At 66.8% G+C, this 54704-nt stretch carries 61 protein-coding genes, 2 tRNA genes and 1 pseudogene (2 of these 64 only partly in view); 38 read left to right on the top strand and 26 right to left on the bottom strand.

Features of this window, described 5'->3' with window-relative positions; all coding sequences use genetic code 11:
• The 6 genes from mltA to G566_RS0108220 form a co-directional block, all read left to right on the top strand.
• Positions 1 to 148, top strand: the end of a protein-coding gene (gene mltA / locus G566_RS0108195; protein WP_022680192.1) for a murein transglycosylase A. 1049 nt of this gene lie to the left of the window's left edge; 148 of the gene's 1197 nt are visible here — the last part of the coding sequence; its start codon lies beyond the left edge, outside the window; the stop codon is at positions 146 to 148.
• Positions 148 to 678, top strand: a complete 531-nt coding sequence (locus G566_RS0108200) for a Smr/MutS family protein (RefSeq protein ID WP_022680193.1) — start codon at positions 148 to 150, stop codon at positions 676 to 678. Before mltA ends, G566_RS0108200 begins: the two co-directional genes overlap by 1 nt.
• An 85-nt stretch (positions 679 to 763) precedes the next feature.
• The gene (locus tag G566_RS0108205; RefSeq protein WP_022680194.1) at positions 764 to 1540 is read left to right on the top strand and encodes an enoyl-CoA hydratase; all 777 of its coding nucleotides are present in this window, start codon (positions 764 to 766) and stop codon (positions 1538 to 1540) included.
• Positions 1537 to 2844, top strand: coding sequence for a cytochrome P450 (locus G566_RS0108210; RefSeq protein ID WP_022680195.1), 1308 nt, complete (start codon positions 1537 to 1539; stop codon positions 2842 to 2844). The genes G566_RS0108205 and G566_RS0108210 overlap by 4 nt, the downstream gene beginning before the upstream one ends.
• The gene (locus tag G566_RS0108215; RefSeq protein ID WP_022680196.1) at positions 2841 to 3278 is read left to right on the top strand and encodes an acyl-CoA thioesterase; all 438 of its coding nucleotides are present in this window, start codon (positions 2841 to 2843) and stop codon (positions 3276 to 3278) included. The genes G566_RS0108210 and G566_RS0108215 overlap by 4 nt, the downstream gene beginning before the upstream one ends.
• Before the next feature lie 32 nt (positions 3279 to 3310).
• Positions 3311 to 3769: a peptidylprolyl isomerase gene (locus G566_RS0108220; RefSeq protein WP_022680197.1), complete on the top strand. Its 459-nt coding sequence runs from the start codon at positions 3311 to 3313 to the stop codon at positions 3767 to 3769.
• A gap of 67 nt (positions 3770 to 3836) precedes the next feature.
• Here the strand turns inward: G566_RS0108220 and G566_RS0108225 are convergent, their stop codons facing one another.
• A complete protein-coding gene (locus tag G566_RS0108225; RefSeq protein ID WP_029131429.1) occupies positions 3837 to 5279 on the bottom strand; it encodes a DEAD/DEAH box helicase in 1443 nt (480 codons plus the stop codon).
• Between the two features lie 247 nt (positions 5280 to 5526).
• Here G566_RS0108225 and G566_RS0108230 point away from each other — a divergent pair, with 247 nt between their 5' ends.
• The 17 genes from G566_RS0108230 (at position 5527) to G566_RS0108310 (ending at position 22421) form a co-directional block, all read left to right on the top strand.
• A complete protein-coding gene (locus G566_RS0108230; RefSeq protein ID WP_022680198.1) occupies positions 5527 to 6762 on the top strand; it encodes a DmpA family aminopeptidase in 1236 nt (411 codons plus the stop codon).
• Between the two features lie 115 nt (positions 6763 to 6877).
• Positions 6878 to 7360, top strand: coding sequence for a type II secretion system protein N (locus G566_RS13935; protein ID WP_051135993.1), 483 nt, complete (start codon positions 6878 to 6880; stop codon positions 7358 to 7360).
• Positions 7357 to 9444, top strand: a complete 2088-nt coding sequence (gspD, locus tag G566_RS0108240) for a type II secretion system secretin GspD (RefSeq protein WP_022680199.1) — start codon at positions 7357 to 7359, stop codon at positions 9442 to 9444. The genes G566_RS13935 and gspD overlap by 4 nt, the downstream gene beginning before the upstream one ends.
• Positions 9441 to 10892, top strand: a complete 1452-nt coding sequence (locus tag G566_RS13940; RefSeq protein WP_022680200.1) for a GspE/PulE family protein — start codon at positions 9441 to 9443, stop codon at positions 10890 to 10892. Before gspD ends, G566_RS13940 begins: the two co-directional genes overlap by 4 nt.
• Positions 10885 to 12090: a type II secretion system F family protein gene (locus G566_RS0108250; protein WP_022680201.1), complete on the top strand. Its 1206-nt coding sequence runs from the start codon at positions 10885 to 10887 to the stop codon at positions 12088 to 12090. The genes G566_RS13940 and G566_RS0108250 overlap by 8 nt, the downstream gene beginning before the upstream one ends.
• Entirely contained in the window at positions 12087 to 12518 is a 432-nt protein-coding gene (gene gspG / locus G566_RS0108255; RefSeq protein ID WP_022680202.1) for a type II secretion system major pseudopilin GspG, read from the top strand. The genes G566_RS0108250 and gspG overlap by 4 nt, the downstream gene beginning before the upstream one ends.
• Positions 12493 to 12861 (top strand): prepilin-type N-terminal cleavage/methylation domain-containing protein, encoded by a 369-nt coding sequence (locus tag G566_RS14800; RefSeq protein WP_022680203.1) that lies wholly within the window; start codon positions 12493 to 12495, stop codon positions 12859 to 12861. The genes gspG and G566_RS14800 overlap by 26 nt, the downstream gene beginning before the upstream one ends.
• Complete coding sequence (gspI, locus tag G566_RS0108265) at positions 12851 to 13204, top strand: type II secretion system minor pseudopilin GspI (protein WP_022680204.1); 354 nt, start codon at positions 12851 to 12853, stop codon at positions 13202 to 13204. Before G566_RS14800 ends, gspI begins: the two co-directional genes overlap by 11 nt.
• Positions 13201 to 13779: a type II secretion system minor pseudopilin GspJ gene (gene gspJ / locus G566_RS0108270; protein ID WP_169522814.1), complete on the top strand. Its 579-nt coding sequence runs from the start codon at positions 13201 to 13203 to the stop codon at positions 13777 to 13779. Before gspI ends, gspJ begins: the two co-directional genes overlap by 4 nt.
• Positions 13776 to 14717 carry a type II secretion system minor pseudopilin GspK gene (gene gspK, locus G566_RS0108275; protein ID WP_022680206.1) on the top strand — a complete coding sequence of 314 codons (942 nt, stop codon included), beginning with the start codon at positions 13776 to 13778 and terminating at the stop codon, positions 14715 to 14717. The genes gspJ and gspK overlap by 4 nt, the downstream gene beginning before the upstream one ends.
• Entirely contained in the window at positions 14714 to 15727 is a 1014-nt protein-coding gene (gspL, locus tag G566_RS0108280; RefSeq protein ID WP_022680207.1) for a type II secretion system protein GspL, read from the top strand. The genes gspK and gspL overlap by 4 nt, the downstream gene beginning before the upstream one ends.
• The gene (gene gspM / locus G566_RS0108285) at positions 15724 to 16191 is read left to right on the top strand and encodes a type II secretion system protein GspM (RefSeq protein ID WP_029131432.1); all 468 of its coding nucleotides are present in this window, start codon (positions 15724 to 15726) and stop codon (positions 16189 to 16191) included. Before gspL ends, gspM begins: the two co-directional genes overlap by 4 nt.
• Complete coding sequence (gene gspN, locus G566_RS0108290) at positions 16191 to 16841, top strand: type II secretion system protein N (protein WP_022680209.1); 651 nt, start codon at positions 16191 to 16193, stop codon at positions 16839 to 16841. Before gspM ends, gspN begins: the two co-directional genes overlap by 1 nt.
• Complete coding sequence (locus G566_RS0108295; RefSeq protein WP_022680210.1) at positions 16838 to 17266, top strand: hypothetical protein; 429 nt, start codon at positions 16838 to 16840, stop codon at positions 17264 to 17266. Before gspN ends, G566_RS0108295 begins: the two co-directional genes overlap by 4 nt.
• A complete protein-coding gene (locus tag G566_RS0108300) occupies positions 17266 to 17952 on the top strand; it encodes a hypothetical protein (RefSeq protein WP_022680211.1) in 687 nt (228 codons plus the stop codon). Before G566_RS0108295 ends, G566_RS0108300 begins: the two co-directional genes overlap by 1 nt.
• Before the next feature lie 150 nt (positions 17953 to 18102).
• A complete protein-coding gene (locus G566_RS0108305) occupies positions 18103 to 19647 on the top strand; it encodes a hypothetical protein (RefSeq protein ID WP_040605518.1) in 1545 nt (514 codons plus the stop codon).
• An 80-nt stretch (positions 19648 to 19727) separates the two neighbouring features.
• The gene (locus G566_RS0108310) at positions 19728 to 22421 is read left to right on the top strand and encodes a TonB-dependent receptor domain-containing protein (protein ID WP_022680213.1); all 2694 of its coding nucleotides are present in this window, start codon (positions 19728 to 19730) and stop codon (positions 22419 to 22421) included.
• A gap of 81 nt (positions 22422 to 22502) precedes the next feature.
• Here G566_RS0108310 and G566_RS0108315 read toward each other — a convergent pair whose 3' ends face one another.
• From G566_RS0108315 to G566_RS0108360, 10 genes are all read right to left on the bottom strand, one after another.
• Positions 22503 to 23120 carry a prolyl hydroxylase family protein gene (locus G566_RS0108315; protein ID WP_022680214.1) on the bottom strand — a complete coding sequence of 206 codons (618 nt, stop codon included), beginning with the start codon at positions 23118 to 23120 and terminating at the stop codon, positions 22503 to 22505.
• Positions 23117 to 23866, bottom strand: coding sequence for a prepilin peptidase (locus tag G566_RS13950; RefSeq protein WP_022680215.1), 750 nt, complete (start codon positions 23864 to 23866; stop codon positions 23117 to 23119). The genes G566_RS0108315 and G566_RS13950 overlap by 4 nt, the downstream gene beginning before the upstream one ends.
• Positions 23866 to 24978, bottom strand: a complete 1113-nt coding sequence (locus G566_RS0108325; RefSeq protein WP_022680216.1) for a zinc-binding dehydrogenase — start codon at positions 24976 to 24978, stop codon at positions 23866 to 23868. Before G566_RS0108325 ends, G566_RS13950 begins: the two co-directional genes overlap by 1 nt.
• Before the next feature lie 2 nt (positions 24979 to 24980).
• A complete protein-coding gene (gene cuyB, locus G566_RS0108330) occupies positions 24981 to 25658 on the bottom strand; it encodes a cysteate racemase (RefSeq protein ID WP_022680217.1) in 678 nt (225 codons plus the stop codon).
• Positions 25655 to 26662, bottom strand: coding sequence for a D-cysteate sulfo-lyase (cuyA, locus tag G566_RS13955; protein WP_022680218.1), 1008 nt, complete (start codon positions 26660 to 26662; stop codon positions 25655 to 25657). Before cuyA ends, cuyB begins: the two co-directional genes overlap by 4 nt.
• Before the next feature lie 63 nt (positions 26663 to 26725).
• A tRNA-Phe gene (locus tag G566_RS0108340) sits at positions 26726 to 26800 on the bottom strand.
• 46 nt (positions 26801 to 26846) lie between these two features.
• The gene (locus G566_RS0108345; protein ID WP_022680219.1) at positions 26847 to 27056 is read right to left on the bottom strand and encodes a DNA gyrase inhibitor YacG; all 210 of its coding nucleotides are present in this window, start codon (positions 27054 to 27056) and stop codon (positions 26847 to 26849) included.
• Entirely contained in the window at positions 27040 to 27993 is a 954-nt protein-coding gene (locus G566_RS0108350; protein WP_022680220.1) for a ribonuclease E/G, read from the bottom strand. Before G566_RS0108350 ends, G566_RS0108345 begins: the two co-directional genes overlap by 17 nt.
• Positions 27990 to 28559, bottom strand: coding sequence for a Maf family protein (locus tag G566_RS0108355; RefSeq protein WP_022680221.1), 570 nt, complete (start codon positions 28557 to 28559; stop codon positions 27990 to 27992). Before G566_RS0108355 ends, G566_RS0108350 begins: the two co-directional genes overlap by 4 nt.
• Before the next feature lie 8 nt (positions 28560 to 28567).
• Positions 28568 to 28885 (bottom strand): 2Fe-2S iron-sulfur cluster-binding protein, encoded by a 318-nt coding sequence (locus tag G566_RS0108360; protein ID WP_022680222.1) that lies wholly within the window; start codon positions 28883 to 28885, stop codon positions 28568 to 28570.
• An 85-nt stretch (positions 28886 to 28970) separates the two neighbouring features.
• On the opposite strand from G566_RS0108360, the gene G566_RS0108365 reads away from it, so the two are divergent.
• The gene (locus G566_RS0108365) at positions 28971 to 29915 is read left to right on the top strand and encodes an NAD(P)-dependent oxidoreductase (RefSeq protein WP_040605543.1); all 945 of its coding nucleotides are present in this window, start codon (positions 28971 to 28973) and stop codon (positions 29913 to 29915) included.
• Between the two features lie 43 nt (positions 29916 to 29958).
• Positions 29959 to 30231 (top strand): hypothetical protein, encoded by a 273-nt coding sequence (locus G566_RS0108370; RefSeq protein WP_022680224.1) that lies wholly within the window; start codon positions 29959 to 29961, stop codon positions 30229 to 30231.
• Here G566_RS0108370 and G566_RS0108375 read toward each other — a convergent pair whose 3' ends face one another.
• Positions 30232 to 30876: a DUF1134 domain-containing protein gene (locus tag G566_RS0108375; protein ID WP_243442430.1), complete on the bottom strand. Its 645-nt coding sequence runs from the start codon at positions 30874 to 30876 to the stop codon at positions 30232 to 30234.
• A gap of 140 nt (positions 30877 to 31016) precedes the next feature.
• Here G566_RS0108375 and G566_RS0108380 point away from each other — a divergent pair.
• Positions 31017 to 31108 (top strand) — tRNA-Ser (locus G566_RS0108380).
• A gap of 21 nt (positions 31109 to 31129) precedes the next feature.
• Positions 31130 to 31561 carry a YqaA family protein gene (locus tag G566_RS0108385; RefSeq protein ID WP_022680226.1) on the top strand — a complete coding sequence of 144 codons (432 nt, stop codon included), beginning with the start codon at positions 31130 to 31132 and terminating at the stop codon, positions 31559 to 31561.
• Here the strand turns inward: G566_RS0108385 and G566_RS0108390 are convergent.
• The 3 genes from G566_RS0108390 to modA are packed head-to-tail and all read right to left on the bottom strand — an operon-like array spanning position 31558 to position 33630.
• Complete coding sequence (locus tag G566_RS0108390) at positions 31558 to 32250, bottom strand: ATP-binding cassette domain-containing protein (protein ID WP_022680227.1); 693 nt, start codon at positions 32248 to 32250, stop codon at positions 31558 to 31560. The genes G566_RS0108385 and G566_RS0108390 overlap by 4 nt on opposite strands.
• A complete protein-coding gene (gene modB, locus G566_RS0108395; protein ID WP_022680228.1) occupies positions 32243 to 32908 on the bottom strand; it encodes a molybdate ABC transporter permease subunit in 666 nt (221 codons plus the stop codon). Before modB ends, G566_RS0108390 begins: the two co-directional genes overlap by 8 nt.
• Positions 32905 to 33630 carry a molybdate ABC transporter substrate-binding protein gene (modA, locus tag G566_RS0108400; RefSeq protein WP_022680229.1) on the bottom strand — a complete coding sequence of 242 codons (726 nt, stop codon included), beginning with the start codon at positions 33628 to 33630 and terminating at the stop codon, positions 32905 to 32907. The genes modB and modA overlap by 4 nt, the downstream gene beginning before the upstream one ends.
• A gap of 66 nt (positions 33631 to 33696) precedes the next feature.
• On the opposite strand from modA, the gene G566_RS0108405 reads away from it, so the two are divergent.
• Complete coding sequence (locus G566_RS0108405; RefSeq protein ID WP_022680230.1) at positions 33697 to 34833, top strand: pyridoxal phosphate-dependent aminotransferase; 1137 nt, start codon at positions 33697 to 33699, stop codon at positions 34831 to 34833.
• Here the strand turns inward: G566_RS0108405 and G566_RS0108410 are convergent, their stop codons facing one another.
• The gene (locus tag G566_RS0108410) at positions 34834 to 36051 is read right to left on the bottom strand and encodes a TCR/Tet family MFS transporter (protein WP_022680231.1); all 1218 of its coding nucleotides are present in this window, start codon (positions 36049 to 36051) and stop codon (positions 34834 to 34836) included.
• Positions 36052 to 36150: 99 nt separating this feature from the next.
• Here G566_RS0108410 and G566_RS0108415 point away from each other — a divergent pair, with 99 nt between their 5' ends.
• The 3 genes and pseudogenes from G566_RS0108415 to G566_RS15810 form a co-directional block, all read left to right on the top strand.
• On the top strand, positions 36151 to 36540 hold the full coding sequence (locus G566_RS0108415; protein ID WP_022680232.1) for an NADH:ubiquinone oxidoreductase subunit NDUFA12: 390 nt from the start codon (positions 36151 to 36153) through the stop codon (positions 36538 to 36540).
• Positions 36540 to 37043 carry an outer membrane lipid asymmetry maintenance protein MlaD gene (gene mlaD, locus G566_RS0108420; RefSeq protein ID WP_022680233.1) on the top strand — a complete coding sequence of 168 codons (504 nt, stop codon included), beginning with the start codon at positions 36540 to 36542 and terminating at the stop codon, positions 37041 to 37043. Before G566_RS0108415 ends, mlaD begins: the two co-directional genes overlap by 1 nt.
• 40 nt (positions 37044 to 37083) lie before the next feature.
• Positions 37084 to 37404, top strand: a pseudogene (locus G566_RS15810) (DUF2155 domain-containing protein); the annotation flags it as partial.
• Positions 37405 to 37439: 35 nt separating this feature from the next.
• Here G566_RS15810 and aat read toward each other — a convergent pair.
• The 4 genes from aat to aroQ form a co-directional block, all read right to left on the bottom strand.
• Positions 37440 to 38093 carry a leucyl/phenylalanyl-tRNA--protein transferase gene (aat, locus tag G566_RS0108430; RefSeq protein ID WP_029131439.1) on the bottom strand — a complete coding sequence of 218 codons (654 nt, stop codon included), beginning with the start codon at positions 38091 to 38093 and terminating at the stop codon, positions 37440 to 37442.
• A 77-nt stretch (positions 38094 to 38170) separates the two neighbouring features.
• Positions 38171 to 39535 (bottom strand): acetyl-CoA carboxylase biotin carboxylase subunit, encoded by a 1365-nt coding sequence (accC, locus tag G566_RS0108435; protein WP_022680236.1) that lies wholly within the window; start codon positions 39533 to 39535, stop codon positions 38171 to 38173.
• 10 nt (positions 39536 to 39545) lie between these two features.
• Positions 39546 to 40058, bottom strand: coding sequence for an acetyl-CoA carboxylase biotin carboxyl carrier protein (gene accB / locus G566_RS0108440; RefSeq protein ID WP_022680237.1), 513 nt, complete (start codon positions 40056 to 40058; stop codon positions 39546 to 39548).
• A 35-nt stretch (positions 40059 to 40093) separates the two neighbouring features.
• Positions 40094 to 40540, bottom strand: a complete 447-nt coding sequence (aroQ, locus tag G566_RS0108445; protein WP_022680238.1) for a type II 3-dehydroquinate dehydratase — start codon at positions 40538 to 40540, stop codon at positions 40094 to 40096.
• A gap of 96 nt (positions 40541 to 40636) precedes the next feature.
• Between aroQ and G566_RS13960 the strand changes: the two genes are divergently transcribed.
• From G566_RS13960 to dapE, 3 genes are read left to right on the top strand one after another with little or no spacing between them, the layout of a single operon-like run.
• A complete protein-coding gene (locus tag G566_RS13960) occupies positions 40637 to 41326 on the top strand; it encodes a glutathione S-transferase (RefSeq protein ID WP_051136006.1) in 690 nt (229 codons plus the stop codon).
• A complete protein-coding gene (locus G566_RS0108455; RefSeq protein ID WP_022680240.1) occupies positions 41323 to 42033 on the top strand; it encodes a DUF1499 domain-containing protein in 711 nt (236 codons plus the stop codon). The genes G566_RS13960 and G566_RS0108455 overlap by 4 nt, the downstream gene beginning before the upstream one ends.
• Complete coding sequence (dapE, locus tag G566_RS0108460) at positions 42033 to 43178, top strand: succinyl-diaminopimelate desuccinylase (protein WP_022680241.1); 1146 nt, start codon at positions 42033 to 42035, stop codon at positions 43176 to 43178. The genes G566_RS0108455 and dapE overlap by 1 nt, the downstream gene beginning before the upstream one ends.
• Here the strand turns inward: dapE and G566_RS13965 are convergent.
• The 5 genes from G566_RS13965 to G566_RS0108485 all read right to left on the bottom strand — a co-directional run bounded on the left by G566_RS13965 (position 43175) and on the right by G566_RS0108485 (position 48421).
• The gene (locus G566_RS13965; protein WP_040605519.1) at positions 43175 to 44737 is read right to left on the bottom strand and encodes a peroxidase family protein; all 1563 of its coding nucleotides are present in this window, start codon (positions 44735 to 44737) and stop codon (positions 43175 to 43177) included. The genes dapE and G566_RS13965 overlap by 4 nt on opposite strands.
• Positions 44738 to 44805: 68 nt before the next feature.
• The gene (locus G566_RS14805; RefSeq protein ID WP_022680243.1) at positions 44806 to 45537 is read right to left on the bottom strand and encodes a hypothetical protein; all 732 of its coding nucleotides are present in this window, start codon (positions 45535 to 45537) and stop codon (positions 44806 to 44808) included.
• The gene (locus tag G566_RS0108475; protein WP_022680244.1) at positions 45538 to 46725 is read right to left on the bottom strand and encodes a toxic anion resistance protein; all 1188 of its coding nucleotides are present in this window, start codon (positions 46723 to 46725) and stop codon (positions 45538 to 45540) included.
• A gap of 108 nt (positions 46726 to 46833) precedes the next feature.
• A complete protein-coding gene (locus G566_RS0108480; RefSeq protein WP_022680245.1) occupies positions 46834 to 47991 on the bottom strand; it encodes an aromatic ring-hydroxylating oxygenase subunit alpha in 1158 nt (385 codons plus the stop codon).
• 37 nt (positions 47992 to 48028) lie between these two features.
• Complete coding sequence (locus G566_RS0108485; RefSeq protein ID WP_022680246.1) at positions 48029 to 48421, bottom strand: hypothetical protein; 393 nt, start codon at positions 48419 to 48421, stop codon at positions 48029 to 48031.
• Positions 48422 to 48580: 159 nt separating this feature from the next.
• On the opposite strand from G566_RS0108485, the gene G566_RS0108490 reads away from it, so the two are divergent.
• The 4 genes from G566_RS0108490 (at position 48581) to G566_RS0108505 (ending at position 52405) form a co-directional block, all read left to right on the top strand.
• The gene (locus G566_RS0108490; RefSeq protein WP_022680247.1) at positions 48581 to 49891 is read left to right on the top strand and encodes an AmpG family muropeptide MFS transporter; all 1311 of its coding nucleotides are present in this window, start codon (positions 48581 to 48583) and stop codon (positions 49889 to 49891) included.
• An 84-nt stretch (positions 49892 to 49975) separates the two neighbouring features.
• Positions 49976 to 50815: a GNAT family N-acetyltransferase gene (locus G566_RS0108495; RefSeq protein ID WP_207789918.1), complete on the top strand. Its 840-nt coding sequence runs from the start codon at positions 49976 to 49978 to the stop codon at positions 50813 to 50815.
• 38 nt (positions 50816 to 50853) lie between these two features.
• On the top strand, positions 50854 to 51741 hold the full coding sequence (locus tag G566_RS0108500; RefSeq protein WP_022680249.1) for a c-type cytochrome: 888 nt from the start codon (positions 50854 to 50856) through the stop codon (positions 51739 to 51741).
• Between the two features lie 10 nt (positions 51742 to 51751).
• Positions 51752 to 52405, top strand: coding sequence for a DsbA family oxidoreductase (locus G566_RS0108505; RefSeq protein WP_022680250.1), 654 nt, complete (start codon positions 51752 to 51754; stop codon positions 52403 to 52405).
• Positions 52406 to 52561: 156 nt separating this feature from the next.
• Here G566_RS0108505 and G566_RS0108510 read toward each other — a convergent pair whose 3' ends face one another.
• On the bottom strand, positions 52562 to 54704 hold the 3' portion of the coding sequence (locus tag G566_RS0108510; protein WP_022680251.1) for a M16 family metallopeptidase. The gene runs 665 nt beyond the window's last position; 2143 of the gene's 2808 nt are visible here — the last part of the coding sequence; its start codon lies beyond the right edge, outside the window; it ends in the stop codon at positions 52562 to 52564.

Below are 54704 nucleotides of genomic sequence, written 5' to 3' on the forward strand. Positions count from 1 at the left end.
TACGGGCGGGGCCATCAAGGGCGCCAACCGCATCGATCTATTCCTTGGCCCCGGCCCCGAAGCCGCCGCCATTGCCGGCGCGCAATCGTCGCCAGCCCGATTGATCCTGCTGATTCCCGCCACCGCCGCCGCGCGGCTTAAGCCCTGATGCGCCGCCTATCCGCCCATGAACGGGCCTTGTGGGCACGAGTGGCGGCCAGCGTGAAGCCCCTGCCCGGCAAGCGCGCGCCGGAAATACCGGCGGCTGTGGCGCCGGCAGCTCCCGCCCCCGCTCCGCCCAAGACCGCACCCAAGCCTAGCCCGCCACGGCCCGCCGCCAAGGCGCCGCCACCGGCCAAGCCCAAGCCCCACCCGCTCGGCGCGCCGCTGGATGGCACTTGGGACCGACAGATCAGCCGCGGCCGCCTCTCCCCTGACCGGGTGATCGATTTGCACGGCCACACCGTGGTTGATGCCCATGCCACGCTGTCATCCGCCATCCTCGCCAATGATGGCACCCGCGTCATCCTGGTCGTCACCGGCAAGGGCCGCCCGGACCGTCCGGCGCGCATCCGCGCCGAACTGATGCACTGGCTGGAACGGCCCGATCTGCGCGCACACGTTGCCAGTTTGCGCGCCGCCCACCCACGCCACGGCGGTGGCGGTGCGTTTTACGTCATTCTGCGGCGCGCGAAGTGATTCTGGCCAAGTAATCCCCCTATCGCCAATTGCAGGCGGCCCCGGCAGCACAATGGACTAATGTGCGCGGCAGGGAGGGCACTGCATGTCCGAAGATGTCGTTTTGGTCAGTCGTGATGGGCCGGTTGCCATCGTCACACTGAACCGGCCGCAGGCGATGAACGCGCTGAGCCAGGCGCTGCGCCGCGATCTGGCAAAGGTGTTCCGCGAACTTGAAGCAGACGACGATGTGCGCGCCATCTTGCTCACCGGCGCCGGCACCCGCGCCTTTACGGCCGGCCTCGATCTGAAGGAACTCGGCCAACAGGGTCTGGGCGCCGCCAACGCGGAAGGCCCTGACGACAATCCGGTGAAGGCCATCGAACAGACCGGCAAGCCCGTCATCGGTGCCATCAACGGCGTCGCCATTACCGGCGGTTTCGAAGTGGCGCTGGCCTGCGACGTGCTGATCGGCAGCGAAAATGCCCGCTTTGCCGATACCCATGCGCGGGTCGGCATCATGCCGGGCTGGGGGCTCAGCCAGAAACTTTCGCGCCTGATCGGGCCGTATCGCGCCCGCGAGCTGTCACTGTCCGGCAATTTCCTCGATGCCGCCACGGCGGAACGCTGGGGTCTGCTCAACCGCGTCGTATCGGCCGAGGACCTGGTCGCCGCCGCCACCCAGCTGGCGCACGACATGGCCACCATCGCGCCCGGTTTTGCGCGTGGGTACAAGAAGCTGATCAACGACGGCTATGAACTGCCGTTCGGGCAGGCGATGGCGCTGGAAGCGGAACGCTCCACCGCGGCCAATGCCCAAGTCTCCGCCGCCGAGGTCGAAGCCGCGCGCGGCGCCGTGCAAGCCAGAGGACGCAGCCAATGACCGCCATGCCCTTCCCCGGTTTCAACAGCGACACCATCGACCACATGCTGGTCAATCCGGCCGCCTTTGCCGATGAAAGCATCCATGATGCCTACATCACGCTGCGCCGGGATGATCCGGTGCACTGGACCCAGCCGAAGGGTTTCCGCCCGTTCTGGTCGATCACCCGCCATGCCGACATAGTCGCCATTTCCAAGGCCAATGATCGCTTCATCAACCGGGAACGCACCTATATCTCGCCGATCGAGGCCGAAGAGTGGGTGAAGAGCACCACGGGTGACACGCACCTGTTTCGCACGCTGGTCGATCTGGATGACCCGCTGCACATGAAACTGCGCCGCATCACCCACACATGGTTCATGCCGCAAAACCTGAAAAAGCTGGAACCGCGGATCGCCGCCATCGCCAAGGCGCATGTCGACCACATGGCCAGCCTTGGCGGCGCCTGCGACTTCGTCAATGAAGTCGCGCTCTGGTATCCGCTGCGTGTCATCATGATGATCCTGGGCCTGCCAGAGGCGGACGAAGGCCGCATGCTGCAGATGACGCAGGAGATTTTCGGCCCGCAGGATCCCGACGTGGTGGCGCGCAGCCGCATCCTGACGCAAGGCCTGGGTGGCCCGGAAGCCACCGGCAACCCGCAGGTGGATATCTTTGCGCTGGTGCAGCAGTTCTTCGCTTATTTCGGCGAGGTGATGCAGGATCGCCGTGCCAATCCGCGCGATGATCTGGCCACCGTGATCGCACAAGGCACGGTGGACGGCGAACCGATCGGCATGCTGGAAGCCATCAGCTATTACGCCATCACCGTTACCGCCGGGCATGACACCACCAGCAGCACGGCATCAGGCGGGCTGCTGGCGTTGGCGCAGAATCCGGAGCAATTGGCCAAGCTGAAAGCCGATCCATCGCTGATCCCGCAGGCGGTCGAGGAGATGTTGCGCTGGGCGACGCCGGTGAAGCATTTCATGCGCACCTGCACCGAAGATACGGTGGTGGGCGGCAAGACGATCAAGGCCGGCGACGGTGTGGCGCTGTTCTACTGGTCGGGCAACCGTGACGAGGCGGTGTTCGAGGACCCGTTCAGCTTCCGGGTGGACCGCGCCAACAATCCGCAGACCGCCTTTGGCAACGGCGTCCATCAGTGCCTGGGCCTGCACCTGGCGCGCATGGAAATCCGGGCCCTGTTCGCCGAACTGCTGCCGCGGCTGGACGAGATCGAACTGGCCGGCGAGCCGAAACTGTCGGTCGCCAACTTCGTTTCCGGCCTGAAGGCCATGCCGATCCGGTATCGCATGCGATGAAGGACGACGCCCGGCGGCGCGATCCCGCTGCCTATCCGGCCAGCCAGACGCTGGAAACGCGCTTTGGTGACATGGACGTGAACGGCCACCTCAACAACGTGGCCTTTGCCCGCCTGTTCGAAGAAACGCGCGTGCGCTTCAATCGCGCGGGGCCGGCGGCACCGGCCGTGGGCGAGCGCCGCTCCAGCTTTGTCGTGGCGCACGTGGCCATCGATTATCTGGCGGAAGGCAATTATCCGGCGCCGGTCACCGTTGGCTATGCGATTGCGCGGATCGGCAGCAGCAGCTTTACGGTCGCCATGGCGGCCTTTCAGGAAGGCCAGTGCATCGCGCTCTGCGACAGTGTGCTGGTGCACCGCGATCCCGAATCCGGCCCGGCACCGATTCCGCCGGCCTTGCGGGAACGACTTGAGGCGCTGCGGCTGAAGGGCTAGAGGCTGCGCTTTCCCACAACCGGAGATTCACAATGGCTGACGCGCCGACCACCCTTACCCTCACGCTCGACAGCGGCGGCGATGTCGTCATCAAGCTGCGGTCCGATGTGGCCCCCGACCATGTCGAGCGCATCACCACGCTGGCGCGCCAGGGCTTTTACGACGGCGTCAAGTTCCACCGCGTCATCCCCGGCTTCATGGCCCAGGGCGGCTGCCCCAAGGGCACCGGCACCGGCGGCAGCGATCTGCCCGATCTGAAGGCCGAATTCAACGACGTGCCGCACGTGCGCGGCGTCTGCTCGATGGCGCGCACCAGCGCGCCGAACAGCGCCAACAGCCAGTTCTTCATCTGCTTTGACGATGCCCGCTTCCTCGATCGCCAATACACGGTGTGGGGCGAAGTGACGTCGGGCATGGAATTCGTCGACGCGCTGCCCAAGGGCGAGCCGCCGCGCGCGCCGGGCAGCATCGTGAAGGCCACCGTCGCCTGATCCATCCTGCGTAAAGAAAAAGCCCCCGCCAGATTGCTCTGGCGGGGGCTTTTTTCATGTCCGTCGATCAGCGACCGGCAGGCGAACGGCGCTGGCCGCTGTTGCGCTGGCCACCAAAGCCGCCACCCGGGCGGCCCTGCGGACGGGCAGCATTGGCCGGACGGCCAGGGCCACCTTCACGGCGCGCGCCATCACGGGCGGCATCGCGGCCACCATCGCGGCCACCTTCACGACGCGGCCCACGGCCATCGGCATGCACCACGGCGCGCGGATCGCGGCCACGGCCACCCGGGCTGCGGTTGAAATCACGCTCATCGCGAGGCGGATCGGCGGCCGACGGGCTGGACTTGATCAGCTTGGCCGTCAGCCCCACCAGATCGCGGAAATTGGCCGGCAGCGCCTGCTGGTCGAGCTGCATGCGGATAGTGCGCTCGATATCCTTCAGGAACGCGCGTTCATCCGGCGCGCACAGGGCAATCGCCCGGCCTTCGCGGCCGGCACGCGCGGTGCGACCGATGCGGTGCACATATTGTTCCGGCACGTTGGGCAGTTCGTAGTTGAAGATATGGCTCACCGCTGGGATGTCGAGGCCGCGGGCCGCGATATCAGTCGCCACCAGCACCTTCACTTCGCCGGTGCGGAAGCCCGTGAGCGCGCGGGTGCGCTGGGCCTGGCTGCGGTTGCCGTGGATGGCTTCGGCCGCAATCTTGTGCGCCGAAAGCTGGCGCACAACGCGATCGGCGCCATGTTTGGTGCGGGTGAAAACGATGGCGCTGCCCACGTCGGGCTCGACCAGCAGATGCGCCAGCAGCGCCAGCTTTTCCGGCTGGGAAACATGGATCACCGTCTGCACCACGCGCTCGGCGGTGGTGGCGGCCGGCTTGACGGCAACCTTGATGGGGTTCTTCAGATAGCGCTGGGCCATGTCTTCGATGGTTGGCGGCAGCGTGGCGGAGAACAGCATCGACTGGCGCTGCTTCGGCAGCAGGCCGGTGATGCGCTTCAGATCATGGACGAAGCCCAGATCAAGCATCTGATCGCATTCATCGAGCACCAGCATTTCGACATGACCAAGGTCGCACGCGCCCTTCATCACCAGATCGAGCAGACGGCCCGGGGTGGCCACCAGCACATCAACACCCGGGAACAGCGCGCGTTCCTGGCGGCCGATCGGCACGCCGCCGAACACGCAGGCCACTGACAGCTTCAGATAGCGGCCATAGGCGGTGAAGCTGGCGGCAATCTGCGCGGCCAGTTCGCGCGTGGGCGCCAGCACCAGCACGCGGGTGGAGAGTTTCAGGCGATGCTTGGGATTGGCAGCCAGGCGGTTGAGGATCGGCAGCGCGAAGGCTGCTGTCTTGCCGGTGCCGGTCTGCGCGAGGCCCAGCACGTCGTTGCCAGCCAGCGCCGGCGGAATGGCCGCCTGCTGGATCGGGGTGGGGATATCATAGCCCTTTTCGGCAATGGCGCGCGACAAGGGTTCCGCAAGAGCGAGATCAGAGAAATTCATGAGGTTGTTGTTCCAACAATATCAGTCGCCCGGAGGCACCATGCCAACCGGGAGGGCCAAAAGGCCCGGGGTTGCCTGGCAACCCGCGTGATAAGGGAAGCAAGTTAGGGGGGTGGGGCCTTGGAGCCAGATGCTCCGATCACGCGCCCATCGAGTTGTGGCCGGGCTTTGAACGACCTCGGCCACAAAGTCAAATTTGCGCCGGCCCGGGCGGCAGGTTACCCTTGCTGGCAATGGGGGATTTGCCATGAAACATCTGATCCTGACGGCGTTATTTCTGGCCAGCAGTGCCACCGCGAGCCCACGCGCCCGCGATCTGGGCGTGCCCTTCGACGGCACACCGGGGCCGCTGAATGCCATCACCGATGTTGCCGGCGTCGAAGTCGGCTTCAAGACGCTGATATCGGGGGAAGGTGCGCGAGTACGGAGCAAAGGCCCGGTGCGCACCGGGGTGACGGCGATTTTTCCGCGCGGCAAGACGGATCAACGCGGCGTGTTTGCCGGTTTCTTTGCCGGCAACGGCAATGGCGACATGACCGGCACGCACTGGGTGGAAGAAGGCGGCGTGCTGGAAACACCGATACTGATCACCGGCACCGGCAGCGTGGGCGTAGTGCGCGATGCGGCCTTCAAATGGCTGGCCGATCACCGCAAGGGCGCCTTCTGGTATCCGCTGGTCGCTGAAACCGCCGATGCCACCCTGCACGACATGTCCGGCCAGCATGTGACCCAACAGGACACGCTGGATGCGTTGGACAGCGCCAAACCCGGCCCGGTGGCCGAAGGCAATGTGGGCGGTGGCACCGGCATGATGTGCAACGGCTTCAAGGGCGGCACCGGCACGGCATCGCGCAGGCTGACGGCTGTGGAAGGCGGCTATACCGTCGGCGTGCTGGTGCAATGCAATTATGGTTCAGCCAACGGCTTGCGCATCGCCGGCATAAACGTGGCGCGCGAGATGGATTTGCGCCCGCGCTGCGTGGCCAAAATCCTGTCTCCGCCGCAGCTATTCTTTGGCACAACACCAACGCTGTGCGATCCCAAGAAGCTGGCCATCGCCGATCCTGCGAGTGAGGAACATCGCGGCTCGATCATCATCGTCATCGCCACCGATGCCCCGCTCACCGCCGAGCAACTGAAGCGGCTGGCGCGGCGCGGCACTGCGGGCCTGGGTCGGCTGGGATCGATCCTGGCCGATGGTTCGGGCGATATCTTCATCGCCTTTTCCACCGCCAATGCCGGCGTTGACGATGGCAACTGGCACGAAGCCGTCGACAAGCCGGCCACCATCGCCCGCCTGCCCAACGCCGCCATCAACCCGCTGTTCACCGCCACCATCGAAGGGGTGGAAGAAGCCGTGATCAACGCCATGATCGCCGCGAAAACGATGACCGGTGCAGATTATTGGACGGTATCAGCGCTGCCGCACGACCAGTTGCAGGCTGTCCTGCGCCGCCACAACCTGCTGCTGCCGCCGAAATGAGCCCAGCGGCTGTCACGCAGTTGTAACCCAACCGTCACACGCAGCCGATAGGGGCTGGCACACAAGGCGAATCCGACTAGGCTGTGAGCGCCTGCGGAAAATCGCGTTTTGAGGGGTGCAGCCGCTGATCCGGACCGAGGACAAACCGCTGTGGCCGGCCCGCTTGCTGGGTATGGCCGAACTGGCTGGCTGGGTGCTGGCCGGCTTGGCAGCGGCGCGTCTGATCTGGTTGGCAATCACGCCGGCGGGGCCGCTGGGCACGCCGCACGTGGCGCTGCCGACGGGCCCGGTTGTGGTGGCGGTGGACCCGTTCTTCCCGGCCGGTCCGGCCGCGGCCGATACGGTCTCCAGCCTCGATCTGGTGTTGCTCGGCACCCGCGTTGATGCCGCATCGGGCCGGGGATCGGCGATCCTGGCCACGCCCGACGGCCAACAGAAGAGCGTGGGCGTGGGCGAAGAGATCATGCCCGGCGTGCGGCTGGCAGCGGTGGAATTTGAATCCGTGACGCTGGATCGCGGCGGCGCCCGCGAGCAACTCTATATCGATCAATCGGGCAGCGCCGCTGATGCAGCACCGCCCCGGCAGGACAAGAAATGACCCGCAAGCTCTCCCCTGCCATCCTGGCAATCCTACTGATCGCCGCCCCGGTGCTGGCGCAGCAGACGGTCAATCTGCGCGATGCCGATGTGCGCGCCTTCATCCAAGATGTGTCGCGCGCCACGGGGCGCACCTTCATCATCGATCCGCGCGTGCAGGGCAAAGTCTCGGTTGTCTCCGAACGGCCGCTCGATCAGGCCGGCTATTTCGAACTGTTCCTGTCCACGCTGCGCGCCAACGGTCTTGTCGTCACGCCGGCGGCCGGAGGTGCCTTCCGGGTCGCGCCGGCCGATGGCGCTGCCACCCAACCCTCGGCGGGCCAGGGGCGTGACCGGTTCGAGACCGCCGTGCTCAACCTGAATTTCATCGACGCCGCCTCCGCCATCGAGACGCTGCGCCCGCTGGTGTCCCGCGAAGGCCAAGTGACGGCCAATCGCGCCGGGAACGCTGTGATCGTTGCCGATTATGCCGACAATGTCGCCCGCGTGCGCCAGCTTGCGCGCCAGATCGATCAGGATCGGGCGGCAGTGCGCGTGGTCGCCCTGAAACACGCCGGCGCGCGCGAGATTGCCACCAGTCTCGCCCAGATTGCGCAAGGCAGCGCTGAAGGCCGCGGCTGGCAGGTGGCGCCAGTGGATGCCAGCAACAGTCTGGTGCTGCGCGGCGATCCCGCCACTTTGGCCAAGCTCGCCCGCACCGTCGCCGATCTCGATCAGGCGGCCGCCGCTGGTAGCGATGTGCGGGTGTTTTTCCTGAACCACGCCGATGCCGAAAAACTGGTGCCGGTGCTGCAGCAATTGGTCGGCCAGCCGGTCAGCCCCGCCAGCCAGTCCGCCCCGCAGGCGATGCCGACGCAAAGCGCCTTCGGCAACGCCAATGCCGCCGCGCAGGGCCAGCAGCCCGCCGCCTCTGCCCCATTGCCCGCGCAACCAACGGGCGGCAGCCTCGGCACCAGCGGCTTCGTGCCCGGCGCCAGCATTGGCCGCGGCCAGGCGGTGATCGCGCGGTATGAAGGCGCCAACGCCATCGTCATCGCTGCGCCCGCCGATGTGCAGCGCCGGCTGGGCGAGGTGATCCGCCAGCTGGATGTGCGCCGCGAACAGGTGCTGGTGGAAGCCATCATCGTGGAAATCAGCGATATCGCCGCCCAGCGGCTAGGGGTGCAGTTCCTGCTGTCCGGCACCGGCGGCAGCAACATCCCCTTTTCCGTCACCAACTATAGCAACGCCGCGCCCAACCTGCTGGCAGTGGCTGGCGCCATTGCGGCGGAAAAGCGCTATGGCCAAGACAATTCCACCACGGTTGCCCTGCGCAATGCCGCGGTGAACAGCCTGCTCAATGCCAATGGCGGCCAGTTTGGCTTTGGCGGCAATCTGGGCAGCAACGCGGTGTTCGGCTTCGTCGTCAATGCGGTGAAGGCCGATACCGCATCCAATGTGCTGTCAACGCCGTCGGTGATGACACTCGACAACGCCCAGGCCCGCATCCTTGTCGGCCAGAATGTGCCGCTCGCCACCGGCCAGGCGCTTTCGAACAATTTCGACAATGCGTTTCGCACCGTGCAGCGTCAGGATATCGGCATCGCCCTGGACGTGCGGCCGCAGATCAACGCCGGCGGCACCATCAAGCTGACCTTGCGGCAGGAGGTGAGCAGCATCGCCACCTCCATTGTGACCCAGAATATTCCGGACATCATCCTCAACAAGCGCGAGATCAACACCACGGTGACGGTGGACGATGGCCAGATCATCGCGCTGGGCGGCCTGATCGACGAGAATGAGCGCCGCGCCATCGAAAAGGTGCCGCTGCTGGGTGACATTCCCTTCCTCGGCAATCTGTTCCGATCGAAATCGCGCGACCGCACCAAGACCAATCTGATGGTGTTCATCCGCCCGACCATCATCCGCAATGCCGAAGACGCCGCCAAGCTGACCGGCGACCGTTACCAATATGTGCGAGCCGAACAGGCTCGCCGCGAGGCCACGGCTGATCCCAGCATCGATGCACTGGTGCGCGATTATCTGAAAGCGCCCATCCCGGGCGCCCCCACTGCTGCTGTTCCGCCTGCCCCGCCCAAACCATGAGCCAGCCCGCCCTCTCCTATGCCTTTGCCAAGGCGCAAGGGGTGATCGTCACCGCACTGGGTGACGTGGCGGAGGTGGCGCGTCGCAAGGGCAGCAATGTGGCCGCGCTGGCCGAAGTGCGCCGCATCGCCGGCCGGCCACTGGCGCTGCGCGAGGTGGACGATGCCGAATTCGACCGGCTGCTGCAGGATCATTATGCCCGCTCCTCCTATGCCGGAGAGGCCGATGAACTCGCCGGCTTCGGCGATGATCTGCCGTCCGCCGAGGATTTGCTGGCCAGCGACGACGAAGCCCCCGCCATCCGCCTGATCAACGGGCTGATTGCCGAGGCCGCCCGCCTGAAAGCGTCTGACATTCACATCGAGCCGTTCGAAAGCGCGCTGGTGGTGCGGATGCGCGCCGATGGCGAACTGAAGGAGATGCACCGCCTGCCGCCCGGTGTGGCGCCGGTGCTGGTCAGCCGCATCAAGGTGATGGCGCGGCTGGACATTGCCGAACGACGCTTGCCGCAGGATGGCCGCATGGACCTGGCGTTGGGCGGCAAGCGGCTCGATGTGCGCGTCTCCACCCTGCCGGCGCGCGGCGGTGAGCGCGTGGTGCTGCGCCTGCTCGACAAGGAAAATGCCGGCATCGATCTGGCCGCGCTCGGCATGCCCGAAGGCGCCGAACGATCTTTCCGCGCGGGACTCGCCGAAGCCAACGGCCTGGTGCTGGTGACAGGCCCCACGGGCAGCGGCAAGACGACGACGCTCTATGCCGGGCTGAAACTGCTCAACGATGGCAGCCGCAATATCCTGACAGTGGAAGACCCGGTGGAATATGCCGTGGATGGCCTCGGCCAGACTCAGGTGAACCCCAAGGTCGGCCTCAGCTTTGCCGCCGGGCTGCGCGCCATCTTGCGGCAAGACCCTGACGTGGTGATGGTCGGCGAAATCCGCGACGCCGAAACCGCCAGCATTGCCGTGCAGGCCGCGCTCACCGGCCACCTCGTGCTGTCGTCGCTGCACACCAATGATGCCGCCAGCGCCATCACACGCCTGCGCGATTTCGGCGTGGAACCGTTCCTGCTCGCCGCCACCCTGCGCGCCGTGGTGGCGCAGCGGCTGGTGCGCCGGCTGTGCCCCGCCTGCCGCACCGCGCACGCCAGTGATGCCGGCACGGCGGCGGCACTGGGCATCGCGGCGGGAACACCGGTGTGGGCCGCGCCGGGCTGCGATTCCTGCAACCACACCGGCTGGCAGGGCCGCGTTGGCCTGTATGACATCATCCGCATGACCGACGCCCTGGCCGCCCGCATCAACGAAGGCGCCACCGCCGCTGATCTCGCCGCCGCCGGCAGCCCCGGATTGCCGGCAATTGCCGCGCAAGCCGTGATCGATGGCCTCACCTCGCCGGCCGAAGCCTTACGGGTGATGGGCACCGCCGAGCCGGAGCCGGCCGATGGCTGACTTTCGCTACGAAGCGCTCGATATCGAAGGCAAACCGCGCGCCGGACGCATCAGCGCACCGAGCAGCGAGGCAGCGCGCGCCGATCTGCTCGACAAGCGGCTGTTTGCAACGAAGCTGGAAGCGGCCACCGCCAGCGAGCCCACATTGGCCACGGGCAGTGCGCGGCTGAAACCCAATGCGCTCGGCCTGTTCACCCGCCAGCTGGCAACGCTGGCCAGTGTGACGCCGCTGGAAGAAGCGCTGCGCACCATCGTCAGGCAGACGGAGGGCGACAAGCCCCGCGCCGTGCTGACCACTGTGCATGGCGCGGTGATCGAAGGCCGCCGGCTTTCGGATGCAATGGCCCTGGAAAGCGCCAGCTTTCCGCCGCTCTACCGCGCCATGGTGGCCGCCGGCGAAGGCGCCGGCACGCTGCCGCAGGTGCTGGAGCGCCTTGCGGCCCTGCTCGATCGCCAGGCCGAAATGAAGGGTCGCGTGCAGGCGGCGCTGGCCTATCCGGCGGCGCTCGCAGCCGTGGCCACGCTGGCGGTGGCGGCACTGATGATCTTCGTGGTGCCGCGGATCGCCGAACAGTTCGCCGATATCGGCCAGACATTGCCCCTGCTCACCCGCATCGTCATGGCGCTCTCCCACGCGCTCGCCGCCGGCTGGTGGGTGATCCTGTTGCTCGGTGCTGGCGGCGGTGTGCTGGCCGCCCGGGCGCTGAACGATGAGGCGCTGCGCCGCCGTTTCGATGCCTGGCTGCTCAGCCTGCCATTGCTCGGCCGCCTGCTGCGCGACTGGCAGGCGGCGCGGCTGGCGCGCACGCTGGCGATGATGGTGGCGAGCCGGCTGCCGCTGGTCGATGGCCTGAAACTCACCCTGCCCACCATCGGCAACCGCGAGATCCGCGCCCGCGTCGCGCAGATGGCCGATGATATCAGCGAAGGCGCAAGCCTCACCGCCGCCATGCGCCGCGCTGCCATCCTGCCGCCACTGCTGGTCGCCATGGCGGCGGGCGGCGAAAGTGCCGGGCGGTTGGATGTGATGCTGGAAAAGGGCGCCGAAGCGCTGGAACGCGAGTATGATGCGCTCACCCGCTCGGCGCTCGCCCTGCTGGAACCGGCGATCATCCTGTTCATGGGCGGCGCCGTGGGGGTGATCGTGCTCTCCATCCTGCTGCCCATATTGCAACTCGAAAGCCTGGCTACACCATGAAGCGCAATCGCAACGAAGAGGGCTTCACCCTAATCGAGATGATGGTGGTGATCGTCATCATCGGCATCCTCACCACGGTGGTGGTGCTGAACGTGCTGCCCGATGTGGACAAGGCCGCCATCACCCGCGCCCGCGCCGATATCGCCACGCTGGAAACTGCGCTGACCAGCTACAAGGCCGACACGATGGTGTTTCCGAATACGAGCCAAGGCCTTGCTGCGCTGAAGGCCGCGCCCACCGACATGGCCCAACCGGAACGCTATCGCCCCGGCGGCTATGTGCAGCGGCTGCCCAATGATCCCTGGGGCAAGCCTTACCAATATGCCAGTCCCGGCGCGCACGGCCCGTTCGACGTGTGGTCGATGGGCCCCGATGGCCTGACCGGGCCAGGAGGGGAGGCCGATGACATCGGCAACTGGAACCTCTGAAGCCGGCTTCACGCTGGTGGAACTGGTGGTGGTGATGGCCATCATCGGCATCACCAGCGCGGCGCTTGTCCTCACCCTGCCCGGCCCTGGCGACCGGGTGCGCGCTGCTGCCGTCAAACTGGCGGCGCACGCCGCCGCCACGCGCGACATTGCAATCCTGACCGGGCAGAGCACGGCGTTCGCACCGCCGGCACCGGACGGGCTGACCCTCACCACCGAGCCGGCCGGCCCGATCAGCTTCGACGCCACCGGCCTCGCCACGCCGGCGCGGATTGTCGTGAGCAGTGGCGATGCCAGTGCCAGCGTCTCCATCGATGCGGCGGGCAGCGTTCATGCGCGCTGAAGCCGGCTTCAGCCTGATCGAGGTGATGGTGGCACTCGCCATCTTCGGGCTCGCCGCTGTCGCGCTGATCCGTCTGCAGGGCGTCAGCCTCGCCAGCGCCGCCACTTTGTCAGACCGGCAATATGCCGCCATCGTCGCCCGCAATCAGGCACTGGAAGTGATACTGTCTGCCGCCCCGCCCAGCGCCGATCAGGGCCGCGAGCGCGCCGGCATCCGCGATTGGGCGTGGCGGCGACAGATCAGCCCCGGCCCCGATCCCGGCACCCAGTTGATCAGTGTCGAGGTGATCGGCGAGGGCGGTCAGGTGATTGCCGCTGACAAGTTGCTATGGAGCGGGCGGTGAGAGAGGCCGGCTTCACCCTCATCGAATTGCTCGTCGGCCTGTTCCTGTTCGGCCTGATGGCGGCGGCGGGGACGGCGCTGCTCGCCGGCAGCGTGCAGGCCAGCGGGCAGGCACAGGCGCTGGTCGGGGCCAGCGGCGATCTGGCCCGGCTGCGGGCGCTGCTCACCGCCGATGCCGGCCAGGCCGCGCCGCGCCCGTGGCGGGATCGTGAGGGTCGCCCGCACGCGGCCTTTGCCGTGAATGATGGCGCACTGTTCACGCTGGTACGGCGCGGCTGGGCCAATCCCAGCCAGGCTCCGCGCGCCTCGCTGCAGCGTGTGGAATGGGTGATCCAGGGCGACACGCTGGTGCGCCGCTCTGCAGCAATGGTTGATGGCCCGGCTGCCACCCAAGCCAGCGTGCTGGCCAAGGGCGTCACGGCGGCGCGGTTGCGGGTGCTGACGGCGCAAGGTTGGCAGGATGGCTGGAGCGGCGAGGCCGGCGCCCTGCCCCGCGCCATCGAACTCACCCTTGATGGCCCGCAGCTTGGCCATGTCCGCCAGATCGTGCCGCTGGCCCCCGGGGACGCAGCATGACCCGGCCCATCCCTCCCCATGAACAGGGCGCAGCACTGATCAACGTGCTGGTGCTGGTGGGCGTGATGGCGGCGCTGTCCACCAGTCTGTTCGATCGGCTGCGGCTGGCCCGCCATCTCGACACCACTCGTGCCGGGCTGGAAGTGGCGCGCGGCGCGGCGCTGGCCGGCGAGACGATGATCCTGGCGCGTTTGCCGCTGCCGCAATTGCCGGCGCGTCCGTTCGCGCTGCCCACGTCCGTCCCCACCACGGTGATGCTCAGCCCCGGCGGCAATTGCTTCAACCTCAACAGCGTCGCCATGGGGCCTGTGGGCCGCACCCTCACCCGTCCGCTCGGCGTCGAGCAACTGGCGCGGCTGCTAACCCTGCTTGATGTGCCGCAAGCGGAAAGCCTGCGCATCGCGGCGGCCACGGCCGACTGGGTGGATGTCGATCAGCAACCAGGTTCCGGCGGCGCCGAAGATCCGGCCTATGCCCGCGCCGCCACACCCTATCGCACCGCTGGCACCTTGCTCGCCGAAGCCAGCGAGTGGCGCGCCGTGGCCGGGGTAACGCCTGCCATCTTCGCCCGCGCCGCCCCGCATCTGTGTGCGCTGCCGGAAGCCGAACTGTCCCGCCCCAATATCAATAGCCTGGTGCCCGCCGGTGCGCCAGTGCTGGCCGCCATCACGGGCGTGCCGCTGGCCACCGCGCGCGACGCGATCGCGGCCCGCCCCTCCGGCGGCTGGCGCGACACGGCGAACTTCTGGGCGCAACCGCTGTTCGCCGGCCGCCAGTTGGCTGCCGATGCGCTGCGCCAGCCCGATACGCGCGATCGCTTCGTGGCCTACCGCATGACGACCAACATCAATGGCGTCACGCTGGCCCAAACCGGCTTGATCGATGCCGGCACCCGCCCGGCGAAACTGCTGCTGCGCCGCTGGGGAGACGAGGCATGATGCCAAAATCAGTGCTGGTCACACTCGTCCCCCGCGTGCGCTGGCAGCGCAGCGACGGCACGGGCGGCGCCGGCTGGCCGGCCCCCGATGGATCGCCGCTGGTGCTGGCTGTGCCCGGCGAAGCGGTCGCGCTGCACTGGCTCGATCTGCCGGATCTGGCGCCCGCCCAGGCCGCTGCGGCCGCGCGGATGGCGCTGGCTGATCGCCTGGCCGAGGCTGATCCCCATATCACCGTCGCACCGGGCAGCGGCCTGCGCCCCGTTGCCGTGGTTGCACGCGAACAAATGGCCGGCTGGCTGACCGAAGCCGCACGCGCTGGCTGGAAGCCCAGCGCGATCATTCCCGATCCGCTGTTGCTGCCGGCACAAGCCAGCGGCTGGGCGGTGGCGCAGGACGGACCGCGCGTGCTGGCCCGCAGCGCCAGCTCCGCCTTTGCCGCCGAGTCGGAACTGGCCGCCGCCATCATCGGCACCGATGCCACGACCCCGGCCCAGCCGGCCCTGCCCGATCCGCTGCCGCTTGATCTGCTGTCGGGCGAGTATGTGCAGGTGGCGCGCTGGCAGCCGGATCGCACGCAAGTAAAGCGCCTCGCCCTGCTGGCCGCCGCCGTCGCCGGGCTGTGGCTGGGTGGTGATATGGCCGCTCTGCTCCGCGCCAGCAGCGCCGCCAGCGCTGCCGATGCAGAACTGATGACGCTGGCACCGAGCACAACCGATGGACCCAGCGCGTTCGCGGCCCTTCAGGCGCAGGCGCAGCAACGCGGTGCGGCGGGCGGGCTGGCGGCGCTGGCCGGGCCAGTGGTGCAGGCGCTCAGCGCTCGGCCGGGCGCTGGGCTGGCCGGCCTCAGCTACACGCCCGCCGGCGGACTTGTTGCGGGCGTGGCCGGCGGCGCCGGTGAAGCCCAGGCGCTGGCCGATGCGTTGGGTATCGCCGGTCTTGCCGCTTCACCCGGCACCACCCGCGCCACCGCCGACGGCAGTATCAGCGAAGTGACGGTGCGCGCGAAATGATGGCGATGCTTTCTCCGTGGTGGGCGCAGCGCACGGGCCGCGAGCGTTGGCTGATCGGCGTGATGCTGGCGTTGCTGGCCACACTGCTGTTCTGGCTGGTGCTTGTGCGCCCGCTGGCCGCCGCGCGTGCGACGGCGCAGGCCGATGCCGGCGCGGCTGCCGCCCAGCTTGCACAGGGCCAGGCGCTGGCCGCGGCCATCAAGGCCCGTCCCGCCGCCAACCCGGCCGCCGTGATCGACGTGCTGAACCGCCGCCTGGCCGATGCCGGGCTGCAACCCGCCCGGCTGGAAGCGCAGGGGCCGGGCCAGGCGCTGCTGGAGATCACCGCCATCAACGGCCGCCTGCTGATCGGCTGGGCTACGGCGCTTGAGCAGAACGATGGCCTGGTGATCGAACAACTGGAAGCCACCCGCAACCCGGACCAATCGGTGCGGGCGCGACTGCTGGTACGGAGCGCACAGTGATGCGGATGCTGGCGCTGGGCCTTGGTGTGATCGTGGGGCTGGTGGCCCTTGCCCCGGCGCGGCTGCTGCTGCCAGCACCGCCGCTGGCCGCCACTTCGGTGACGGGCAGCCTGTGGCAAGCCCAACTGTCCGGCGCGGCGCTGGGTCGGATGCAGCTGGGGGACGTGGCGCTGGCCTTGCAGCCGGGGGCGCTGTTGAAGGGCCGGCTCAGCTGGCAGACTGCAGGCAGTCTGAACGGGCAGATCTGGCGCGGCTTCACGGCCGGCGGCGTGGTGGGCCTGAATGGCCGGTTGACCGGCAGTCCGCTGCCTGGCCTGCCGCTGGCCGGGATCAGCCTTGCCGATGTGATGGCGACGCTGGATGGGGCCGGGCGCTGCGAAGCGGCCGGCGGGCAGGTGACGGCCGATCTGGCACTGCCGCTGGCGGGCCAGCGCCAGCTCACCGGTGCACCGCGCTGCGACGGGGCGGCGCTGCTGCTGCCGCTGGCCAGCGGCGATGGCCGGGTGCGGCTGGACGTGACCATCGCGGCGGGCCGCTGGACAGCGCGGTTGGCGGTTTCGGGTGCCGGCGTGGGCGAAGCCGCAGCGCTGACTGCTGCCGGTTTCCGTGAGCAGGGCGGCGCCCTGGTGAAAGAGGACAGCGGCGCATGATCATCACGGCCTTTATCGCGCTGCAGCTGGCCACCACCCAGCCCCCACCCCCCTCAGCTTTGCCGCCGCCCTTCACCGAACTGCCGCAGCAGGTGCTGGAGCCTGGCCAATGTGCGCTGTTCCTGTGGGACCGGGCCAGCGGCAAGCGCATCGCCATGCTGGGCCGCACGCCGGCAAACTTGCGCGCAATCATCGATGGCCGCTCCACCGATCTGCCAGCGCAAGCGCTTGAGGGTGAAGAGGTAATGGGCTTTACGCCCATCAGCCGCTTCCGCTCTGCCAACCGCAGTTTCGAGGTGCGGCTGACCATATTGCCCGCCACGGCCGGCGGCGCCGTGGTGCGCGATGGCAGCCTGACCATCACCGAAGCCGATGGCAGCGCCCTTGTGCTACCGGTGGCTGGCCTCGCCGGTTGCCCGCAATAGTGGCGGCACGACGCACAAACACGCCGAAGGAATGGGCGCTGGCCATCGGGGGCGGGCTCGCCTTGTCGGCCGGGCTGGTGTGGGTGCTGCGCGGCGGCGGTGATGAGGCGCCGCCTGCATTGCTGCCGCCGCCTCCACCGCCAGTCATCGCTTCTCCGCCACCGCCTGTTGCTGCAGCCGTTTCGGCACCCTCCGATCTGGCACTCGCCGGCCTGCGGGCCGGGCCTGATGGCGGCATGGCCATCGTGGTGGCCGGCGGGAAGCAATATCTGCTGCGCCCCGGCCGTGTCCTGCCCGGCGGCATCAAGCTGCTGCGCGTGGAGCCGGGCCGCGCCATTCTGGCCGGACCGTCCGGCGAGATGGTGCTGGCCTTTGCCGATGCAGCGCCAGCGATGGCTGGGCCTGCCACGCCGCCCGGAGGCGATCCGACACCGTGGCAGCTGGCGCTCTCACCACTGCGGGAACAGGGCCGCCTGGTGGGGTGGCGAGTGGACAGCCTGGCAGGCCTGCCGGCGCTGGCCCGGGCTGGCCTGAAGCCCGGCGACGTGCTGCTGTCGGCCAATGGGGCTGAGCTGATCTCCGAAGAGAAAGTCATGGAGCTGCCGCAGGAACTGGCCGCCAATGGCCGCATGCAGATCGTCTATCGGCGCGGCAATACCCAGCGTGAAGCGGTGGTCACGCCCTGACCGGGGAAGCGCCTGCTGTCACGAAATTGCAACCGTGCAGTAACCAAGCTGCCACGAATCGCGCTTAAGGCCATTGCTATCGCGGGGGTGTGAACGGCCAAAAGGCGCACCCCAGTTTGTTCAAACCACACGGCCAACAGGGGTGACCCCATGACACGCTCAAGCAATATCCGCCTTCGCACGCTCCTCATGATCGGTTCGGCGCTCACGCTGGCTGCCTGTGATGGCGCCAAAAACATCGCGTCGCCCGGCGAAGGCACGCTAGTGACCCCGCCTCCCGCCCCGGCCCCGGCCCCCACCCCTGCGCCCACGCCAACGCCCACTGGCCCGGCCACCGATTGCCCCGCCGGTACGGCAAACGTTGGCGTGATCAACAACCTGCGTAATTGCTCCCTCTCCGGCACCATCTCAGGCGCGTTGACCCTGCGCAACATACGAGGTGTGGTCTATTCGCTGAACGGCCGCGTCAACGTCGGCGTCGATCTCGGTGGCGATCCTGGCGCGCCGGCCGCTGGCGGCAGCCAAGGTATCCTCACCGTCGAGCCGGGCGTGGTCGTGTTCGGTTCCTCTGGCGCTGATGCGCTGGTGATCAACCGCGGCTCGCAAATCTTCGCCGAAGGCACAGCCACCCGCCCGATCATCTTCACCAGTCGTTCAAACATGGAAAGCGGCGTGAATGCCAGCTCGATCGGCCAGTGGGGCGGTATCGTCATCCTCGGCCGCGCGCCGATCCACACCTGCGTCGGCACCGCCACGCCAGGCACCGCAAGCTGCCAGTCGGCGGTTGAAGGCCTCACTGGCGCCTTCTACGGTGGCGGTTCCCCGTCCGACAACTCGGGCCGCATGCAGTTTGTCCAGGTCCGATACCCGGGTTTCGAAGTCAGCCCCGGCAACGAACTGAACGGCATCACCTTCGCCGGTGTTGGTTCAGGCACCTTTGCGCAGAACATCCAGGTCCACAACAGCTCCGACGATGGCATCGAATGGTTCGGTGGCCGCCTGAACCACAAGTTCCTGGTGATCACCGGGGCCGACGATGACTCGATCGACACCGATCTCGGCTACAAAGGCCTGATGCAGTATGTGCTGGTCGTGCAGCGCACCGATGGCGGTGACCGCGTGATCGAAGCCGATACAGCTGGCGGCGAAACCAAGACCCCGCGTTCCAACCCGCGCATCGCCAACTTCACCTTCATCGGCAACCGCACGCCCGACAGCGTTCTGCTGCGCGGCGGCACCGATTACGGTCTGACCAACGGCATCATCCGCAACACCACGGCCACCGGCCTGTGCCTCGACATCGACGGCGCCCAGACCGCAGTGACCACGGCCGATACCCCGACCGACGAAGCCGGTGCGCCGATCTTCCGCTCGGTGATCTTTGGTTGCTCGGGCGCCGCCCGTGACGAAAGCGATGTGCCGCTGGCCAGCATCACGCCGATCATCACCGGCAACAACAACCTGCTGCCGCCGGTGACGCTGACCCTGACCGACATCTTCCTGCCGGGCAGCTTCGAAACCGCTGCGGTTGCCACCAACCCGCGCACGGCCTTCACCGGCACCGGCACTTTCTTGGATGAAACCACCTTTGTTGGCGCGTTCCGCAACGCAGCTGACACCTGGTATGCCGGCTGGACCTGCGGCGTTGGCACCGGTGCCACCGCCTGCACCGCAGCCCCCTCGCCGATCCAGTAAGCGCCGATCCAGTAAGGGCTGGGGCCGGCGGCGCGACCTTCGCAGCTGCCGGCCACCGCATTTCGACCGGGGACAAGATAATGACCAACAAGCTGCCACTCCTGCTTTCGACCACCATGATGGTGGCGTTCGCTGCCCCTGCCTGGGCCCAACCGGCGACCCCGCCGGCGCCCGAACCGGCTCCGGCTTCCGAAGCGCCGCCAGAAGAAGAGCCAGTCGACATTTCGATCCCTGGCGGCGGCGGCAGCGAAATCGTCGTCATCGGCCGGCGCATCCCCAACACCGTGCGGCTGAGCCGCGAAGTGGTGTCGGTGCTGAGCCAGGCCGACATCGCGCGTTCGGGTGAAGGCGACATCGCCGGCGCCCTGAAGCGCGTGACCGGCCTGTCGGTTGTTGGCGGCCGTTATGTCTATGTGCGTGGTCTGGGTGAACGTTACTCGCTGGCGCTGCTGAACGGCCTGCCGATCCCGTCGCCGGATCCGCTGCGCCGCGTGGTCCCGCTCGATCTGTTCCCGACCTCGGTTCTGGCTTCGTCTGTTGTGCAGAAAAGCTATTCCGCCAATTTCCCCGGCGAATTCGGCGGCGGCGTCATCAACCTGACAACGCGGGCCGTGCCCAAGGAAGCCTTCTTCACGGTGGGCGCCAGCATTGGTGCCAACACCGCCACCACCGGCCAGCTCGGCTATGTCTATGCGGGGGGCCGCAAGGACTGGACCGGCTATGACGACGGCACCCGCCGTCTGCCCACCGGCATTCAGGCCAGCCAGGACGCCGGCAAGGCGCTGGCCGTGGGCGGCAATTTCTCGCTGCGCCAGTTGCAGGATATCACCGCCACCCTCGCCAATGCCGAAACCAACGTCATCTTCCGCAACGACAATATTCCGGTGAACTGGAGCGGCAACATGTCGGGCGGCCGCGCCTGGGACGTGGGTGACGCGCGCATCGGTTTCGTGTTCGCCGCCGGTCTGTCGAATGATTGGCAGACTAAAGCCGGCAAGCAGCAGCTTTCCGGCGGCGCCGCGGTGGGTCAGGGCGGCACGCTGCAGCTCAACCCGGATCAGGATTTCGACTTTGCCGCCACGGAATTCCGTAGCGTTGTCAACGGCCTGTTCAGCATTGGTGCCGAATTCGGCGATCACAAGATCCGTTTCGCCAACGTCTATGTGAACGACACCATCAAGGAAGCCCGCATCCAGGTCGGCACCGACGACATCAACGTGGGTCGCGACGTGCTGTTGCAGCGCAACGCCACCGCGCAGTTCCGCCGCCAGCTGATCGACACGCAGTTCGTGGGCGAATTCAAGTTCGACGATCTCACCGTCGATCTGCGCGGCACCTATGCCAACTCCAAGCGTCTCGCTCCTTATGAGCGGTTCAATAACTATGCGTTCTCGGCGCAGTTTAAGGATTATGTGAACGATCTGCGGTCGCCGGGCCAATCCAGCCTGGTCGCCTTCAGCCGGCTGAACGAAGACGTGTGGGGCGGCGGCCTCGATCTTGGCTACAAGATCCGCGGCGGCCCGTTCCCGATCAAGCTCACCGCCGGCTATGCCTACAGCAAAGCCGATCGCGTGTCGGAACGTTTTGACTATCGCTATCAGTCCAACGCGGCGCTGCCCGGTGCCCTCAGCCAGCAGCGCCCTGATTTCCTGCTGTCGGATTACAACGTCTATACCTACGGCATCATCCTCAACACCATCTCCACGGTGGCGCCGCGCTATGATGCCGGCCTGACCGTGAATGCCGGCTATGGCCAGATCGAGATCGAACCGACCGATGGCGTGCAGCTGGTGGCCGGCGTGCGTTATGAATCCGGCAAGCAGAACGTGACGCCGGTTGACGTGTTCAACGCCAACCCCGGCTCGGCCTTCAACACGCCCACCAACATCAACGAGGATTACTGGCTGCCGGCGCTGACCGTTACCTGGAACTTCGCTGAAGACATGCAGCTGCGCTTTGCCGCGTCGAAGACCATTGCGCGTCCGCAGTTCCGCGAACTGGCACCGCAGCCCTATTTCGACACCGAAAGCGACCGTTTGAGCTTCGGCAACCAGTTCCTGACCAATTCCCAGCTGATCAACGTCGAAGCCCGCTACGAATGGTATTTCGGTCGTGACGAGCGGCTGGCCGTTGGCGGCTTCTTCAAGGATATCGATCAGCCGATCGATGCCATCGCCTTCGTGCAGGGCGGCACCTTCCAGACGACGTTTGCCAACGTGCCGAACGCTCGCCTGTATGGCGCCGAAATCGAAGCCCAGAAATATTTCGACCTGTCGGGCTGGGGTGATCTCTTCGCCAGCCGCCGCTTCTTCATCTCGGCCAACTATACTTACACCGACAGCAAGCTGCGCGTGAAGGCGGGTGACACCACTCGCTTCCCGCTTTCGGGCGCGATCGTACCGGCAACCGACATCTTCAAGAGCGGCCTGCCGCTTACCGGCCAGTCCGATCATGTTGCCAACCTGTCGTTCGGCTTCCAGGATGATGAAGGCCTGTCGGAACAGACCATCCTGCTGAACTATGCCAGCAACCGCGTCGCCTTCCGCGGCCCGTCGGGCCAACCCGATCTGGTGGAAAAGCCCGGTATCCGTCTGGATGTCGTGGTCCGCCAGGGCGTCAAGCTGTTCGGCAGCGAACTGGAAGTGAAGCTGGAAGGCCGCAACCTGACCAACACGCGTTATCAGGAATTCCAGCGCCTCAACGCCAGCCGCATCGACACCAACACTTATGTGCTGGGCCGCACCTTCCAGGCGAGCGTTTCCGCCAAGTTCTAAGTTGAGTCCCCCGAAACTGCCGCCGGCGCCCTGTGCTCCGGCGGCTTTTTCGTGTCAGTTCACGGCGGGATAGCGATCGTTTTAGATAACCGCCGGATGACGGCGGGGCTGATCGCGGAACCAGGCCGTGATGATATATTTGGTGCCGGCCCGCACCGGCATGCCGGCATGCAGGGTGGCGCTGTTCACCCCGCCATCGGGCAGGCGGTTGCACCAGGCCACCAGCTTGCCGGTTTCGGGCTGGATGGTCTTGTTCAGATGCTGAAACCGTGTCGCGCCGCCAGCCTTGGGCTCGTTCAGATACACCATCACCGTCCAGGTGCGTTGGCCGCCATCAGCGGTGTGCGGATAATAATCCAAGCCCGTCGGCTCGAAATAATCGGTGTGCATCTGGAACTGCTGGCCCACGGCATAACGCTGGCCCTGCAAGGCTTCGGCATGGGCGATGTCGAGCCCGGCATAATCGGCCAGCTGGCGATAGACCCGGCCCACCAGCGGATCATCGGCCGGCAGATCAGCGGTTTCACTGGTGCGGAAATCACTGCCCGCGCCATAGGCATCGGTGATAGTCGACGGCCGGCGATGCACATTGATCAGGCTGACCAGCCCGGCGCAATCCGCCGCCGACAGAAAGCCCTTGCGGATCACCATCTCCACTCGCTTGTCGGGCACTTTCTGGGCGCCGGCAAACCGCGTCATCGAACCATCTCCAGCCAATCGGGCCCCAGCCATAGCAGGATCAGCGCCACGCCCGCCAGCAGTGCACCGAACGGCAGCCGGGTAGCGGCGTTCACCGGGCGACCGCGAAAATGATCCCAGCCGGCCAGCGCGAGGCCCAGTGCGGCTGCGCCGGTGATCAGGAACGGCAGGCTCCACCCGCCCAGCAGCGCCCCCAGCCCGGCCAGCAACTTGGGATCGCCGCCGCCCAGCCCGTCGCGCCCGCGCAGCCGCTTGTATGCAAAGCCCACCAGCCACAGCCCGGCAAAGCCCAACCCTGCGCCCCACAGCCGCTGTTCCAGCGGCAGCCCCGGCAGCAGCAGCGCGAACGGGATCAGCGGCAGGGTGAGCGCATCGGGCAGCCACTGATGTTCGGCGTCAAGGATCAGCAGCGCCAGCAACCACCACCCAGCCAGCGCCAGCAATAAGCCTTCCAGCGCCGGGAATTGCCACAACAGCCCGGCCCCGATCACCGCTGCCGCCAGTTCGATCTGCCAATGCCGGGCCGCAATGGCCTGGCCGCAGTGCCGGCAGCGACCACGCAGGATGATGTGCGACAGCACCGGCACCAGTTCCAGCGCACCCAATCTTGCCCCGCACCGGTCACAGCGCGAGCGGCCAAGGATGGTTTCCCCCTGCGGCCAGCGTGCCGTCAGCAACGCGATGAAACTGCCCAGCAGAAGGCCCAGGCCGCCGCCGATCACCGGCCACCAGCCTGCCGGCAGCATCAGGGGATCAGGATCTGGCGGATGGCGTGCCCGCTGGCCAACGCATCGAGCGCATCGTTGATCTCGGCCATCGGCCGCACGCCGGAAAGCAGCCGCTCCACCGGCAGCCGCCCGGCCCGCCACAAGGCGATGTAGCGCGGAATGTCACGCGCCGGCACCGCCGATCCCATGTAGCTGCCGATGATAGTCTTGGCTTCCGCCACCAGGCTCACTGCCGGGATGGTGAAGGGATCGGCCGGGTTGGGCAGGCCGACGGTGACAATGCGGCCACCGCGCGCCGCGGTGCGATAGGCCTCGGCCAGCACCTTGCCGCTGCCCACGCTCTCGATGGCGACCCGGGGCGCGCCATGCTTGGCAAAGGCTTGCGCCGCGTCTTCCGGTGCCACCGCCGCGCGGGCACCCAGTTCCAGCGCCAGTGCGCGCTTTTCCGGCACCGGATCGATGGCAATCACCGGTTCCGCGCCCGCCGCCACCGCCCCCAGCAGCGCGGCCAAGCCAACACCGCCCAAACCCCAGACAGCAACGCTTTCGCCAGGCCGCACCACGGCCGAATTGAACACCGCGCCAACGCCCGTCAGCACCGCACAACCGAACAGCGCAGCGATTTCGGCCGGGATGTCGTCGTCGATCACCACCAGGCTGCGTTCATCGATCACCGCGTGGCTGGCAAAGGCTGACAGGCCCAGATGATGGTGCACGGGGTGGCCGCAATCCGAGAGGCGAAAGCCGCCGCCGAGCAATTCGCCTTTGCCGTTGGCCGCCGCGCCATTGCCGCACAGCCACGGCTCGCCCGACCAGCAGACGGTGCAGTGGCCGCAGGCCGGCAGGAAGGCCATCACCACGCGCGTGCCCGGCTTCAGCCGCGCGCCCGGCCCGGCGGTTTCCACGCGCGCCACCGCTTCATGGCCCAGCGCCATCGGCAGCGGGCGCGGGCGATCGGCGTTCACCACCGACAGATCACTGTGGCACAGGCCGGCGGCTTCGATCGCTACAAGCACCTCGCCTGGCCCCGGCGGCGCGAGATCGAGCGTCTTCATCGTCAGCGGCTGGCTGGTGGCATAAGGCTGAGCCGCACCCATGGCGGCAAGAACGGCGGCGGTCGTTTTGGTCATCGTCACACCCTATCGGGCAAACGCGCCGCCGCCAACGTGGCGCGGGCCAGCGCGGCAGTGGAATCAATCAGCGGCACGGCCACATCGGCTTGGGCCAGCAGCAGCGGCACTTCGGTGCAGGCGGCGATCACCACGTCCGCCCCGGCTGCCGCCAACCGTGCCGCTTCGCCGGCCAGCGCCGCGCGAACATCGTGGCTGCGATCCCCGGCCTTGATGGCATTCACCGCCGGCTGCACCACGGCCAGATCGCCCGCCAGAACCGGCACCGGGCTGGCACGCCCATACAGATCAAGTGCCAGCGTTGCGCCAACGCCCAGCACACCGATGCAGCGCGGCTGGTGCGCCATCGCCTCGGCGACGGCGGCATCGATCATCGAGACAAACGGCGCTGCGGTAATCGCATCGGCCCAGCCGTGCGCGGCATTGCACGGCATGGCCAGCACTTGCGCCCCCTGCGCCACCAGGGCCGTGCCCATGGCGGCCAGCGCCGGGCCGGGAGAATCCGCCCCATGCAGCGCGGCGGCGTTACGATCGGGCACATGCGGGTTGCTGTCTACCAGCACGCGCGGGTGATCGGTATCGCTGGCGGCATTCACGCCTGCCACCAGCCGGTTCAGGAAATCGGCGGTGGCCGCCGGCCCCATGCCGCCGATCACGCCGATTGTCCGATAGTGGGTCATTGATTGAAGGCAGGATCGCGCAGCACGCCGGCAAAGGCCGACAGCGACGGCGAACCGCCGGTGTGCAGGAACAGCACCCGTTCACCCTTGAAAGCGCCTTGCCGCGCCAGCGCGATCAGCCCGGCCATCGCCTTGCCGCTGTACACCGGGTCGAGCAATATGCCCTCCTTCGCTGCCAGCAGCCGCACGGCTTCCACCATTTCGGGCGTCGGCAGCGAGTAACCAGGACCAACCCAATCGGCCAGCGCCACGATATCTGCGGCCACCGGCTGCGGCGTGCCCATCAGGTCGGCGGTCGCCTGCGCCAGCTTCAGCACATTGGCTTCCTGTTCGGCGCGCGGCCGGCGCACGTTGATGCCGGTGACAGGGATACCGGCATTCAGCGCCACCAGGCCAGCGATCAGGCCCGAATGGGTGCCGGCACTGCCCGATGCGACCACGATGCGATCGAAGGCGACGCCTTCATCAAACGCTTGCGCCATGATTTCCTGTGCGCACGCGGCATAGCCCAGCGCGCCCAGCGGCGAGGAGCCACCACCCACGATGATATAGGGATGACCGCCCGCCGCCTTTACCGCGGCGGCTTCCACGGCCATTTCCTCGGCCAGATCGGCACCGGCCGTGACCATGCGTACCGATGCGGCACCCATCAGATCGAACAGCAGATTGTTGCCCAGTGCGTCGGGGCTGAAACTGCCCGCCACCCGCTCCTCGATCACCAGCCGGCAATCCAGGCCCTCCTTGGCGGCGGCGGCAAGCGTGAGCCGGCAATGGTTGGACTGCGGCGCACCCACGGTGATCAGCGTGTCGGCACCCTTGGCCAACGCATCGGCGATCAGGAACTCCAGCTTGCGCGTCTTGTTGCCGCCGCCGGCAAGACCGAGCAGATCGTCACGCTTGATCCAGATCTCCGCGCCGCCAATGGCGGCTGAAAGGCGCGGCAGCGGCTCCAGCGGGGTGAAACCGGGGGTGTAACGGCGACGGGGGAAGCGGGCGAGGTTCATGGACGCAGCCCATGGCCGATGTTCCCCGCCATGGGAAGTCCTGATCTGCGCGAGCGGTAAGAATGGTGCCCGGGGGCGGATTTGAACCACCGACACGGGGATTTTCAATCCCCTGCTCTACCCCTGAGCTACCCGGGCCCACATTTGTCACAGCGGTCGGGTAAACCGCGTGGGAGGCGGCCGTTTAGCCAGCCTCGTCGTCGTTGTCCAGCGCAGAGATGTCAGAAAGTTCGTCCGCCTCGCTTCCCGCCGGCAGCACATAGCGATCGGACAGCCAGGCGTTGAGGTCGCGGCTGCGGCAGCCTTCGGAACAGAAGGGGCGGAAGGCCGGCGCCGCGGGGGCCTTGCGGCAATAAACACACGGGCGCGGGCGCGAATCAGGCGGGTTGGACATGGCCCCTCCCTGCCCCATCGCGGGCCTGCAGCGCCAGTGTCCCGCCGGTCAGTCGCGCGCAGTCCGCAATCAGGGCCGGGTGCGCGGCCAGCCAATCGATTACGCTGGCCTGGGCCTCGATCTGCACGGGGCCGACCAGGCGCTGCGCGCGGCGCAGCAGTTCCAGCGCGGCAAAGCCCGGTTGGCGCACGTTTTCGATCAGGCTCAACTGCCGGCGCGGGCGGATGATCTGCACCAGGCCAAATCCGTTCATCGCAGTCCTTTCAAACGGCGGCGGCAGGGTTTCGGCCAGGATGGCATCCACAACGGCGCGCGGGGCACGGCCGCCAAGCGAAGGGAAATCCACCACCACCGGGCCACCGATGCCATGCCGGCGAATCAAGGCCGCTACGGCGCGGGCCGCCGCTTCGGCCAACCGCGCCAGATCGCCTGTCCCATCCACATCGATCACCAGCATCGCCGCCGTGGGCGCCACTAGCAGCCGGCCACCGGGGAACTCGACACGGCCCGACAGCGCCTCTTCCACCACCGTATCCCAGCCCGAATCGGCCAGCACATCCGGACCATGCGCCGGCACCGGCGTCACGGCATGGCCAGCCGTCGCCAGCCGCGTCGCCAGATCGGGCGCTGGGCGCGCCGGGCCATCGTGCGCCGCCACCCGCGCCTGCTTGTCGCGCACACCATCGGGCCGCGCCGGGCGCAGCACTTCCACCAGACGGGTCTGCCCCTCGGGCCAATCGGCCGGCACCGGCGCCAATTGCGCTTCGACAGCGGCCAGCACCGCCACGCCCTGCCGGCGATCGGCCAGCCGCGCCGGCGCGATCAGGCCCACCGGCAGCGGATCGTCCGCGCGCGCGATGTGAGCCTCCACCACCGTATCACCATCCAGCACCAGGGCGCGGGTGGCGCCGGGCGCGGCCTCCACCAGCGCGATCATGCGCGCCAGCCGGCCGCCGTCAGCAGCAGCCGCGTCTCGTTGAGCGGCAGGCCGACCACGCCCGAAAAACTACCCGACAGGCTGCGCACATAGGCTTCAGCGGCGCCCTGGATGGCATAGCCGCCGGCCTTGCCCTGCCAGTCGCCGCGCCCGATCAGCCAGTCCACGTCGGCGGGCTGGAGGCGCTGGAAGGTGACGATGGATTCGCTCAGCCGTTCGCGCAGGCGGCCATCCGCATCCACCAGCGCCACGGCCGTCAGCACGCGATGACGGCGGCCGGAAAGCAGCGCCAGGCACGTCCGCGCCGTCGCTTCATCCTCGGCCTTGGGCAGGATGCGGCGGCCGGCGGCGACCACCGTATCAGCGGCCAGCACGATGGCGCCAGGATGGCGGCTGGCGACCAGCGCCGCCTTCTCACGCGCCAGGCGTTCGGCATGGGGGCGCGGCTGCTCACCGGGTTGCACAGCTTCGTCCAGATCGGCCGGATCGACCGCATCGGGCACCAGCCCCAGCCGGGCCAGCAGATCGAGCCGGCGCGGGCTGGCCGAAGCGAGAACCAGCCGCATGGCCGCGCTCAATCCTCCGGCGCGATGGTGACGGTGATGCCGTCCAGCGCCGGGGTGAAGGCGATCTGGCAGGAAAGCCGGCTGGCCGGGGTGAGATGATCCGACGAATCGAGCAGATCGGCTTCATCGGCATTGGCCGCGCCGGTGCGTGCCATGTCGCCTTCGGCCACGTGCACATGGCAGGTGGCGCAGGAACAGCAGCCGCCGCACAGCGCCAGCAGTTCGGAAATGCCGGCATCCTTGATGATTTCCATCACGCTCATGCCGGGATGGGCGGGCAGCACATGGCTTTGTCCGTCGCGGATGATCACGGTGATGCTGGCCATTTCGTCCTCTTAAGCCTGAGTTTCGCTTCGCCCTGTAGCGGGCAGCATCGCGGCGCGCTAGGGGATGGCCATCAGGGAGGACAAGATGCGCATCGCCCACCAATTTGCCCCGCCGATGTCGGCCATGCTCGCCGGCCTGCCCGGCATCACTGCGGCCACACATATTCCGCAGGAAGATCGCTGGGCGCTGCCCACGGATGTGGACGTGCTGTTCGTGCTGCACGGGCAAGGCGATGATCGTGACGAGGCCAATCACGCCCCGCGCCCCGCCGGCTGGCCCGGCAACGTGAAGTTGGTGCAACTGGCCAGCGCCGGTGCCGATGATTATCCGCCCTGGCTGTTCGAAGCGCCTGCCGTCGCCAGTGCATCAGGCACCACCGCCATCCCGATCGGCGAATATGCGCTGGCCGTGATGCTGGCTCATGCCAAGCAACTGGCCGCGATCACGCTGAAAGCCGGTGAGGAGTGGCCTGAGCGCACCCAGTTCATCGATCAACCGCTGGCCACCCTGCACGGGCGCACGCTGGGCCTGATCGGCCTGGGCAATATCGCGCGGCAGGTGGGGAAATATGCCCACGCCTTTGGCATGGAGATCATTGCCGCCCGCGCCAGTGCCGCGCCTTCGCCCGATCCGTATATACGCACCGCACCGCTGGACGAGGTGGTGGCCCGCGCCGATCATCTCGTGCTGGCCGCCCCGATCACGCCGGCCACCCAGCATCTGCTGAACGCCCAACGGCTGGCGCGCATGAAGGCCACGGCGCACATCGTCAATGTCGGCCGCGGCGGGCTGATCGATCAGGATGCGCTTCTGGCCGAACTGGACAAGGGCCGGCTGTGGGCCAGCCTTGATGTCACCGATCCGGAACCGCTGCCAGCCGGCCACCGCCTGCAGGGCCATCCCCGCTGCCGCATCACCCCGCACGTGTCGTGGAGCAACCCCGATATCAACCGCCGCATCATGGAACGGCTGGTCGAAAACATCCGTCTTCTGGGTGCAGGCGAGCCGCTGCTGGGCGCGATTGATTGATCACGGCAGTGAGTGCATCCTCGCGCCACCACAGGAACTGCCGATGACCCTTTCCACCGCAACCATTCGAAAAGCCGGCTGGAGCCTGGCCGCCGGCCTGCTGCTGCTCCCGGCGCTTGCCATGGCGTTCACTGACGAGATGAACTGGGGCCCCGGCGATTTCCTGGCGGCCGCGCTGCTCCTGGGCACCACCGGCGTCGTTCTCGAAATCGTCGCCGTCCTGCCCCGCCGCCAGTGGCGCACCATGGGCATGTTTGGTGGCCTTGCCATGCTGCTGCTGGTGTGGGCCGAGCTCGCCGTCGGCATCTTCCACTGATCAGAAGGGCAGCACCTTGCCCTTCTTGGAGAATTTCAGATAGCCGCCGTTCAGGCCCAGCCGCCAGCCAACGCCCAGCTTGATCGGCACGATCACGATATTGTCGCGCTGCAGATAGTTGGCGGTGAAGCCGCCGATCAGATAGGCCTTGCCCTCGGCGGCCGGATAGCGACGATACAGGTCTTCGGTGTCGTTCAGATTATACACCAGCGCGAACACCTTCGAACCATCGCCGCCGATATCGAAGCCCACCGAAGGCCCGGTCCAGTGGATTTTCCGTTCACCTTCCACCTTGTGGTACAGCATGCCCGAACCATAGCGCACACCCAAGATGAAGGCGCCGCCGGCCTCGCGGCCAACGATATAGGCATTGGGCTGGCCGCGATCCTTGAAGGTCTTGCGAACGATTTCGGCGAGGCCTTCGGCGCCCTTGCCAAACACGTCCTCGGCGGCGCCCAGCACATCTTCCTCGGCATAAGTCTGGGTGGCGGGCGGCGGCGGCGGAGCGGCGGCAGGTGCTGGCGCCGGCACAGGCGCCGTCTGGGCTTCCTGCGCCAGAGCCGGGCCCGCTGCCAGCAGGCCAATCAACGCCACCGCCATCACCTGCTTCATCATCTGCTGCATCTGTCGGGCCCTCGCCATCATGTGGATCCTGTCTCACCTTCCCAGCCTGAACCGGGGCTGAGCCACCACCACTGCCTTGTAGCCGCCACGCGCCGCCGGGGCCAGCCGCGAAAGCCTGTTGCCAAGCCCCATGCGGCATGGCTATAGCCTCCGCCTCGCTCGGAGTCGTGGGTGAGTGGCTGAAACCAGTAGTTTGCTAAACTGCCGATCTGGGTAACTGGATCCGAGGGTTCGAATCCCTCCGACTCCGCCACTGCAAAAGTGAGAATTAGCGATGGGGCCCGCCAGTGCTGCCGCGCTGGCCGGCCTGTTCGCCAGCGCCTTTCTGGCCGGCTCGATTCTGCCGGCGCAATCCGAAATCGTGCTCGCCGCCTTGCTGCTGGCCGGCGAGCATCCGGCTTGGTTGCTGGTGCTGGTCGCCACGCTGGGCAATGTTGGCGGCGCGGTGCTCAACTATGGGCTGGGCCGATCGGCAGACCGCTTCCGTCATCGCAGCTGGTTCCCCCTATCCGCCGCCGGCTGGGACCGCAGCGCCGCATGGTTCAACCGCTGGGGCGTGGCCACGCTGTTGTTGAGCTGGCTGCCGGTGGTGGGCGATGGCTTCACCGTTTTGGCCGGAGCCGCGCGCACGCCCTTCCCGCTGTTTCTTGGGCTGGTGACGCTGGCCAAGGCCGGGCGCTATCTTGCGCTGGCGGCACTGCTCTAGCCAGCCAGCCAGCGATTGAGCCGGCTGGCAGGATCGGCCAGCACGGCGGCGGCCGGCCCTTGTTCGACGATGCGCCCGCCATCGATGAAGGCGCACACATCGGCGATGCCGGCGGCTTCGGCAAGATCGTGGGTGACGATGATCATCGGCGCAGCGCTCTGGCGGCGGACGTTGGCCACGGCCGCAATCAGCGCGCGGCGCACCGGAGGATCGACGGCAGCGAACGGCTCATCCAGCAGCAGCACGTCCGGCGCGCGGGCCAGCGCCCGGGCCAGCGCCACGCGCATCTGTTCGCCGCCTGACAGGCCGGCGGGGCGGCGGCCAAGCACCGGCCCGTCCATCTGCATCGCCGCCAGCAGCGCCAGCGCGGCGTCACGGTCAGGCGTGGCTTGCGCGATCATCACGTTGCCGAGCGCATCAAGGTGCGGAAACAGGCCACCGCCCTGCAGCACCAGGCCCACGCGCCGCTGCCAGGCCGGCAGGGCGTGGGTGCCCGTCTGCCAGTCCTGGCCGCCCACGCGCACCGTGCCGGTGGTGGGCAGCAGGCCAGCGATGGCCTTCAGGATCGTCGATTTGCCGGCGCCCGATGGCCCGACCAGCGCCAGCGTCTGCCTCGGCGGCACGCTGAACGCGGCTTCCACTTCCAGCGGGCCAGCGCGGGTGAGCGCGACGGTGAGGCCCTCAGCCACGCTTGCGCCCCAGCAGGAACAGCAGCGTGATGGCGATCAGGCTTATGCCGAGCAACAGCAACGCCAGCCGCGCCGCGCCCGCCATGTCAAAGGCCTGCACCCGGTCATAGATGGCGAGGCTGAGCGTCGCCGTTTCGCCGGGGATGGCGCCGCCCACCATCAGCACAACGCCGAATTCACCCAGCGTGTGGGCGAAGGCCAGCACGGCGCCGGTGGCAAGGCCGGGCCAGGCCAGCGGCAGCTCCACCTTGGTGAACGCCCGCAGCGGGGACAGGCCGCAACTGGCGGAGGCGGCGCGCAGATCATCGCCCACCGCCTCGAACGCGCGCTGTGCCGGCTGCACCATCAGCGGCAGGTTGACCAATACGGAGGCGACGAGGATGCCGGCGAAACTGAACACCAGTTGGCCGCCCGTTATCGCCTGCCAACTGCGTCCGATCACACTGTCCGGCCCCATGCCGATCAGCAGCGCCAGGCCCACCACGGTGGGCGGCAGCAGCAGCGGCAGCAGCAACAATGCTTCGGCCAGCGCCCGACCACGCCAGCGTGTCGTGGCGAGCCAGTGGCCAAGCAGCAGCGCCAGCGGCAGCAGCAGCGCCACGGTTGCCGCTGCCAGCATAAGCGACAGGTGCAGCGCGGTCAGATCAGCGCCGTTCACGGCAGGCCAAACCCGGCCCGGGCCAGCGCGGCGCGGCCGTTCGGCCCGGTAAGGCGATCGGCCAGCCCGCGCGCGGCCGGGGTGGCGCCGGGCATCAGCACCAGCGTCTGCACTAGCGGCGGATGCAGCGCGGGCGACACCGGCACCACGATCAGACCACTGCTGGCAGCGCGCGCCAATGGCAGCGCCACCAGCCCGGCCTCTGCCGCGCCCGTTGACACGAAACTCAGCGCCTGCGCGACATTGTCCCCCAGCACCAACGGCGCGCCGGTGACGCCCAGTCCGGCCAGCACGGCGCGGGCGGCGACGCCGTAGGGCGCGTGCGCTGGATTGGCGATGGCGAGGTGGCGGATGCGGCCCGCGCCGATGGCGGCCTTCAGGCTGGCGAGATCAGTGACGCCGCTGGCCCTTGTGGCCACCAGCGCCAGCCGGCCCAGCGCGTAAGGCCGGCGCTCCACTCCCGGCACCGCCGCGGCCAGGCGATCCGCGTGGCTGGCATCGGCCAGCAGCAGCAGCTGGAACGGTGCACCATTCAGCGCCTGCTGCACCATCTGCCCTGACGACCCGAAGCTGAGGCTGAAGCGCGCGCCCGTCTGCGCCTCGTGACCGCGCACCAGCGGCGGCAGCGCCAGCCGCAGATCGGCAGCGGCGGCCACCGGGACGGGAGGCGCCGACAGCACAGGCCAGGCCAGGCACAACAACAGCAGGAACAGGCGGATCATCGCTGCGCCTTGTGCCAGCCACACGCCACAGGTGCAACGCGCGTCAAAAGCCGCTAACGGCCCGGCATGAACCATCCTGATCCCGTCGAACCCTTCCACGCCATCCGCCTGTCGCGCCTTGCCCGTCGGCTGGAGGCCGAGGGGCGCAGCATCATCCACATGGAATTCGGCCAGCCTTCCACCGGCGCGCCTGCTGCCGCCATCGCCCGCGCGCACGCCGTGCTGGACAATGATCCCGGCAGCTATTGGGAATCGGAACCGCTGAAGGCCCGGATCGCCGGGCTCTACCAGTCCCGCCACGGCGTGCACGTGGCGCCGGAACGCATCGTGCTGTCCTGCGGTGCATCACCGGCGCTGGTGATGGCGCTCACCTCGGCGTTCCGCCCCGGTGATGTCATCGCCATGGCCCGGCCGGGCTATGTTGCCTATCGCAACAATTGCCACGCGCTGGGCATGATCGTGCAGGAAATCGCCTGCGGCCCTGAAAGCCGCTACCAGATCACGGCGGCGCACCTGGCGGCGCTCGATCCCGCGCCGGCCGGTGTCATCATCGCCAGCCCGGCCAATCCCACCGGCACTGTCATTCCGGCGGATGAGATGGCCGCCATCGCCCGCGTTTGTGCAGAGCGCGGCATCCGCATCGTCTCCGACGAGATCTATCACGGCCTGTCGTTCGTTGGCCCGGTGGCAAGCGCGCTGGAATATGCGCCGGATGCAATTGTGGTGAACAGCTTCTCCAAATATTTCTCGATGGTCGGCTGGCGGCTGGGCTGGCTGGTGGCGCCCGAAGACCTGATCGATTCCGCCCGCGCCCGCATGGGCAATCTCTTCCTCACCGCCCCCACCCTGTCTCAACACGCCGGGCTGGTGGCGATGGACTGTGTTGACGAACTTGAGGGCCACATCGCCCGCTATGCGGTCAACCGCCAGTTGATGCTGGATGCGCTGCCGGCGATGGGCCTGACGAAGATCGCGCCGCCCGATGGCGCCTTCTACATCTGGGCCGATGGGGCACACCTGACCGACGATGCGATGGCGCTGGCCGAGCAGTTGCTGCTGGATACCGGCGTGGCGACCGCACCGGGCATCGATTTCGATCCGGTGGAGGGCCGCCACTTCATGCGCTTCAGTTTTGCCGTGGATACGCCGCAGGTGCGTGAGGCGATCGCCCGGATGACGCCGTGGTTTCAGGCGCGCGGCTGATTATTCCGCCGCCACAACACGCCGCCCGGCATGGGCGCGGAAGAATATCAGCGCCGTGATGCCAACAAAAACCAACGACACGACGAACGGCGCCCCCGGCGCATAGATGGGCGCATCCGCGACGGAGAAGCGCGCGAACACCGTCGTCATCAGCGGTGGGCCGACAATGGCCGAAAGGCTCTGGATCGAGGCCACCGCGCCTTGCAACTCGCCCTGCTCGTTCGGCGCGACCTCGGCCGACATCAGACCCTGCAAGCAGGGGAACACCAGGCCCTGACAGGCCGAAACGGCGATGCCGAGGTAAACCATCCAGCCTGCATCGGCCATCGCATAGGTGGAATAGCCCGCCACCGCCGAAATCAGGCCAACGACGATAATGCGGCGCTGGCCAAAGCGCGGGATCAGCTTGCGGCCAAGGAAGCCCTGCACGATGGCGCCGGTGACGCCAACAGCGGCCAGGCTCCAGCCCACCTGCTCCGGCGTCCAGCCGTACCGCAGCTGGCCGTGATAGCTCCAGATCGAATAGAGTGACTGGTAGGACAGGGTCCACACGAACACGGTCGCGGCCAGCATCAGCACCACCGGATGCGCCGATTTCAACCGCATGAGCGCGCCCACCGGATTGGCGCGGCGCCATTCGAAGGCGCGGCGCTTTTCGGGCGGCAGCGATTCCGGCAACACGAACAGGCCATAGAGGAAATTGGCCATGGCGAGGCCAGCCGAAACCAGGAACGGCACTTCGGTGCCGAACTGCGCCACGAATCCACCCAGCGCCGGCCCAATGATGAAACCGAAACCGAACGCCATGCCGATCACGCCAAAGTTCGCCCCGCGCTTTTCGGGCGGGGTCACATCGGCGATATAGGCATAGGCGGTGGGGAAGGTCGCCCCGGTGATGCCGGCCACCACGCGGGCGGCGACCAGCCACCACAGCGTGGGGGCAAAGGCCATCACCACGTAATCAAGCGAAAAGGCCGCAAGGCTGGCCAGCAGCACCGGGCGGCGGCCAAAGCGATCGGAAAGCCCGCCGATCACCGGCCCCATCAGGAACTGCACGCCGGCATAGAGGAAGGCGATCCAGCCCGAAACCTCGGCCGCGTTCGCCAGATCGCGCCCCGTCAGCTTGACGATCAGCTGCGGAAACACCGGGATGACGACGCCAAACCCGATGGCGTCGATCAGAACGGTGATGAAGATGAAGGCCAGCGCGCGGTTCACGCCGGCTGCGTAGCGGCTTTTTGCGTCCGCGCCTATCCGCCATCACCGGGGTTGCGCGGGTGCGGCAAAATGTGTTTTGGGTGGGCAAAGGAGCGACACGTGTCCGTGCTCAAGACGATCTTCACCTGGTGGAATGGCCCCGGCCTCGGCACCCGCATCTTCACCGCCCGCAATGGCGAGGAAGTGGGGCGCGATGATCAGGGCAATATCTATTACCGGTCCGGCAACGGCGCGGCGCAAAAGCGCTGGGTGATCTACAACGGCGAACCCGAAGCCACGCGCATCCCGCCAGAATGGCATTTGTGGATGCACAAGACGGTGAATGAGCCGCCCAGCACCAAGCCGCTGGTGACGCGCGTGTGGGAACGTGAATGGACGCCCAATGCCACCGGCACGAAGCTGGCCCATTCCCCCAGCGGCGCGCTGATCGCCGGCGGCCAGCGCGCGCCGACCACGGGCGATTATCGCGCCTGGTCGCCTGACGCCTGATGGCCGGCACGCTGAAGGACCATCTGGCCGAGGCACTGATCGGCCTGTTCGTGGTGCTGCTGGCGGCCGGATTCGTCGCCTTTGCCTGGGCCCGGACGGGCGCTGGTGAAGGCAGCGATGGCGTCACGCTCACGGCGCGATTTCCCAATATCGGCGGCGTCACATTGGGCACCGATGTGAAGGTCGCCGGCGTCAAGGTGGGCAAGGTGGTGGGGCTGGAACTTGATCCGACCAGCTATCAGGCCGTGCTGCGCCTGAGCGTTGATCGCGGGCTGAACCTGCCGATCGACAGCTCAGCCGCAGTCTCGTCCGAGGGTCTGCTCGGCGGCAATTATATCGCTCTGACGCCGGGGGCCGAAGCCGACATGCTGAAGGACGGTGGCGAGATCATCGAAACCTCGGGCGCGCCCGATCTGATGGGCCTGATCGGCAGTGTCGTGAACCGTTCCGGTGGCGATGCGCCGGCAAGCGAACCTGCGGCCGCCAATGCCCCGGCCAAGTAAAGCGTTGGCGCTGGTCGCCGGCCTGATTGCGGGCGTTGCAATGGCGCAGGAAGCGCCGCCGGCCGCAGCGCCCGCCGCTGCACCACCCCCGGCCAAACCCGCCGCGCCGCGCGTCGCACAAGTCACCCCGGTCAAGGAGCGCGTGCTGGTCGTCGGCGCGCTGGCAAAGCGCACCGGCGAGACGCGCTTCCTCACCCTGAAGCCCGGGCAGTTCATCGATTTCGCCGGCATCCGCATCACGGCGCGCACCTGCGAGACGACGCCGCCGTGGGAATGGCCGAAATTGCAGGGCGCCTTCCTGCAGGTCGATGAGCGGCTGGCCGGGCAGGTGAAACGCGTGTTTTCCGGCTGGCTCTATGCCGAAAGCCCCAGCCTGAATGTCATGCAGCACCCGCGCTATGATGTCTGGCTCAAGAGCTGCACGATGCGCTTTCCCGACGGGCCTGCGCCGCGCACCGTGCCTTCATCGCCGGCGAAGAAATCGCCCGCCGCGCCCGAAAGCGCTGCTGCCAGCCTGCCGCGATAATCCTTCGCCGTTATTTCCACTGCGCCGAACCCGGCCAGATGGCTGGTGAGAAACTGCGTATCAAGCAGCCGGAACCCGCCCAGCCGCAGCCGCGTCACAAGGGCGGCTAGGCAGCATTTGCTGGCATCGCGAACCCGGGTGAACATCGATTCGCCAAAGAACGCCGCGCCCAGCCGCACGCCATAGAGACCGCCAGCCAGCTCGCCATCGCTGGTCCACGCCTCCACGCTGTGCGCCTGGCCGCGTTCGTGCAGCGCCACATAGGCTTCGGCAATCAGTGGGTTGATCCACGTTTCGCTGCGGCCCGGCGCCGGTTCGGCACAGCCTTCCAGCACGGCGGCAAAGGCGCGATCGGCGGTGAAGCGGAAGCGTTGCTGCTTCAACGTCTTGGCCAGGCTTTTCGGCAGGTGAAACGCGTTCAGCGGCAGCACGCCCCGGCGGCGCGGCTCCACCCAGAACACATCGGTGCTGTCGGCACGTTCGGCCATCGGGAAGATGCCGCTGGCATAGGCGCGCAGCAGCATATCCGGATCGAGCCGATGGGTGAGCGGACGGGTCACGGGTTCAACATGCCCCGATCAGGCCCGCCCGAAAAGGAGCTTCAACCGGCCGCCGTCTCTTCGGCCGCCTTTTTGGCCAGCCAGCGTTCCAGCCACTTGATCGAATAATCGCCGTTCTGGAAATCCGGATCCTCGATCAGCGCCTGGTGCAGCGGGATCGTGGTCTTCGGGCCGTGGATGACGAATTCTTCCAACGCGCGGCGCAAGCGCATCAGGCACTCATCACGGTTGGCACCGTACACGATCAGCTTGGCGATCAGCGAATCATAATAAGGCGGGATGCGATAGCCGTCATACAGCGCCGAATCGACCCGCACGTGCAGGCCGCCGGGCTGGTGGAAATCGGTAACCCGGCCCGGTGACGGCGCAAACGTCTTCGAATCTTCGGCGTTGATCCTGCATTCGATGGCGTGGCCTTCGAATTTCACCTCGTCCTGGGTGACCGACAGCGGCAGGCCGGCAGCAACGCGGATCTGCTCGCGAACCAGATCAAGCCCGGTGATGGCTTCGGTAACGGGATGTTCCACCTGCAGGCGGGTGTTCATCTCGATGAAGAAGAACTCGCCGTTTTCCCAAAGGAATTCGATGGTGCCGGCGCCGCGATATTTCAGCTTGGAAATCGCTTCACGCACCACTTCGCCCATGCGCGCCCGCTCGGCGGCGTTGAGCGCCGGCGAAGGGGCTTCTTCCAGCACCTTCTGGTGGCGGCGCTGCAACGAACAATCGCGTTCGCCCAGATGGACGGCGCCGCCATGGCCATCGCCAAACACCTGGAATTCGATGTGGCGCGGCTCGGAAAGATACTTCTCGATATAGACGGTGTCGTCGCCAAAGGCGGCCTTGGCCTCGGATTTGGCCTGGCTCACCAGCGAGGGCAGGCTGGCGGCATCGGGGATCACCTTCATGCCACGGCCGCCGCCGCCCGAAGCGGCCTTCACCAGCACCGGGTAACCGATGATTTCGGCCACCGCGAGCGCTTCTTCCATGGTTTCGATCGGGCCATCGCTGCCCGGCACCAGCGGCAAACCCAGCAGGGCAGCGGTGCGCTTGGCTTCAACCTTGTCGCCCATCTTGCGGATATGTTCCGGATCCGGGCCGATCCAGGTGATGCGATGTTCCTGCACGATTTCGGCAAAACGCGCGTTTTCGGACAGGAAACCATAGCCGGGGTGGATGGCATCGGCCTGGGCAATTTCTGCCGCCGAAATGATCGCCGGGATGTTCAGATAGCTGTCCGTCGCCGACGGCGGGCCAATGCAGATGGCTTCATCGGCCAACCGCACGTGCATGGCATCAGCGTCGGCGGTGGAGTGCACCGCCACGGTTCGGATACCCATTTCGCGGCAGGCACGGTGGACGCGCAGCGCGATTTCGCCCCGGTTGGCGATCAGGACCTTCTTGAACATCGGCGCCGGCTTACTCAATAATCACCAGCGGCTGGTCATATTCCACCGGCTGCTCATTGTTCACCAAGATGGCCTTCACCACGCCGGCCTTGGGCGCGGTGATCGGGTTCATCACCTTCATGGCTTCGATGATCAGCAGCGTGGCGCCGGCGGCGACGGTGGCACCTTCGGTGATGAAGGCCGGCGCACCCGGTTCCGGGGTGAGATAGGCTGTGCCGACGATCGGCGATTTTACCAAGCCGGGGTGGTTGCGCACGTCATCGCCACCAGAGGGTGCAGAAGCCGTGGCAGCCGCAGCCGGCGGCGGTGCGGGCCAGCCGCCCGCCGGCGGGGCCGGAGCGTAACTGGCAGGGCCAGCGGCCATGGTGACAGCGGCCGCAGTGCGGGCGACGCGGATGGTCCGATCCCCGTCCTTCACTTCGATTTCGGTCAGATTGCTGGCGTCCAGCAGTTCGGCCAGTTCACGCACCAGGCCGGTATCGACCACGATTCCCCCAACCACTGAAGTTTTGCTGTCAGACATGATGGTCCCGTCTCTTGCCCCCAATGAAGCCCGGCTTACTGCCGTAAAGCAGCCGCCGCGTCCAGCGCCAGCGTGTAAGACGCCGCGCCGAAGCCCGAAATCGTGCCTTTCGCCGCACGTGCCACAAAGCTGGTGTGGCGAAATTCCTCGCGCGCGTGGGGATTGGAAAGATGCACCTCGATCACCGGCACGGCGATGCCCTTGATCGCATCGTGAATGGCGACCGACGTGTGGGTGAGCGCCCCTGCGTTCAGCAGCACCGCCAGCGCACCGCGCGCACCGGCTTCGTGCAGCCAATCGACGATATGGCCTTCATGGTTGGACTGGCGGACATCGAGCGCTAGGCCCAGCGCGGCGGCCTGCGCTTCCAGCCGCTCGGCAATATCATCCAGCGTGTCATGGCCATAGATATGCGGTTCGCGGCTGCCCAGCAGGTTCAGGTTGGGGCCGTTCAGCACCATCACGAGTGGTTGGTCGGTCATCACCCATCAAAACCATGAACCGCGCCAATTGCCAAGCGCGGCTTGCTCCCCGCCGCGGATTGGGCGATGCTGCAAGGCAACAAAGGGGGCCAACCCATGAAGATCATAATCGGCAATCGCACCTATTCCAGCTGGTCTCTGCGCGGCTGGCTGGCCGCCAAACAGTCGCTGCTGCCGTTCGAAACCGAACTGCGGGTGATGGATTCGCCCGAGTGGATCAGCGGCGAAGCCAAGGCCGACATGCCATCGGGCAAGGTGCCGGTACTGTGGGATCATGGCGAAGCGATCTGGGATTCGATGGCGATCCTGATGTACCTGGCTGACAAGGCCGGGCACGACCGCTTCTGGCCGCGCGACATGCACGCGCGTGGCCTCGCCTATGCGATGTGCGCCGAAATGCATTCGGGCTTTGCCCCGCTGCGCAGCGCCTGCCCGATGGATCTGCAGCATCATGCACCAGGCTTCGTGGCCGCTGCCGACGTGCTGGCCGACGTGCGCCGCCTCGAAAGCCTGTGGGAAGAAGCGCTCACACGCTTCGGCGAAGAAACCGGTGAGCCGTGGCTCTTCGGCCGTTTTGGCGCGGCTGACATCATGTTTGCCCCCACCTGCACCCGGATCAACACCTATCATCTGCCGGTCAGCGCCAGGATCCAAGCCTATATCGATCGCGTGCTGGCCCACCCGTTCATGGTGGAGTGGCGCGACGAGGCGATGAAAGAGGATTTCCCCTTCACCCGCTATCCCATCCCCGGCAAGATCAAGATCACAGCGGAGACGCGCGCATGAACCCCGCCAACATTGCCCGTGCCACGCTGGTGGCCGCCGTGCTGATGCTGGCCGCCGGGCCACTGCACCGCTTTGGCGTGATCGGCTGGCAAGCCTCCTTGGGGCTGTTCGTGGCCGCCGCGCTGCTGGCCGGCATCGGCGCCTGCTGGTGCCTGTATCAACTGCTGCGCCGGCGTGGCGGCACCGTGACAGTGATTGCGGCGGCGGCCGGTTTTGCCGCTGTTGCCGTGCCGATCGCCGTGGTGATCAACGCCGGAGACAAGCCGCCGATCAACGATATCAGCACCGATACCACCACCCCGCCGCCGTTCCAGGCCATCGATGCCACCCTGCGCGGCGCTGATGCCAGCCCAATCGAGTACAACCCGGCCTTCGCCCCGCAACAGGAACGCGCCTATCCCGATGTGCGTCCGCTCGATCTGCCGGTTGAACAGGGCAAGGCCTTCGATGTGGCGTTGGCCGCCTGCGAAAAGGATTGGCAGATCATCCTGGCCGATCGCGCCGCCGGCCGCATCGAAGCGGTGGAACGCAGCCTGTGGTGGGGCTATCGCGATGATATCGTCATCCGCCTCACCGCCACGCCCACCGGCACCCGCGTCGATATGCGCTCCAAGTCGCGCGTCGGCGAAAGCGATCTCGGCGCCAACGCGCGGCGCATTGCCGCCTATCTTGACCGGGTGGCCACGGAAATGCGCAAAGCCGGGTGATGAACGCACCTGATCCTGTTGCCCTCACCCAAGACCTGATCCGCTGTCCCAGCGTCACGCCGGCCGATGAAGGCGCGCTGGACGTGCTGGAACGGGCGCTGGCCGGGCTGGGCTTTGCCTGCACCCGCCTGCCCTTCGGCCACGAACCCGATGGCCCGGTGGATAATCTCTTCGCCACGCTGGCCGGGGGGCCCGGCCCGCATTTCGCCTTTGCCGGCCACAGCGACGTGGTGCCGGCTGGCGATCTGGCTGGTTGGAGCGAGGATCCGTTTGCCGCCGAAGTGAAAGATGGCTTCATCGTCGGCCGCGGCGCTGCCGACATGAAGGGCGCATTGGCTGCCATGATCGCCGCCACCGCCCGTCATCTTGGCCGTGGGCCGCTGGTGGGCCGCCTCAGCTTCATCATCACCGGCGACGAGGAAGGCCCTGCCACCTTCGGCACCACCATGATGCTGGACTGGATGGAAGCCCACGGCCTGGTGCCCGATCTCTGCCTTGTTGGCGAACCGACGTCGCAGCAAGAGCTGGGCGACATGATGAAGATCGGCCGGCGCGGCAGCCTCAACGCGTGGATCACCGTGAACGGCGCGCAGGGCCATGTCGGCTACCCGCACATGGCGGACAACCCGATCACGCGGCTGGTGGCCATCGTGGCTGAACTGAAAGCGCGGGTGCTGGACGAAGGCAACGACTGGTTCCAGGCCTCCAACCTTGAAATCACCGATCTGGCGGTCGGCAATCCCGCCACCAACCTGATCCCGGCCCAGGCCCGCGCCCGGCTCAACATCCGGTTCAACAATGAGCACACAGGCGCGTCCCTCTCCGAATGGATTCGCGCCGCCGTTGCCGCCCATGCGCCGGCGTCGCACGTCGAGATCAAGATTTCCGGCGAGGCCTTCCTCACCGAACCCGGCGCGCTGTCCTCTCTGGTCAGCGCTGCGATCACCGATGTCACCGGCCTCACGCCCGATCTCTCCACCACTGGCGGCACATCGGATGCCCGCTTCATCCGCCGCCTGTGCCCGGTGGTCGAATTCGGCCTGCCCGGCCAGAGCATGCACAAGGTGGACGAGCACGCCGCCGTCGCCGACGTGACCGGGCTGACGTCGATCTACGAGGCCGTGCTGGCGCGGGCGCTGGCCTAAGCCCGCTTCCACTCCTTGCGGGTCATCCCGACAAACGCATTGCCCAGCCCCTTGGCGTTGCGATCAACAATATCGCTCAGGCGCTTGGTCTGTTCGATCACGGCGATGCCCTCTTCGGTGAAGGCCAGCCGCTTGTTGGCCGGGTTGCCCCACACATGTTCGGACAATAGCGGGTTGGTCAGCGCCTGGGAAAAGGCGTCCATCGCCACCATGGATGACACGAGTTCGGGCAGCGGCCCGTTCTTCTCAACCCGCTCGGCAAACAGGCCGATATAATATTCGACATTGTTCACGTCGCCATACAGGCCCTCCAGCCGCTTCGCCAAGGCCGACAGCCGCGCCTGTTCGGCCGGCGTGTCGCTGCTGCCCACGATGGCGGCAAAGTTGCGCGCCGGTTCCATGCCCATTACCAGGCGATAATCATTGTAACTGGCGACATTGTTGATCCGCGCCTGATTGATGGCGCCGGTTTCGGCAAACATCATGAAGCTGGCGGCATTTTCCAGGCCCAGCGTGGCGGTCCGGTTGGCCGAGGTGTTAACGAAGCTCTGCGCCAGCCCGCTGCCGATCAGCAGGCTGTTGTTGAGCAGGGTGGAATTGCCCGGATGCGCCTTGTCCCCCCAGGTGACATTTTCCATCACCAGCCCGTGCCAGCGATAGAGCAGGCTGAATTCCACTGTCATCCAGTTGGGCCGGTTCCACTTCGCCCGCCACGCCACCTTGGGATCGGCCTGCAGCGGAAATTCGGTGGTGTTGATATGGTTGATATATTCTTCCACCACGATCTTGATGAACATCACGATCACGATGTTGCGCGCGGTTTCGAACAGGCGATCATCATCCCACGTCGGGTTCTTCGCCGCCAGCTGGCCTGCCAGCCGGTTGTGTTCGCGCAGGAACAGCGTGTTCATCATCGCCGTCTGCGGCACGGCGTTGACCCGGTCCCCACCCACTGCAAACAGCGTCGCCTTGCCGGCCGGCGTGACGTTCTTCAGGCCCAGCGGCAGATCGAGAATGGCAAATTCCGGCTTCACATTGCCATCGGCGCCAAACAGGAAGGGCGAGAATTCCTCGCCGTTGATCACCTGGCTTTTCAGCCGGCCACCGGTGCCGGCCCGCAGCGCCCGCGTCTGCGCTTCGGTGCGACCGTAGAGCGGCGACAGATCAATCTCGTGGTTCGATGTCGTGCGGCGCCGATCTTCCTTGTCATCATCATTGTGCAGCATGGTGCGGATGAAGCCATCGGTGAGATATTGCGCAAAGGCCGGGAACAGCCCGGTGGATTTCGGGCACAGCCGCTGGTTGACGCCGGGCGGCCGCGCAAACAGCGCCGCGGTGGCCTGCAATGGCGGCCGGCTGGTGCCGATGCCCTGTCCGGTCGTGGGCTTGGCCGGCAGCAGCCGCGCGTTGTAGGTGCGATCGGTGAGACCGGACCAGCTGATATAATCATGTTTGGTGGACCACGGGTGCGGCCGGTTGCGGCACACATTCACCGTGCGGTCGATGACAAGGCGATTAACCTCGTCATCCAGATCAAGCGCATTCAGCGCCTTGGTCACAATCGACAATAAAGATATGGCCGTAGCTCCCCCCGGAAGGATACGACCCTGACCATGAGGCTAGCAGGTCAGCGCCCGCTTGTCATGCCGCCTGATTGACCTTCGTTGTAGCGCGCTTCCAGGAACTTGCCCTGCACGCGCAGGCCGTCGCGGTCGCTTTCAGCCAGCGTGGCCGAGGCACGGGCGAGTTCGGCTTCCACCGTTTTCAGGCCATCCACCACCGTGGCTTCCGGCGTGCGGCCGTCGTGCTCCACCAGGCCGGTGCGTTGCAGCGGCGGGATGCGGGTATAACGGTCCACCAGTTCGGGGAGATGATTGCCAAGCAGACGGCCAATGTCCTGCGCCACCGGATGATCGGCCGGCACACGTGCCAACTGTTTTTCCAGCGCCGCCAGTTGCACGGCGATGCCATCCAGTTGCGGCGCAGCGAGGCGCGGCAGCTGTTTGCGCTGGCGATCGAGGAACGCCTCGGTGATGGCCGGAAGTTCGGCGGGCGGCGCCTTGTCGATATCATCAACGTCCGGGCCACCGACGGGCAGCAGCATGCCGGCAATGCCCGCCATCGGCAGCAGCAGGAACGAGACAATGAACAGCCCGATACCCATGCCGCCCGCCGTCCAGCCATAGACGATCAGCGCCGCCAGCATCGCGGCAAACGCCGCCATACCGCGCGTGACTCTTGTGGCCATGTTGGCCTTGCGCTTTTCCCAACGCCGGCTGCGCGCCATCTGCATGGCTTCGGCCCGCGCCAGGCGGCGGCGGCGGACTTCAGCTTCGTCGAACGGTGCGCCGCTTGCCATTTACGTGAGCGCGGTCAGGTTGTTCTGTGGCCCGGCGATCTGGGCTTCGGCCTGGCCCTGCGCGCGCGCCACATAGGCGCGGCTCTTCTCAACCTCGACACTCAGCGTGTCGACCGTGGTCTTCATCGCTTCCAGCGACTTCATCTTGAACGTGTCGATGGCGTCCATCGTCTGATAGACATTCTGGAACGCGCGCTGCAGCGTTTCGACCGGAATGGTGCTGGCCGCGGCCTGTTCGTGGATCATCGCCGTGTTGGATTTCAGCAGTTCGCCGGTCGAATCGATGATACCCGCCGTGGTGGTGTTCAGCTGGGTGATCTGTTCCAGCACCAATTTCTGATTGGTCATGGCTTCGGCCACCGTCACCGCGGTGCGCAGCGCCGAAACAGTGGTCGTGCTGGCGCGGTCCACGCCCTTCATCAGCTCGACATTGTTCTTCTTGACCAGATCAAGCGCCAGATAACCCTGCACCGAAACGGCCAGCTGCGTCAGCAGATCCTGCGTGCGCTGCCGCACATAGAACAGCGCATTTTCGCGGATCGCCTTGGCCTTGGCCGGATCAACGACATCAAGCTCGGTCGCGCGCTCTTCCAATTTCTCGTCGAGCACCTTGGACATGTGGACCATCTGTTCCAGCTTGCCCATCGCGTCCCACAGCTTGGCGCGCTCGTCCTCGATGCTGATATTGTCCTTCAACAGCTCGTCCTTGCCGCTTTTCAGCGCGCCCAGAATGGCGTTGATGTTGGTCTGCGCGCTCTTGTAGCTGTCGAAGTACGACCGCAGCTTGTTGCCGCCCACCGGGATGAGGCCAAACAGCTTCTTGCGGCCGGTCAGCTTGCCGGATTTGCCGGGATCGAGATCCTCGACGATCTTGCGCAACTGCACCAGATCGGCGCCGATGCCGGTTTCCTTATTGAGCGCGCGCGTCGGCCGATCGAGAAAACGGTTGGACTGGGCGGCGGCGCGCGCAATCTCTGTGGCGCCCAGATTGGCCAGCGCATCGACCTTCTTGCCGAATTCCGGGCTGGCGGCATCGGTGGCGATCAGCTCATCGATGAAGCTTTCCACCTTGGCTTCCAGCTGGGCCTTTTCCTGATCCTTCAGCGGCACCAGGCCGGCGGCTTTCGCAGGCGCAATGGCGCTCACCGCCACTGGGGGTTCCAGCTTGATCGCGACTTCTTCCGACATGCCTGTCCTCACCTTTTGTGGTCGCAGCTTATCAGCACCGCGACGGCCTGCCTACTGTGTTAGGATTGCGACACGCTTTTGCAAGGGGTGGCCGCGGGAAATCGCCGCTTATTCGGCCATCAGCCCGGCAAGCGTGTCGTGGAACGTGCCAATGCCCTGTTCCAGCCCGCCGATCAGCAAATGATCGACCGCGCCGGATTTCAGCCCTTCGTGGCCCAGCGCGGCGGCGCGGAAATCTTCCGAACCGAACACCGCGCCATCCAGCAGCACCCAGCTTTTCGCCCAGTGCCGCTCCGCCTTCTCGTCCTTGGGCGGTTCGGGGATCAGCATGAAATCCTCCACCCAAGTCTCGTCTATGCCGCGCGGCATCACCACCATGATGTTGATATAATCCGGGCTGGCCACGATCACCGTGCCGGGGGTGAGATTGTACGTGAAGGTCATCGTGCGCCGCAGGTCGCGCATGTCGTCAAGGTCCATGCCCTCCAGCGCCGACAGACGCGCCACGGCGGAGCGCGAATGCGGCCCGATGCGATCACCCGTGGTCACGCCATCCTGGAAATAGGGCGCGATGGTGGACGCGTGCAGGCGCAGCACATGATAGCTTTCGGCAAAGGCATCCATGATCAGCTTCCAGTTCGCCGCCACCTTGTGCGTGCGCCGGGCATATAGATGCTGATCACCAAACCCAATGGCATCGAAATCCGCCGCGAGCGGCCCCGCCGCCAGGCTGAAATCCGGCGGCGCATCGCGATCCAGGCCCACCCAGATCAACCCGCCGGCCTCCAGGCTCGGCATCTCGACAAGATTGCGCGTGTTCTTGTCCAGCCCCGCGAACGTCTCCGGCCGCGGCAGGCCTTTCAACGTGCCATCAGTGCCATAGCTCCACGCGTGATAGGGGCAGACAAGCGCGGGTGATTTCACCAGCTCGCAGCCCTCCACCAGCCGCGTGCCGCGATGCCGGCACACGTTCATGAACACCCGCGCCACACCCTTGCCGTCGCGCGCAATCAGCAGCGGCAGGCCGAACCCATCATGCGGCACCGCCATGTTGGGCTGAGGGAGCAAGGCCGACGGCGCGATCACCACCGGCAGCCGCTTGAAGACATGGCTCCATTCGCGGGCGAAATGATCGGGGCAGGTATAGGCGCTGGCCGGGATTTCCCGCATCACGCCGCTGGCCGGCTTGCCCGCCGCCGCCGGAACGCCGGCCGCCAGCGCCCGCTGGCCTGGCGTCGGACGGCGCGGTTTGAAGGCAATATCCATGGCGCGGATGGTGACTCCGTTCCGCCGGCAGCGGAAGCTAGTTTTTCAAACCGGCCTTTTCGTAATCAATGCCGAGCTGTTCCAGGTACGACTTGTACTTCTTCGGATCGAAGTAATATTTTTCCATCTGCGGGCGCATATTCGCCATCAGATCGGCATTGAGATGGATGGCCGGCTGATCCTCGGGGCCGAGCAGTGGCGCATAACGCTCGGTCTTGAACTGCACCTGTTGCTGCCAGGCCTTGGCGCCGGCCACCAGTTCCGGTGTCGTCATCAGATCGAGCAATGTCATTGCCGCCACCTTGGCACCAACAACGGCGCCCTTATGGGCAATCGGCGTCGCCATCGCCGTGGCCGCCATGATGTTGTGATAGGAAATGCCAGGCACGTTGGAGGGATAGACGATGGTGATGGTCGGGACCGTCCACATGATGTCGCCGATATCATCCGATCCGCCGTCGCGATCGCTATTGGGCTTTTCAGGCGACCACAGTTTCGGGCCGTCGCTGGCGAGCGGGTGCGGCTGCCGCCACGCTGAAAGGCGGCCTGCCCATTGACAGGCCGCCCGCCGCCGCCATGGTGCCGGCCCATGATCACCACGCCCAACCGCTCGCTCCTCGCTGCCATCAAACCCTATTTCGAAGCCGGGCCCTTGGGCGCGCTGGCGCTCGGCATGGCATCGGGCACGCCCTATGCGATGATCGCCGCCACGCTCACCACGCGGCTGGCGGAAAGCGGCATCGAAAAGAAATCGGTGACGGCCTTCGGGCTGGCGCTGCTGGTCTACAGCTTCAAGCCGCTGTGGGCGCCGCTGATCGATCGGGTGCGCATCCCCGTGCTGGCCAATCTCATCGGCCAGCGCCGGGCCTGGCTGGTCGTCTCGGTCATCATGGCCAGTGCCGCCATCACCTGGCTCGGGCTGCTCGATCCCACCGCCGATCTGGCGCTGTTTGCCGCCGCTGCTGTTGCCGTGGGCTTTGCTGGCGCAACGCTGGATATCGTGATTGACGCCATCCGCATCGAATGGCTGCGGGTGGACCAAATGGGGGCAGGCTCTGGCATGACCCAATATGGCTGGCGCATGGGCAGTTATCTGGCGGGCGCCGGGGCGCTGCTGCTGGCGGCGGGCGGCAGCTGGGCGCTGGCCTATGCGTCGGCGGTGTTGCTGTTTGCGCCGTCGTTGATCGCCGCTGCCGTGCTGGGCGAACCGCAACGCCCGCCGGCGCTGCAATCGGGCAAGGGGCTGAGCGCGGCCATCACGGACAGCATCATCGCGCCGCTGGCAGATTTTCTCACCCGCAAAGGTGCCTGGATCGTGCTGGCCTTCGTGCTGGCCCACAAGATCGGCGATACCGTCTGCCAGCTATCGGTGCGGCTGTTCTACAATGATCTGGGCTTCACCAAGGAAGAAGTCGCCTTCTATGATGTGTCGCTGGGCCTGTTCGGCTATCTGGCCGGCGTATTTCTGGGCGGCCTGATCTACAAGCGTGTCGGGCTGGCAGGATCGGTGTTCCTGTCGCTTATCCTGATGGGCGTATCCAACGCCGCTTATGCCGGGCTCGCCATTAGCGGCCACGATGTGTGGGCGCTGGCGCTGGTGCAGGGCTTTGAAAATCTCGCCAGCGGCATCGGCGGCGTAACCGTGGGGGCCTGGCTGGCGCTGCTGTGTGACCGCCGCTTCACCGCCACGCAGTTCGCGCTGTTGTCCTCCGCCGCCGCCATCCTGGGCCGCGCCTTTTCGTCGGGCACGGCCGGCGCGCTGATCGAAAGCCTGGGCTATGTCGATTTCTACTGGCTCACCACGGTGCTGGCGCTTCCCGGCGTGCTGATCTTCCTGTGGCTGTGGCGCGCCGGGCTGGTGGTGGCCGATGACACGGTTGAGACTGCAACAGGCGCGTAACCCAGCCGCAACGCGCCTGTCATCTTGCGGCCACACCATTGTCATACAGCTGCGCTATCGCCCACAAAACCAGCGGAGCCGATGATGACCCTTGCCCTCGCGCGTGCCACCGAACTGCCCGCCGCCCTGCTCGCCCACGCCGCGCCGATCCACCGGGCTGGCTTGCTGGAAGTTCGGCTTGCCGCCAGCGAAGCCGAAATCATCGCCGCCCAGGCGCTTCGCTACGCCATTTTCTATGATGAAATGGGCGCGCTGCCGACGCCGGCGATGGCCCGCGCCCGCCGCGACATCGATGCCTATGACATGGTGTGCGATCATCTGCTGGTGATCGATCATGCCAATGCGCTGCGCCCGCGCGTTGTCGGCACCTATCGGCTGCTGCGGCAGGACGTGGCCATGGCCAACGGCGGCTTCTATTCGGCGGGCGAGTTCGACCTGTCCGCCCTGATCGCCCAATCGGCGCCGGGTCGGCAACTGCTCGAACTGGGCCGCAGCTGCGTCGCGCCGGAATGGCGTACCAGCGCCACCATTTCGCTGCTGTGGCGCGGCATTGCCACTTATCTGGCCCAGCACGGCATCGGCCATCTGTTTGGCTGCGCTTCGCTGCACGGCGCCGATGAAACGCTTCACCTGGCCGAACTGTCGTGGCTGTATCACAACCATCTCGCGCCGCCGTCGCTGCGGGCCAGCGCGCTGCCGCCGCACCGGGTGGAGATGAACCGGCTCGACGCCGCCGCCATCGACGGCCGCGCCGCTTCCCGCGCGCTGCCGCCGCTGCTGAAGGGCTATCTGCGCGTTGGCGCCATGGTGGGTGATGGCGGCTTCGTCGATCGTCAGTTCAACACGGTGGATGTGTTCGTGGTGATGCCGGTTGATCGCATCACCAGCCGCTATGCCGAACGCTTTGGCGCCGCCAACGATTGAGAGTTTCCCAGCGGCCTCGCCTGCGCTAGCCATGGCGCATGCGCTGGCGCTTTCCCCTTCTGGCTGTGGCGGCCCTCGCCGGCATCGCTGCGGCTGATCTGGCCACCCCGCCGCCCGAAGCCGCCATCCCCGCCGGGCCCGATGGCGATGCCATCAGGCGCGGGCTGGCCATCATCTCTGATACGCGCGCTGCCGCACCCCAATATGCCGGCAATGATCTGCGCTGCGCCAATTGCCACCTCGATGCCGGCCGCACCGCCGGCGCTGCGCCCTTGTGGGCCGCGTTCGGCAATTTCCCGGTTTGGCGCGACAAGAACCGCCGCATGAATAGCTTTGAAAAGCGCGTGCAGGATTGTTTCATCTACTCGATCAACGGCACGCCGCCGCCGCTGGGCGGCGAGGTTCTGCTGGCGGTGAGCGCCTATGCCGGTTGGCTGGCGCAGGGCCAGCCTATCGGCGTTTCCCCGCCGGGGCGCGGCTTCCCCGCCGTCGCAGCCCCAACGCTGCCGCCCAATGATGCGCGCGGAAAGGCCGTCTTCACCGGAGTCTGCGCCGCCTGCCACGGCGAAGACGGGCAGGGCCTGAAGGATGGCGACACCATCATCAACCCGCCGCTATGGGGCAAGGCCAGCTACAACTGGGGCGCCGGCATGGCGCAGGTGGACAAGGCCGCCGCCTTCATCCGCGCCAACATGCCGGTGGGCAACGCCGGCACGCTTTCCGTGCAGCAGGCCTGGGATGTCGCCTGGTATATCGACGGCCAGACCCGCCCGCAGGACCCGCGCTTTGCCGGTGATCTTGCCGCCACCCGCGCCGAACACCACAACCGGCAGTGGAGCCGTTACGCCACCACAGTCGCCGGCCAGATACTGGGCGACCCCGCCACAACCCCACCACACCACGTGCCGCCCGGCCACGATTTCTGAGGAGCCGCCCATGAGCACCCCGCTTCGCATCGATTTCGTTTCCGATATCGTCTGCCCCTGGTGCGTGATTGGCCTGAAATCCCTGGAACAGGCGCTGGCCGAACTGGGCGACGACGTGGCACCTGACTGGCATTTCCACCCGTTCGAACTCAACCCGCAGATGCCGCCGGAAGGCGAAAACAGCGCCGATCACATCGCCCGCAAATATGGCCGCCCGCCCGAAGAGGGCGCGGCCGCCCGCAGCCACATCAAGTCCATGGGCGAAAACCTCGGCTTCACCTTCAAGGGCGGACCGGATTCAATGATCTGGAACACCTTCGATTGCCACCGCCTCCTGTACTGGGCCGAAAGGGCCGGGAAGGCCCACGCCCTGAAAATGGCCCTGTTCGAAGCCCATTTCACGCGCGCCGAACCGCTCAACAACGCCGAAACCCTGATCCGCGCTGCTGTCTCCGCTGGCCTCGATGCCAACGCCGCCCGCGACGTGCTGGACAGCGACCGCTACGCCGACGACGTGCGCGCCGCCGAAGCCTGGTGGCGCGACGAGCAGGACATCACCGCCGTGCCGGCCATCATCTTCAACGGCAAATACGCCATCATGGGCGGCCAGCCACCGGCGACCTTCGTGAAGGTGATCCGGCGGATTCTGGCTGACGAAGTCTAAAGGGCCTCCTGCGGGCAGGGTCGCAGACCCTACACCCGTTCGAATCAGTACGGCCCCAATTCAGCATGACGGTCGTTGGGAAATAGAGGCGAAGCCAAATCAAACGGGTGCAGGGACTAAGTCCCTGCCCGCCGGAGGCCCTCCTTGCTTACGAACTCACGGGGCTGCGCGCACCTTCACCGGCAGCCCCAGCGCCTTCAGCTGCGGCTCCACCTTGGCGCGATCGCCCACCACGATCCACAACAGCTTGTCCGTATCGAATAGCTGCACCGCGCGGTTCAGATCGGCCGTGGTCAGCGCGCCCAGGCGGCGGGCGGAGGTGACGTAATAATCGTCCGGCCGGCCGAGGATCTGGTTGCGTTCCATGGCGGAAAGGAAGGCGGTGCCGCGTTCGAATTCGCCGGGCAGGGCCAGCACGGAGTTGGCGATGCTGCGATTGCGTTCTTCGGCGGTGATCGGTTTGGCGGCCTTGATGGCGGCGATATCGCCGATGATCGCCTTCATGCTGTCGGCGGTGCGGTCAGTCTGGACCGGGGCATAGACGAGGCTGGTCAGCTGCCCCTTGCCGTCGGTCAGGCCAGCATAGGCACCATAGGCCCAGTTCTTTTCCTCGCGGATATCGGTGGTGATGCGGCTGGTGGAAAGCCCGCCCAGCACATCGATGGCGGCGCGTTCGGCGATCAGATCCTGCATGCCGGTGATGGGCAGCATCGCGCCTGCCAGTATCAGGCTTTGCGGGCTGTTGGGCCGGTCAACCAGGATGATGCGGGCCGCTTGCGGCGGCGGCGCGGCGGCAGCGGTAATCGTGCCGGCCGGGGTGGCGGGATCGGCGCGCCAGTTGCCGAAGGCGGCGTCCAGCTGCGGCTTCAGTTCGGCGGCCGTGATGTCCCCCACCACGAACAATGTGCCGCGATCCGGGCGGATCCAGCGCTTGTGCCAGGCCACCAGCGCATCGCGGGTGATGGCTTTCAGGCTGTCGGCGGTCCCAAGCCCGCTCGGCGGCGCGCCATAGGGGTGATCGGGGCCATAGAGCGCCGGCGAAAGGATGCGCTGGGCGATGCCAATCGGATTGCTGGCCTCCTGCTGCAGGGCGGTGAGCATCTGGCCGCGCACGCGCTCGATCTCGGCCGGCGGATAATCCGGGCGCTGCACGATATCGGCAAACAGGCTGAGCGAGGCGCCGAGGTTGGACTTCAGCGCATCGAGGGAAATCCGCGTGCGGTCCATGCCCGGCGAGGCGCCGATGCCGGCGCCCAGCCGTTCGCGCAGTTCGGCAATATCGGTGCCGCTGCGGCCGGCGGCGCCTTCGTCCATCAGGTTCAACGCCATCGACTGGATGCCGAGCGACCCGCGCTCATCCGCTGCCCGGCCGCCTTCCACGCTGAGCAACATGCGCACCAGCGGCACGGTGGTGCGGCGGGCGAGTTCCACCTTCAGGCCATTGGCCAGGGTGAAACGCTCGATCGCCGGCCATTGCAGCAGCGGCGGTTGGCCCACGGCGGGTTCGGCCATGCGGGCCGGGCCGATGGCGGGCGGGGAGCTGGCGGCCACCTTGGGCGGCGGTGGCACCTCTTCGGCGGCCGGCCGTTCGCCGGGCAGTACGGTCTGCACATAGGCGCTGGTGGTCAGCCACGCACGCGCGGCGGCCTGCACATCGGCGGGGGTGGCACCTGCATACCAGGCGAGCTCCGTGCGATATTGTTCGGGATTGCCGGCATAAACCGCGCCTTCGGCCAGCGCGACGGCCTTGCCGCCAAAGCCGCCCACGGCTTCGAGGCCGCGGATGGTTCCGGCGACATTGCGGGTTGCCACGCGGCCCACTTCATCAGCGCTCGGCCCCTTGGCGATGAATTCCGCCAGCGCCTGCTTCACTGCGGCTTCTACAGCTTCCGGCTTCACGCCAGGCGCCAGCGTCACCTCGATTTCGGCCATGCTGACCTTTTCAAAGGCCTGCACGCCGCCACTCACAGACACGGCGAGCTTCTTCGTGCGCACCAGTTCGTTGTACAGCCGCGATGATGATCCGCCGGCCAGCACCGTCAGCGCCACATCGGTCAGCACGGCGGCGCGGTCGAGCCGGCCCGGCACCGGCCAGTGCAGCGAAACGCGCGGCGTCGGCACCTTGTCGTACAGAGTCTCGCGACGTTCCGTGGTCCAGCGCGGCACCGGCGCGTCGAGGCGCTTCACCTCCGGACCCCGGTTGATCGGCCCAAAATATTTCTCGACCAGCGGCTTGGCAGTGGCGGCATCAATATCGCCGGCCAGCACCAGCACGGCATTGTTGGGGCCGTAATTGGCG

This window comes from Sandarakinorhabdus limnophila DSM 17366, from assembly GCF_000420765.1.
Classification (GTDB): Bacteria; Pseudomonadota; Alphaproteobacteria; order Sphingomonadales; family Sphingomonadaceae; genus Sandarakinorhabdus; species Sandarakinorhabdus limnophila.

Excerpts from the sequence above, each read along its gene's own strand:
- G566_RS0108230 (WP_022680198.1), top strand. The coding sequence starts at position 5,527 with ATGAAACATCTGATCCTGACGGCGTTATTTCTGGCCAGCAGTGCCACC.
- accC (WP_022680236.1), bottom strand. The coding sequence starts at position 39,535 with ATGTTCAAGAAGGTCCTGATCGCCAACCGGGGCGAAATCGCGCTGCGC.
- G566_RS0108305 (WP_040605518.1), top strand. The coding sequence starts at position 18,103 with ATGACACGCTCAAGCAATATCCGCCTTCGCACGCTCCTCATGATCGGT.
- G566_RS0108385 (WP_022680226.1), top strand. The coding sequence starts at position 31,130 with ATGGGGCCCGCCAGTGCTGCCGCGCTGGCCGGCCTGTTCGCCAGCGCC.
- G566_RS0108490 (WP_022680247.1), top strand. The coding sequence starts at position 48,581 with ATGATCACCACGCCCAACCGCTCGCTCCTCGCTGCCATCAAACCCTAT.
- G566_RS0108405 (WP_022680230.1), top strand. The coding sequence starts at position 33,697 with ATGAACCATCCTGATCCCGTCGAACCCTTCCACGCCATCCGCCTGTCG.
- G566_RS0108345 (WP_022680219.1), bottom strand. The coding sequence starts at position 27,056 with ATGTCCAACCCGCCTGATTCGCGCCCGCGCCCGTGTGTTTATTGCCGC.
- G566_RS0108215 (WP_022680196.1), top strand. The coding sequence starts at position 2,841 with ATGAAGGACGACGCCCGGCGGCGCGATCCCGCTGCCTATCCGGCCAGC.
- G566_RS13960 (WP_051136006.1), top strand. The coding sequence starts at position 40,637 with ATGAAGATCATAATCGGCAATCGCACCTATTCCAGCTGGTCTCTGCGC.
- G566_RS0108365 (WP_040605543.1), top strand. The coding sequence starts at position 28,971 with ATGCGCATCGCCCACCAATTTGCCCCGCCGATGTCGGCCATGCTCGCC.
- G566_RS0108225 (WP_029131429.1), bottom strand. The coding sequence starts at position 5,279 with ATGAATTTCTCTGATCTCGCTCTTGCGGAACCCTTGTCGCGCGCCATT.
- G566_RS0108310 (WP_022680213.1), top strand. The coding sequence starts at position 19,728 with ATGACCAACAAGCTGCCACTCCTGCTTTCGACCACCATGATGGTGGCG.
- G566_RS0108500 (WP_022680249.1), top strand. The coding sequence starts at position 50,854 with ATGCGCTGGCGCTTTCCCCTTCTGGCTGTGGCGGCCCTCGCCGGCATC.
- gspK (WP_022680206.1), top strand. The coding sequence starts at position 13,776 with ATGACCCGGCCCATCCCTCCCCATGAACAGGGCGCAGCACTGATCAAC.
- G566_RS0108210 (WP_022680195.1), top strand. The coding sequence starts at position 1,537 with ATGACCGCCATGCCCTTCCCCGGTTTCAACAGCGACACCATCGACCAC.
- G566_RS13950 (WP_022680215.1), bottom strand. The coding sequence starts at position 23,866 with ATGCTGCCGGCAGGCTGGTGGCCGGTGATCGGCGGCGGCCTGGGCCTT.
- gspD (WP_022680199.1), top strand. The coding sequence starts at position 7,357 with ATGACCCGCAAGCTCTCCCCTGCCATCCTGGCAATCCTACTGATCGCC.
- G566_RS13940 (WP_022680200.1), top strand. The coding sequence starts at position 9,441 with ATGAGCCAGCCCGCCCTCTCCTATGCCTTTGCCAAGGCGCAAGGGGTG.
- gspM (WP_029131432.1), top strand. The coding sequence starts at position 15,724 with ATGATGGCGATGCTTTCTCCGTGGTGGGCGCAGCGCACGGGCCGCGAG.
- gspN (WP_022680209.1), top strand. The coding sequence starts at position 16,191 with ATGCGGATGCTGGCGCTGGGCCTTGGTGTGATCGTGGGGCTGGTGGCC.
- gspG (WP_022680202.1), top strand. The coding sequence starts at position 12,087 with ATGAAGCGCAATCGCAACGAAGAGGGCTTCACCCTAATCGAGATGATG.
- G566_RS0108350 (WP_022680220.1), bottom strand. The coding sequence starts at position 27,993 with ATGATCGCGCTGGTGGAGGCCGCGCCCGGCGCCACCCGCGCCCTGGTG.
- G566_RS0108220 (WP_022680197.1), top strand. The coding sequence starts at position 3,311 with ATGGCTGACGCGCCGACCACCCTTACCCTCACGCTCGACAGCGGCGGC.
- mlaD (WP_022680233.1), top strand. The coding sequence starts at position 36,540 with ATGGCCGGCACGCTGAAGGACCATCTGGCCGAGGCACTGATCGGCCTG.
- G566_RS0108455 (WP_022680240.1), top strand. The coding sequence starts at position 41,323 with ATGAACCCCGCCAACATTGCCCGTGCCACGCTGGTGGCCGCCGTGCTG.
- modA (WP_022680229.1), bottom strand. The coding sequence starts at position 33,630 with ATGATCCGCCTGTTCCTGCTGTTGTTGTGCCTGGCCTGGCCTGTGCTG.
- G566_RS0108375 (WP_243442430.1), bottom strand. The coding sequence starts at position 30,876 with ATGATGGCGAGGGCCCGACAGATGCAGCAGATGATGAAGCAGGTGATG.
- G566_RS0108200 (WP_022680193.1), top strand. The coding sequence starts at position 148 with ATGCGCCGCCTATCCGCCCATGAACGGGCCTTGTGGGCACGAGTGGCG.
- aroQ (WP_022680238.1), bottom strand. The coding sequence starts at position 40,540 with ATGACCGACCAACCACTCGTGATGGTGCTGAACGGCCCCAACCTGAAC.
- G566_RS0108495 (WP_207789918.1), top strand. The coding sequence starts at position 49,976 with ATGACCCTTGCCCTCGCGCGTGCCACCGAACTGCCCGCCGCCCTGCTC.
- G566_RS0108480 (WP_022680245.1), bottom strand. The coding sequence starts at position 47,991 with ATGGATATTGCCTTCAAACCGCGCCGTCCGACGCCAGGCCAGCGGGCG.
- G566_RS0108475 (WP_022680244.1), bottom strand. The coding sequence starts at position 46,725 with ATGTCGGAAGAAGTCGCGATCAAGCTGGAACCCCCAGTGGCGGTGAGC.
- G566_RS14800 (WP_022680203.1), top strand. The coding sequence starts at position 12,493 with ATGACATCGGCAACTGGAACCTCTGAAGCCGGCTTCACGCTGGTGGAA.
- G566_RS0108205 (WP_022680194.1), top strand. The coding sequence starts at position 764 with ATGTCCGAAGATGTCGTTTTGGTCAGTCGTGATGGGCCGGTTGCCATC.
- gspL (WP_022680207.1), top strand. The coding sequence starts at position 14,714 with ATGATGCCAAAATCAGTGCTGGTCACACTCGTCCCCCGCGTGCGCTGG.
- G566_RS0108485 (WP_022680246.1), bottom strand. The coding sequence starts at position 48,421 with ATGTGGACGGTCCCGACCATCACCATCGTCTATCCCTCCAACGTGCCT.
- G566_RS0108315 (WP_022680214.1), bottom strand. The coding sequence starts at position 23,120 with ATGACGCGGTTTGCCGGCGCCCAGAAAGTGCCCGACAAGCGAGTGGAG.
- cuyA (WP_022680218.1), bottom strand. The coding sequence starts at position 26,662 with ATGAACCTCGCCCGCTTCCCCCGTCGCCGTTACACCCCCGGTTTCACC.
- G566_RS14805 (WP_022680243.1), bottom strand. The coding sequence starts at position 45,537 with ATGGCAAGCGGCGCACCGTTCGACGAAGCTGAAGTCCGCCGCCGCCGC.
- aat (WP_029131439.1), bottom strand. The coding sequence starts at position 38,093 with ATGCTGCTGCGCGCCTATGCCAGCGGCATCTTCCCGATGGCCGAACGT.
- G566_RS0108370 (WP_022680224.1), top strand. The coding sequence starts at position 29,959 with ATGACCCTTTCCACCGCAACCATTCGAAAAGCCGGCTGGAGCCTGGCC.
- accB (WP_022680237.1), bottom strand. The coding sequence starts at position 40,058 with ATGTCTGACAGCAAAACTTCAGTGGTTGGGGGAATCGTGGTCGATACC.
- cuyB (WP_022680217.1), bottom strand. The coding sequence starts at position 25,658 with ATGACCCACTATCGGACAATCGGCGTGATCGGCGGCATGGGGCCGGCG.
- G566_RS0108325 (WP_022680216.1), bottom strand. The coding sequence starts at position 24,978 with ATGACCAAAACGACCGCCGCCGTTCTTGCCGCCATGGGTGCGGCTCAG.
- G566_RS0108355 (WP_022680221.1), bottom strand. The coding sequence starts at position 28,559 with ATGCGGCTGGTTCTCGCTTCGGCCAGCCCGCGCCGGCTCGATCTGCTG.
- G566_RS0108360 (WP_022680222.1), bottom strand. The coding sequence starts at position 28,885 with ATGGCCAGCATCACCGTGATCATCCGCGACGGACAAAGCCATGTGCTG.
- G566_RS0108295 (WP_022680210.1), top strand. The coding sequence starts at position 16,838 with ATGATCATCACGGCCTTTATCGCGCTGCAGCTGGCCACCACCCAGCCC.
- G566_RS0108250 (WP_022680201.1), top strand. The coding sequence starts at position 10,885 with ATGGCTGACTTTCGCTACGAAGCGCTCGATATCGAAGGCAAACCGCGC.
- gspI (WP_022680204.1), top strand. The coding sequence starts at position 12,851 with ATGCGCGCTGAAGCCGGCTTCAGCCTGATCGAGGTGATGGTGGCACTC.
- G566_RS0108505 (WP_022680250.1), top strand. The coding sequence starts at position 51,752 with ATGAGCACCCCGCTTCGCATCGATTTCGTTTCCGATATCGTCTGCCCC.
- dapE (WP_022680241.1), top strand. The coding sequence starts at position 42,033 with ATGAACGCACCTGATCCTGTTGCCCTCACCCAAGACCTGATCCGCTGT.